Source organism: Paenibacillus koleovorans NBRC 103111 (assembly GCF_004000845.1).
Classification (GTDB): Bacteria; Bacillota; Bacilli; order Paenibacillales; family NBRC-103111; genus Paenibacillus_AA; species Paenibacillus_AA koleovorans.
This window is the reverse complement of record NZ_BIMA01000020.1, coordinates 1-57,671: the sequence shown is the minus strand read 5'-3', so window position 1 is coordinate 57,671 and position 57,671 is coordinate 1. Positions and strand designations below refer to the sequence as shown.

Annotated in this window: 44 protein-coding genes, 1 pseudogene and 1 riboswitch (1 of these 46 running past the window's edge); of the genes and pseudogenes, 22 read left to right on the top strand and 23 right to left on the bottom strand. The window is 56.3% G+C overall.

Annotation, left to right across the window (positions count from 1 at the left end):
- From PKO02S_RS09350 to PKO02S_RS09300, 11 genes and pseudogenes are all read left to right on the top strand, one after another.
- Positions 1 to 1,509, top strand: the 3' portion of a protein-coding gene (locus PKO02S_RS09350; protein ID WP_127581566.1) for a hypothetical protein. Its footprint begins 963 nt before the window's first position; only the last 1,509 of its 2,472 coding nucleotides appear in the window; its start codon lies beyond the left edge, outside the window; the stop codon is at positions 1,507 to 1,509.
- A gap of 307 nt (positions 1,510 to 1,816) precedes the next feature.
- The gene (locus tag PKO02S_RS09345) at positions 1,817 to 3,100 is read left to right on the top strand and encodes a helix-turn-helix domain-containing protein (RefSeq protein WP_164821362.1); all 1,284 of its coding nucleotides are present in this window, start codon (positions 1,817 to 1,819) and stop codon (positions 3,098 to 3,100) included.
- An 88-nt stretch (positions 3,101 to 3,188) separates the two neighbouring features.
- Positions 3,189 to 4,478: an IS1380 family transposase gene (locus tag PKO02S_RS09340; RefSeq protein WP_127581560.1), complete on the top strand. Its 1,290-nt coding sequence runs from the start codon at positions 3,189 to 3,191 to the stop codon at positions 4,476 to 4,478.
- Between the two features lie 313 nt (positions 4,479 to 4,791).
- Entirely contained in the window at positions 4,792 to 6,216 is a 1,425-nt protein-coding gene (locus PKO02S_RS09335) for a chymotrypsin family serine protease (RefSeq protein WP_127581557.1), read from the top strand.
- Positions 6,217 to 6,728: 512 nt separating this feature from the next.
- Positions 6,729 to 8,034, top strand: a pseudogene (locus PKO02S_RS09330) (IS1380 family transposase).
- Between the two features lie 66 nt (positions 8,035 to 8,100).
- Positions 8,101 to 8,577: an ABC transporter substrate-binding protein gene (locus PKO02S_RS09325; RefSeq protein ID WP_164821361.1), complete on the top strand. Its 477-nt coding sequence runs from the start codon at positions 8,101 to 8,103 to the stop codon at positions 8,575 to 8,577.
- A 79-nt stretch (positions 8,578 to 8,656) separates the two neighbouring features.
- A complete protein-coding gene (locus PKO02S_RS09320; RefSeq protein ID WP_164821360.1) occupies positions 8,657 to 9,604 on the top strand; it encodes an iron-hydroxamate ABC transporter substrate-binding protein in 948 nt (315 codons plus the stop codon).
- Positions 9,605 to 9,637: 33 nt separating this feature from the next.
- Positions 9,638 to 10,693, top strand: a complete 1,056-nt coding sequence (locus PKO02S_RS09315; RefSeq protein ID WP_127581548.1) for a FecCD family ABC transporter permease — start codon at positions 9,638 to 9,640, stop codon at positions 10,691 to 10,693.
- Positions 10,694 to 10,695: 2 nt separating this feature from the next.
- Complete coding sequence (locus tag PKO02S_RS09310; protein ID WP_127581545.1) at positions 10,696 to 11,730, top strand: FecCD family ABC transporter permease; 1,035 nt, start codon at positions 10,696 to 10,698, stop codon at positions 11,728 to 11,730.
- 58 nt (positions 11,731 to 11,788) lie between these two features.
- Entirely contained in the window at positions 11,789 to 13,504 is a 1,716-nt protein-coding gene (locus PKO02S_RS09305) for an ABC transporter ATP-binding protein (protein ID WP_127581541.1), read from the top strand.
- 36 nt (positions 13,505 to 13,540) lie between these two features.
- Positions 13,541 to 14,590, top strand: a complete 1,050-nt coding sequence (locus PKO02S_RS09300) for an NAD(P)/FAD-dependent oxidoreductase (RefSeq protein WP_127581538.1) — start codon at positions 13,541 to 13,543, stop codon at positions 14,588 to 14,590.
- A 158-nt stretch (positions 14,591 to 14,748) separates the two neighbouring features.
- Here the strand turns inward: PKO02S_RS09300 and PKO02S_RS09295 are convergent, their stop codons facing one another.
- The 8 genes from PKO02S_RS09295 to PKO02S_RS09260 all read right to left on the bottom strand — a co-directional run bounded on the left by PKO02S_RS09295 (position 14,749) and on the right by PKO02S_RS09260 (position 22,448).
- Positions 14,749 to 15,948, bottom strand: a complete 1,200-nt coding sequence (locus tag PKO02S_RS09295; RefSeq protein ID WP_127581536.1) for an AGE family epimerase/isomerase — start codon at positions 15,946 to 15,948, stop codon at positions 14,749 to 14,751.
- Positions 15,945 to 17,180 carry an N-acetylglucosamine-6-phosphate deacetylase gene (locus PKO02S_RS09290; protein WP_127581533.1) on the bottom strand — a complete coding sequence of 412 codons (1,236 nt, stop codon included), beginning with the start codon at positions 17,178 to 17,180 and terminating at the stop codon, positions 15,945 to 15,947. The genes PKO02S_RS09295 and PKO02S_RS09290 overlap by 4 nt, the downstream gene beginning before the upstream one ends.
- 1 nt (position 17,181) lies before the next feature.
- Complete coding sequence (locus tag PKO02S_RS09285) at positions 17,182 to 17,940, bottom strand: glucosamine-6-phosphate deaminase (RefSeq protein WP_307720015.1); 759 nt, start codon at positions 17,938 to 17,940, stop codon at positions 17,182 to 17,184.
- Between the two features lie 14 nt (positions 17,941 to 17,954).
- Positions 17,955 to 18,722, bottom strand: a complete 768-nt coding sequence (locus tag PKO02S_RS09280) for an SDR family NAD(P)-dependent oxidoreductase (protein ID WP_246066900.1) — start codon at positions 18,720 to 18,722, stop codon at positions 17,955 to 17,957.
- Positions 18,719 to 19,966, bottom strand: coding sequence for an enolase C-terminal domain-like protein (locus PKO02S_RS09275; RefSeq protein WP_127581527.1), 1,248 nt, complete (start codon positions 19,964 to 19,966; stop codon positions 18,719 to 18,721). Before PKO02S_RS09275 ends, PKO02S_RS09280 begins: the two co-directional genes overlap by 4 nt.
- Before the next feature lie 43 nt (positions 19,967 to 20,009).
- A complete protein-coding gene (locus PKO02S_RS09270; protein ID WP_127581524.1) occupies positions 20,010 to 20,714 on the bottom strand; it encodes a GntR family transcriptional regulator in 705 nt (234 codons plus the stop codon).
- A 345-nt stretch (positions 20,715 to 21,059) separates the two neighbouring features.
- Positions 21,060 to 21,419 carry a cupin domain-containing protein gene (locus PKO02S_RS09265; RefSeq protein ID WP_127581521.1) on the bottom strand — a complete coding sequence of 120 codons (360 nt, stop codon included), beginning with the start codon at positions 21,417 to 21,419 and terminating at the stop codon, positions 21,060 to 21,062.
- Positions 21,420 to 21,560: 141 nt separating this feature from the next.
- Positions 21,561 to 22,448 (bottom strand): helix-turn-helix transcriptional regulator, encoded by an 888-nt coding sequence (locus tag PKO02S_RS09260; RefSeq protein WP_164821359.1) that lies wholly within the window; start codon positions 22,446 to 22,448, stop codon positions 21,561 to 21,563.
- Between the two features lie 171 nt (positions 22,449 to 22,619).
- On the opposite strand from PKO02S_RS09260, the gene PKO02S_RS09255 reads away from it, so the two are divergent.
- A complete protein-coding gene (locus PKO02S_RS09255) occupies positions 22,620 to 25,847 on the top strand; it encodes a heparinase II/III domain-containing protein (protein WP_127581515.1) in 3,228 nt (1,075 codons plus the stop codon).
- Positions 25,848 to 25,853: 6 nt separating this feature from the next.
- Entirely contained in the window at positions 25,854 to 27,128 is a 1,275-nt protein-coding gene (locus PKO02S_RS09250; protein WP_127581513.1) for a neutral/alkaline non-lysosomal ceramidase N-terminal domain-containing protein, read from the top strand.
- 270 nt (positions 27,129 to 27,398) lie between these two features.
- Here PKO02S_RS09250 and PKO02S_RS09245 read toward each other — a convergent pair whose 3' ends face one another.
- From PKO02S_RS09245 to PKO02S_RS09225, 5 genes are all read right to left on the bottom strand, one after another.
- On the bottom strand, positions 27,399 to 28,208 hold the full coding sequence (locus PKO02S_RS09245) for a histidinol-phosphatase (RefSeq protein ID WP_127581510.1): 810 nt from the start codon (positions 28,206 to 28,208) through the stop codon (positions 27,399 to 27,401).
- Positions 28,209 to 28,242: 34 nt separating this feature from the next.
- Positions 28,243 to 29,121 (bottom strand): carbohydrate ABC transporter permease, encoded by an 879-nt coding sequence (locus PKO02S_RS09240; protein WP_127581506.1) that lies wholly within the window; start codon positions 29,119 to 29,121, stop codon positions 28,243 to 28,245.
- Between the two features lie 13 nt (positions 29,122 to 29,134).
- Positions 29,135 to 30,091: an ABC transporter permease gene (locus PKO02S_RS09235; RefSeq protein WP_127581503.1), complete on the bottom strand. Its 957-nt coding sequence runs from the start codon at positions 30,089 to 30,091 to the stop codon at positions 29,135 to 29,137.
- A 68-nt stretch (positions 30,092 to 30,159) separates the two neighbouring features.
- Positions 30,160 to 31,815, bottom strand: coding sequence for an extracellular solute-binding protein (locus PKO02S_RS09230; protein WP_127581500.1), 1,656 nt, complete (start codon positions 31,813 to 31,815; stop codon positions 30,160 to 30,162).
- A gap of 220 nt (positions 31,816 to 32,035) precedes the next feature.
- Entirely contained in the window at positions 32,036 to 34,300 is a 2,265-nt protein-coding gene (locus PKO02S_RS09225) for a helix-turn-helix domain-containing protein (RefSeq protein WP_127581497.1), read from the bottom strand.
- Positions 34,301 to 34,626: 326 nt separating this feature from the next.
- Here PKO02S_RS09225 and PKO02S_RS09220 point away from each other — a divergent pair, with 326 nt between their 5' ends.
- Entirely contained in the window at positions 34,627 to 37,509 is a 2,883-nt protein-coding gene (locus PKO02S_RS09220; protein ID WP_164821358.1) for a galactose-binding domain-containing protein, read from the top strand.
- A 60-nt stretch (positions 37,510 to 37,569) separates the two neighbouring features.
- On the opposite strand, the gene PKO02S_RS09215 is transcribed toward PKO02S_RS09220, so the two are convergent.
- The 3 genes from PKO02S_RS09215 to PKO02S_RS09205 all read right to left on the bottom strand — a co-directional run bounded on the left by PKO02S_RS09215 (position 37,570) and on the right by PKO02S_RS09205 (position 40,625).
- Positions 37,570 to 37,878, bottom strand: coding sequence for a hypothetical protein (locus PKO02S_RS09215; protein WP_127581491.1), 309 nt, complete (start codon positions 37,876 to 37,878; stop codon positions 37,570 to 37,572).
- 254 nt (positions 37,879 to 38,132) lie between these two features.
- Positions 38,133 to 39,557, bottom strand: coding sequence for an MBOAT family O-acyltransferase (locus tag PKO02S_RS09210; protein ID WP_127581488.1), 1,425 nt, complete (start codon positions 39,555 to 39,557; stop codon positions 38,133 to 38,135).
- Positions 39,558 to 39,560: 3 nt separating this feature from the next.
- Positions 39,561 to 40,625 (bottom strand): hypothetical protein, encoded by a 1,065-nt coding sequence (locus PKO02S_RS09205; RefSeq protein ID WP_127581485.1) that lies wholly within the window; start codon positions 40,623 to 40,625, stop codon positions 39,561 to 39,563.
- Positions 40,626 to 40,889: 264 nt separating this feature from the next.
- On the opposite strand from PKO02S_RS09205, the gene PKO02S_RS09200 reads away from it, so the two are divergent.
- Genes PKO02S_RS09200 through PKO02S_RS09190 form a run of 3 tightly spaced genes read left to right on the top strand, consistent with a single transcriptional unit; the run spans position 40,890 to position 44,469 of the window.
- Positions 40,890 to 42,176 carry a hypothetical protein gene (locus PKO02S_RS09200; protein WP_127581482.1) on the top strand — a complete coding sequence of 429 codons (1,287 nt, stop codon included), beginning with the start codon at positions 40,890 to 40,892 and terminating at the stop codon, positions 42,174 to 42,176.
- Positions 42,173 to 43,021 (top strand): response regulator transcription factor, encoded by an 849-nt coding sequence (locus PKO02S_RS09195; RefSeq protein ID WP_218033916.1) that lies wholly within the window; start codon positions 42,173 to 42,175, stop codon positions 43,019 to 43,021. Before PKO02S_RS09200 ends, PKO02S_RS09195 begins: the two co-directional genes overlap by 4 nt.
- Entirely contained in the window at positions 43,000 to 44,469 is a 1,470-nt protein-coding gene (locus tag PKO02S_RS09190; RefSeq protein WP_246066899.1) for a sensor histidine kinase, read from the top strand. Before PKO02S_RS09195 ends, PKO02S_RS09190 begins: the two co-directional genes overlap by 22 nt.
- 367 nt (positions 44,470 to 44,836) lie before the next feature.
- Here PKO02S_RS09190 and thpR read toward each other — a convergent pair whose 3' ends face one another.
- Positions 44,837 to 45,538, bottom strand: a complete 702-nt coding sequence (thpR, locus tag PKO02S_RS09185; protein WP_246066898.1) for an RNA 2',3'-cyclic phosphodiesterase — start codon at positions 45,536 to 45,538, stop codon at positions 44,837 to 44,839.
- A 303-nt stretch (positions 45,539 to 45,841) separates the two neighbouring features.
- Between thpR and serC the strand changes: the two genes are divergently transcribed.
- Both serC and PKO02S_RS09175 read left to right on the top strand, forming a co-directional pair.
- Entirely contained in the window at positions 45,842 to 46,930 is a 1,089-nt protein-coding gene (gene serC / locus PKO02S_RS09180) for a 3-phosphoserine/phosphohydroxythreonine transaminase (RefSeq protein WP_127581479.1), read from the top strand.
- A gap of 108 nt (positions 46,931 to 47,038) precedes the next feature.
- Positions 47,039 to 48,118: a polysaccharide deacetylase family protein gene (locus PKO02S_RS09175; protein WP_246066897.1), complete on the top strand. Its 1,080-nt coding sequence runs from the start codon at positions 47,039 to 47,041 to the stop codon at positions 48,116 to 48,118.
- A 63-nt stretch (positions 48,119 to 48,181) separates the two neighbouring features.
- On the opposite strand, the gene PKO02S_RS09170 is transcribed toward PKO02S_RS09175, so the two are convergent.
- Both PKO02S_RS09170 and PKO02S_RS09165 read right to left on the bottom strand, forming a co-directional pair.
- Positions 48,182 to 49,033, bottom strand: coding sequence for a 3D domain-containing protein (locus tag PKO02S_RS09170; RefSeq protein WP_246066896.1), 852 nt, complete (start codon positions 49,031 to 49,033; stop codon positions 48,182 to 48,184).
- Between the two features lie 7 nt (positions 49,034 to 49,040).
- A riboswitch (cyclic di-AMP (ydaO/yuaA leader) is annotated at positions 49,041 to 49,224 on the bottom strand.
- A gap of 174 nt (positions 49,225 to 49,398) precedes the next feature.
- Positions 49,399 to 50,115: a response regulator gene (locus PKO02S_RS09165; protein WP_127581476.1), complete on the bottom strand. Its 717-nt coding sequence runs from the start codon at positions 50,113 to 50,115 to the stop codon at positions 49,399 to 49,401.
- Between the two features lie 227 nt (positions 50,116 to 50,342).
- On the opposite strand from PKO02S_RS09165, the gene trmL reads away from it, so the two are divergent.
- Positions 50,343 to 50,807: a tRNA (uridine(34)/cytosine(34)/5-carboxymethylaminomethyluridine(34)-2'-O)-methyltransferase TrmL gene (trmL, locus tag PKO02S_RS09160; protein ID WP_127581472.1), complete on the top strand. Its 465-nt coding sequence runs from the start codon at positions 50,343 to 50,345 to the stop codon at positions 50,805 to 50,807.
- 143 nt (positions 50,808 to 50,950) lie between these two features.
- A complete protein-coding gene (locus PKO02S_RS09155; RefSeq protein ID WP_127581468.1) occupies positions 50,951 to 51,199 on the top strand; it encodes an AbrB/MazE/SpoVT family DNA-binding domain-containing protein in 249 nt (82 codons plus the stop codon).
- 513 nt (positions 51,200 to 51,712) lie between these two features.
- Here the strand turns inward: PKO02S_RS09155 and PKO02S_RS09150 are convergent.
- From PKO02S_RS09150 to PKO02S_RS09140, 3 genes are read right to left on the bottom strand one after another with little or no spacing between them, the layout of a single operon-like run.
- Positions 51,713 to 52,789 (bottom strand): phosphodiester glycosidase family protein, encoded by a 1,077-nt coding sequence (locus PKO02S_RS09150; protein WP_127581465.1) that lies wholly within the window; start codon positions 52,787 to 52,789, stop codon positions 51,713 to 51,715.
- Positions 52,786 to 53,241: a hypothetical protein gene (locus PKO02S_RS09145; protein ID WP_127581463.1), complete on the bottom strand. Its 456-nt coding sequence runs from the start codon at positions 53,239 to 53,241 to the stop codon at positions 52,786 to 52,788. Before PKO02S_RS09145 ends, PKO02S_RS09150 begins: the two co-directional genes overlap by 4 nt.
- 42 nt (positions 53,242 to 53,283) lie before the next feature.
- A complete protein-coding gene (locus tag PKO02S_RS09140; RefSeq protein WP_127581460.1) occupies positions 53,284 to 54,921 on the bottom strand; it encodes a response regulator in 1,638 nt (545 codons plus the stop codon).
- A 473-nt stretch (positions 54,922 to 55,394) separates the two neighbouring features.
- On the opposite strand from PKO02S_RS09140, the gene PKO02S_RS09135 reads away from it, so the two are divergent.
- Positions 55,395 to 56,348 (top strand): NAD(P)/FAD-dependent oxidoreductase, encoded by a 954-nt coding sequence (locus PKO02S_RS09135; protein ID WP_127581457.1) that lies wholly within the window; start codon positions 55,395 to 55,397, stop codon positions 56,346 to 56,348.
- A gap of 44 nt (positions 56,349 to 56,392) precedes the next feature.
- Here PKO02S_RS09135 and PKO02S_RS33180 read toward each other — a convergent pair whose 3' ends face one another.
- Positions 56,393 to 57,478, bottom strand: coding sequence for a polysaccharide deacetylase family protein (locus PKO02S_RS33180; protein ID WP_246066895.1), 1,086 nt, complete (start codon positions 57,476 to 57,478; stop codon positions 56,393 to 56,395).
- Positions 57,479 to 57,671 lie beyond the last annotated feature (193 nt).

Below are 57,671 nucleotides of genomic sequence, written 5' to 3'. Positions count from 1 at the left end.
ATCGTCTCGGGCGAGCAATATGTGCGCAGCGTGGAATACGATCCGGCGAACAATACCGTTTACGCCGGAGTCGGCGCTCACGCCCATCTGATCAAGTACAATATCTCCTCCGGGACCGGCGTCAATGTTCTGCCGGCCGGCTATGCCTCCGAGGAGTTCGTCGCCAATCTGGATATTGAGGGCGGCAAGCTGTTCGCCAGGCTGATCCCCAGCTACAAGACGGCCGTCTTCGACATCACGGGAGGCGTCGTCACGCAGGATGCGGAGATCGATAAGGTAACCTCGTCCATTGTGTCCGAAGTTCGCGGCGGTCTGGTCTATTTCACGAAGGATCGGGTTCTGCACACATACGATATCGCCAATAAAACCTATACCTCGCTCGGAGTGCCGTTTCCGAACACATTCGATTTCGCTTTCGTGCAGTTGGCCGATCAGACGAACTTCCCCGGCTACACCCTGATGGGCATCTCCAACTTTATGGGGCAGCTCGAGGTCGCCAAGTACAATCTGCAGACCGGCACCGTTACTTCCGCTTACCTTAGCAACATCTCCGAGTCTCCGACTACGTTGCAGAACATCGTGAAGGGGCCGGACAACAAAATTTATACAAGCGGCTTCCTTACGGGCGGAACCGGGATCTACACGTCCATGCGGTCGGACCAGATTGAGGTGAAGCGGGGAATCGGACAATCCGAAGGCATGGTGGTCCATAATAATAAAATCTACTACGGGGTATACCCCGAATCGATCATCTATGAGCACGATCCATTCGCTCCGTGGTCTTACTCGATCATTACCCAAGGCACGAATCCCAACCGATTATTCGATCTGCATGCCGACAAGCAGGACCGGCCGGTCAGTATGATCAGCGCGGAGGGCAAAATCTTCATCGGGACCGTGCCTACCTATGGCGAACTTGGCGGAGCGCTGACAATCTACGATCCGTCGACCGGTGTACGTACGGTGAAGCGCAATATCGTCAATAACCAGAGCGTCATTTCGTTGGCCTATAAGGACGGTTATATTTACGGAGGCTCCTCGGTATCGGGAGGACTGGGGGCGGCCCCGACGGAATCGAGCGCCAAATTGTTCAAGTACAACATCGCGGCCGGGACGACAACGCCGATCAGCTTGCCCGTGTCCGGACTCGCCGCAGTGACTTCGGTAATCGTCGGTCCCGACAATAATATCTGGATGATGGCGGAAGGGTATCTGTTTATTTATAATCCTTCGACCGGCACGTTTGCGTACAACAGCAATCTCTTCCCGTCCGTAACCTACAACCCGACCGCGGCTTCGACGATCATCTTGGACGCATCGCTGGTCAACGCCAAGGACGGTTATGTGTACGGCGTCATCAAAGGCACTTATTTCTTCAAAATCCATCCGACGACGAAAGCGGTCACGACCCTTGAAAGCACGGCGAACGGCAAGGTCCGGCTGATCGAAGACGAGTTCCGCAATCTGTACTACATCGGTGGAACCGATATATACCGGTATGCCTTCTAGGAAGGTTCATCCGCGGCTTCAAGAAAGTCGTCGGCACAACGCCGGGCAGCTACCGCAAGAGCGAGCAGGAGCGGGCTCGGGGAAAGGCATTGCAATAGCAGGATACAGAGGTGAAAAAGGAGTGGGCGAGCAGCCCGCTTCTTTTTCATATATCAGCGACGGAATGGGACGATCATGGATCTATGTAGACGAAATTCGAATCATTTGTTACGATAATGAGTATCATTATCAATCTCGTTCGCGAGAAAATAATGCAGCTATGCAGATTAGGTTCCTTAAATACTGCATTAACGAAAGGTCGAGCTACATGAATCAACCATTCGGATCCATCGGTCCTGGCCACGATAATCGGAGCAGTGGGGGAGACGTTCTTTTTGTTCCAGTAGAAGTGATGGAATTCAGGCATACCGCCCGATCGCGCCAACCCCTTGCCCTTACGCCGGCTTCGGACACGATGTGGATGGTGGCAAGCGGGAGCGGCAGCCTGCAAGTCGGCAACCGTCGGCATGCCCTGGCGGGCGGAACGGTTGTAGTCTGCCCGGCTCATTCGCCACTCGTCCTTCAATCCGATTCCGCCGATACGATTCGCGGCTACCGAATAGGCTTCCGAGCGCTTGGCCTCCAGGAAGCCGGGGAGGATCGCCCCTGCCCCTCTCCACTGCCCGTCCCTTATATGAACAAAGCGCCATTTCGCGCGATCGAGCTGGGAAGCGAACTCCATGCGCTATGGAATAGCGGGCAGGCTCCTTACAAAATGCTCGCCTGCTTCTTTGACCTGCTGCATGAGCTTAATGAGAACTGCAGCCGCTCGGAGCCGGACAACAAAATCGAGCGGACGACGGCCTACATGAAGGAGCATTACGATGAAGAGCTGAGCCGGGAGCTGCTGGCCAATGTGGCGGGGGTTAGCCTGGATTATTTCTCCAGCTGGTTCAAGAAAGAAACCGGACAGACATACACCGATTATTTGGCGCGTATCCGCATCGACAGAGCTTGCGAGCGGCTGCTGACCTCCAAATCGCCGGTCTGTGAGATTGCGAGAGAGGCGGGCTTCAGGGATGAAGGCTATTTCAGCCGCAAATTTAAAAAAAGAATCGGTGTCGCTCCAAGCGCCTACGTCCGCATGCCTAAAAAAATCGTTTCGCTATCGGCCAACTGCACCGCTTTTATGCTAAGCTTGGGCGTCGTTCCGGTAGCGGCGGTCGTCAGTCCGTGGATTCATCGTAAATTTCAGCGTTATTTGGCGGAGACTCCGAAACTGGCCTATGCCGAATCTGCGCTCGATACCGGTCTGTTGGGGCAAGCCCATCCGGATCTTTTTCTTTGTTACGATCTGTTGGCGGAAGCGGATATTCTCAGGGATTGGGCTCCGGTCGTGCTGTTGAAGCTGGCCGACCTGAGCTGGCGGGACCAGCTGCTCCTGATCGCGGATTTAACCCAATCGACGGAGAAAGCCCGGGTGCTGTTGAATCGTTACGATGAAAAGGTGGCGAGCTGCAGGGAGCAGCTGGCGGATGTAATAGGCGAACACGAGACCGTGATAAGTATGGAAATTTTTCCTCATCATATTTATCCTGAATTTCGAAAGTAGCCTTCTCTAAAAAATTAAAAGGGCTCCGAATCTTTGGTAGAATGGTGTTTGTCGAGAACACACACCCAAAGAGAGGAGCACCTTTTAGGTGAAGTCTACCACACCCGTCAGCAAAATCAAGAGTGAGTTTTCGCTTCAAAACGCCTCAAGCTTCGGAGGCGTTAAAATCTTTTTGGCTTATCTCGAAAAAATTAAGCTTGCAGAGGCCATGCATGGTTTATCCGGCGGAAAAGCACGCAACGCCGTTTTCCCCCTGCCACGCATCTTGCTCTATCTGATCATCGGCTGGATGCTCGGCTGCGCACGGATTTTTCACTTCCGCAAGCTGCAGCACGACGCGCTGCTCGGCCGTTTTCTGGGCGGCCGCCTGCCTCATTACAGCTTGCTGTACAAAGAGCTTGCGCGTCTGGGCCGATCCTGTCCCGAACTGCCGATGGAACTTCGCAAGCTGAATCTGGAAGTCATTCTTCCCTGTCTCCCTGACAAGCCGATCCTCGATCTGGATTCCTCCGTGGAGACGGTATACGGGGAGCAGGCCGGCGCCGCCAAAGGCGTCCATTCACATAAGCCCGGGCGCCTTAGTTACCATCCGCTGCTGGCTTTTGAAGGGAATCTCAATGCGAAACTGCGTCCCGGCAACACGCATTCCATGACCGACGCGGTTGACTTCCTACAGCAGACTTTCGAACTGCTCGGCGATCGACAAGTCGCATACGCCCGGTTCGACAAGGGCTTTGGCGGCAAGGATTTCTACCGGCTGTGGGAAAGCCGCAAGATCGGCTATGTCGGCAAACTCAAATGGACCAAGCGACTGGCGGCCGAAGTCGCGACTTGCCGCTACTGGACGCGCTATGTCGACGAGGACTGGATCATTGAAGGCATTACTTTGATCTACAAAGCAACGTCATGGAAAAAGTCCCGCCGCGTAGCGGTCATTCGCAAAGCGCAAGTGTGCGTTGACGGTCAACACCGCATCGTGTTTGACGAAGTTTGGCAATACGAAGCAATCGTAACCAACCTGGAATGGGAACCGATTGATCTGTGGCGCTGCTACAACCAGCGCTGTTGCATGGAGAACTACATCAAGGAAGCCAAGGACGGCTTTTCCATCGACCGCATTGCCACTAGCGAATTTGAATCCAACGAACTCGATCTGCTAATCAAGCTGCTGGCCTATAACTTGTTCGAGCGCTTCAAACGCGATTGCTGCGAACCGGTGCATCGGGGATATACGATTGCCAGATTCCGGCCGGAATTCTTTCATTGCGCGGCAACGCTCGTTCGTCATAGTCGCTCTGTCGTGCTCAAACTAATCAAGGATTTCGCCGGCCGCCATGCTTGGAAACGGATCGAAGCCAGAATCACGCAGTTGGAATGACGACCACCAACATTTTACATGGAAAACGACAGCGCCTCTTCACTGGGGAGGGGGTAGTTATACCCATGTGGATAATTTTCCGAATTACAATTGGGTTTACTCCCACTTATTCACAGCCATTCAACCTCTCTTAAACTATGATCACCCCATTTTTATGCGCTTTCGAAATTCAGGTAAAGTGAAACTTCGACATACAACAGAGTCGGTAGGGATGCTTTTGCCTTTTGTATGTATAACATAAAAAATAATTATTTCCAGAAATAGGTTTGCCGTTCTGGGGTATTTGTGATAAATTGGAATTAGAGGGGGCTTTATGGAACCCTTTAAACCATGGAGAGGAATGATAGATGTGTTGCGTAGTAAGTATCTAGTTGGTCTTCTGATTGCTTTATTTTTCACGGTTTTTTCAAGTCAGATTTTTGCAGAATCGAATCAAGCCACAACAAGTGACAGTGCATCTGGAAATTTTGAGTACGAAAAAAATTTGCAATTTAGAACTGAGTTTGGGTTCAATACAGCTAAAGAATACATAGAGGATACGATTAAAAATGAGAAAGTTGGGAAATATTATGTGTCATTGACTGAAAGTGAAGAAAAAGAGATGGACCTACGAATGAAAATACAGTCAGAGGTACCGGACATTCTAAAATTTATTAAAGAGGATCTAAAGTATCAGGTAGATGGACTGTTCTTTGACAATATCAACGGGGGAATTTTGAATATTGGCTTCAAGGATCTTGAGAAAATAGATAAAGAATCGATTAAAGGTTTTGTATCCGAATCAACGAGACTGAAGTTATATCAAGTCAGATATTCTGAGTCAGAATTAAATGCACTTACATCAGAAATAAACAAGATTGTTAAAGACATACATGCCCAAAATATTAGTATGGTTTCTATTAGTCCAAGTCCTATCACTCAGAAGGTGGAGATCGGAGTAGAAGACATTAGTTCGATTTCTAGACTAAAAAACGCACTCTCTGAGATGATTAATGGCTTCGAAAAAAATATGGTTAATATTTCGTTGGGAAGCAGAGGAGAGTTTACTGCTTTTGATAGAGCAGCCGCTAGGTTTCGGGCTGTTCCAGGTGGTGCCCAAATAGGGTTCAGTGGCTCAGGTTTCTGTACTAATGGGTTTACTGCAAAAGATGATAGCAACTACTACTATATCTCTGCTGGTCATTGTATGGGGTACGCAGGCCAACAAGTTACTCAAAGTTATATTCTTCCAAACCTTGTTGCATACGCGAATAGGGAAAGTTTATATTGGGCTACAACGGCTGACGCTTCAGCAAGTACTATTGATCCATCAAATGCTACATCCTGGATTATGAATGCAAACTCTGGTGGATTAATCAACAGTCAAAATAATTTGATTGTTGCTGAACAAATTAATGAGTTTGTTGGAATGGGCGTATGTATGTCACTTGGACAAACTAACTCAAACATTTGTACAAGTGTCTCAGATCTGAATTTTAACGGAAATATAGGTTTATTTAATTGGTATACAAGTTATCGGAAAGTATTATATACTTCTGTTGCAGGAGACAGTGGTTCCCCAGTCTATGTATCGTGCTTCGAATGTGGAAACTATGTCGCACTGTATGGAATGGCTACAGCGAATGACGGTAGTTCTGGCGGCACTTATGTGGCATATATTGGAAATATTAAAAACGAGCTTGATGTAGAGGTTGTAAAGAATAATAATAATTCCATAACTTATACTCCTTTTCCGTAGAAAAATATGAGTGTAGTGGTGAGGACAATGATGAGGATAACTAAAAGAGTTTTACTATTAGGTGGATTGGCTATCTATATTATGGCATGCAAATTATTAGCAAGGTTCTATTTGCAAGAATATTATAAGATAGTTTGTTCTATAGTCTACTTAGTACCCATAATTCTAGTTGTCCTAAAATTGTCTAGAAAGAGTAGTAGAAAAATAAATATTGTTGATCTTACCTTATTTGTAGCAGTACTCACTCTTTCAATAATTGCTTCAGATTACTTTATTGATAATAAAACTGGGGATTTTACGCCTAGGCTTGAATAAAACAAAAATTTGGCCTCCAAGAATAGTTGGAGGCCTTTTTTTGCTTGCTTATTTTTAGTGTCACGAGTAACTAAGTAATTATCTTTAACCTGAATTTCGAAAGTACTGCCCAATAAAAATATAAAAAGGGCTCCAAATCTTTGGTAGAATGGTGTTTGTCTAGAACAACATCACCCAAAGAGAGGAGCACCTTTTAGGTGAAGTCTACCACATCCGTCAGCAAAATCAAGAGCGAGTTTTCGCTGCAAAACGCCACGAGCTTCGGAGGCGTCAAAATCTTCTTGGCTTATCTCGAAAAAATCAAGCTTGCGGAGGCCATGTGCGGTCTATCCGGCGGCAAAGCACACAACGCCATTTTCCCCGTTCATCGCATCTTGCTCTATCTCATCATCGGCTGGATGCTCGGCTGCACACGAATTTTTCACTTTCGCAAGCTGCAGCACGATGCGTTGCTCAGGCGTTTTCTGGGCGGCCGTCTGCCTCATCACAGCTTGCTGTACAAGGAGCTTGCGCGTCTAGGCCGTTCGTGCCCGGCGCTTCCGAAAGAGCTGCGCAAGCTGAACCTGGCGAGTATTCGTCCCTGCTTGCCCGACAAGCCGATTCTGGATCTGGATTCCTCGGTGGAGACGGTGTACGGAAACCAGGCCGGCGCCGCCAAAGGCGTCAATTCGCATAAACCCGGCCGCCTTAGCTATCATCCGTTGCTGGCTTTTGAAGGGCAAACCCATTTGAATTTGAATGCACGGCTTCGTCCCGGCAACACGCACTCTTCCACCAATGCCCTCGACTTTGTGCAGCAAACCTTCGAGCTGCTTGGCGAATGCAAAGTCGCGTACGCCCGGTTTGACAAAGGCTTTGGCGGCGAGGACTTCTACCAGTTGTGGGAAGGCCGTAAGATCGGCTACGTCGGCAAGATGAAATGGACCCAACGCCTCGCAAACGATGTGGCGGCTTGCCGCTCGCTACTGGACCCGCTATGTCGACGAGGATTGGATCATCGAAGGGATTACCTTGATTTAGCAAGCTACGTCCTGGAAAAAGCCCCGCCGCGTAGTGGTCATTCGCAAGGCGCACGTGTGCGTTGACGGTCAGGACCGCATGGTGTTTGACGACGATTGGCAATACGAAGCGATCGTGACCAACCTGGACTGGGAGCCGATTGATCTGTGGCGTTTTTACAATCAACGCTGTTGCATGGAGAACTACATCAAAGAGGCGAAGGACGGCTTCTCCATCGATCGCATCGCCACGGGTGAGTTTGAAGCCAACGAACTCGATCTGCTGATCAAGTTGCTGGCCTATAACTTGTTCGAACGCTTCAAACGCGATTGCTGCGAGCCGGTGCATCAGGGCTATACGATTGCGAGATTCCGACTGGAGTTCTTTCATTGCGCGGCTACGCTCGTTCGTCATAGTCGATCGGTCGTGCTCAAGCTGATCCAGAATTTCGCCAGCCGCCACGCGTGGAAACGGATCGAAGCCAGAGTGGTTCAATTGGAATGACCACACCAACATTTTACATGGAAACCGACAGTGCCCCTTCACTGGGGAGGGGGAAGTTATCCGCTAGTGGACAATTCCCCGAATTTCCGTTGGTTCTTCTTCCACTTATTCACAGCCATTCAACCGCTTTCGGAGGATCCTCCCGCAGCCTTATGCGCTTTCGAAATTCAGGTTTATGTCTACGGGGATTCGTGGGGCAAAGGCGGCGAGGTCCTCTACCAGTCGCTCCGCTTGAAGCCTCCGCAAGCCATGATGCACAACGGGGAAGCCATAAGCCGCTACAAACGCATTGCTCTGGAAGAGCTGCCCGAGTATGCGGCGGATCATCTATTTGTCAGTGTGAGGAACGTGCCAGGGAGCAGCAAACATGCCAACACAATTATGAGCAGCGCTGTTTGGAGCAGTCTGCAGGCGGTCCGAAACCGCAAGGTTTACGAGGTCGATTCGGATATGTTCTACGGGTTCGATCCGATCTCGCTGGAGGCGCAGCTTGAAGAAGTGTTCAAATGTTTGAACTCGAATTTGTCCAAGCCGTATCACTAATAAATCCATGGACGGCCCAAGGGGCACCCCTGTATAATCCTTGATGATAATGAATATCAATATCATTCAGGAGGGTGTCATGAGGAAAGTAAAGAAGCTGTTGGTTATCAGTTTGGCGTTGATTATAGTCGGAGTTGTGCTGAGCGCTTGCGCAGGGGAGCAGAACGTACCGTCATCCGCAACGAAGATGTACAAAACTTCCACCGGTGAAGAGCTTGAAATTCCGACGGAAGCTAAAAAAATAGTCGTCGTGTCCCGGGCGTATTTAGGCCATTTGCTCGCGCTCGGCATTAAACCGGTCGGAGCACCCAGCGACGCTTTGGACAACTCTTTCCTTGAAGGGATGATCGACGGCATTGCCGATGTGGGAGCCGGACAGCCGTCAGCCGAGAAGATTCTGGAGCTGGGCCCGGACTTGATTATTGCGTCCTCTATTCCCGATGCGGATTATGAAAAATATCAAAAGGTTGCGCCGACCATTCGGATTCCTTGGGGCGTTTATGATTTTCGCGAGACGCTGCAGGAGCTGGGGACGATTACCGGCAAGACGGCGGAGGCGGAGAAGTGGCTGAAGCAATTCGACCAGCAAGTCGCGGAAAACAAAAAGAAGCTGGCCGGTGTGATCGGCGACAATGAAACCGTTGCGATCATGGAGATCAACTCCAAAGCGTTCTACGTATACGGCGATAACTACGGACGCGGGGGCGAAGCGCTCTATCACTCTCTGGGGTTGAAAGCTCCGGACAAAGTAAAAAAGGAAGTGATCGACGGACCCGGGTGGGCCGCGCTTTCGCTGGAGACGCTGCCCGCATTTGCCGCCGACCATATCGTGCTCAGCGTATTGGAAAATGCGGGGGCCAACGGGGATTCCATATTGAACAGCGCCATCTGGAAAAACCTCAAAGCGGTCCAGAACAATCGAGTTTATCGAATTGACGCGAAGTCCTTTTACAATTCCGACCCGATTTCCGTGCAGAAGGAAATGAATATTCTGGTCGATATGCTCATCAAGCGCAAGCAGCAATAGTTTCATTCAGATTGTTGCGGTCGAGGAGTCATCATGCTATTTTCCTTTCGTTCCAAACATAGATCGCCGGTTTCCGCCGTTGTCCCGTTCCGCAGCCGTCCGTGGGCGGCGACATGCATCTTGATCGGCGGGTTGGCGGCGCTTGTGATCGGCATAGGGGTATCCGTCTCGTTCGGCGCGGCGGATATTAGCCCTTTTGTCGTATGGGAGTCGATTTTCTCTTTCAACCCTTATTCGAACGAGCATCAGATCATTCGGGAGCTGCGACTGCCGCGTGTGCTCGGAGGCGCGCTGGTCGGTGCCGGCTTCGCCGTGGCGGGGGCGATGATGCAAGGGATGACCCGCAACCCGCTGGCCGACTCCGGTTTGCTTGGGCTGAATGCCGGCGCGGGCTTTGTATTGACGCTTTGTTTTGCTTTTTTCCCGGGATTGCCCTTTTTGTATTTGATCCTGTACTCCTTCGCGGGCGCAGGGGTAGGAGCCGGACTTGTATACGGTATCGGCTCGTTGGCGAAAGGCGGATTGACGCCGGTAAGGCTTGTGCTGGCCGGCGCTGCTCTGAGTGCGCTGCTTGGCGCATTGAGCGAGGGGATCTCGCTTTATTACGCCATCGGGCAAAATCTGGCGTTCTGGTATGCCGGCGGTACGGCGGGAACGACGTGGCTGCAGCTGCAAATCATGCTGCCCTGGATGGCCGCAGCCATCGCCGGAGCGATCGCCCTGTCGCGTTCGATTACGATTCTGAGCATGGGAGACGACATCGCCCGGGGACTGGGGCAGCGCACGCAACTCGTCAAGCTGGCGGGAGCCGTCATTGTGCTCATTCTGGCCGGCGCGGGGGTAGCGGTTGTCGGGGCGGTAGGCTTCGTGGGCCTCCTCATTCCGCATCTGACGCGAAAGCTGGTCGGGGTGGATTATCGGTGGATCATCCCTTGCTCGGCGGTTCTCGGCAGCCTGCTGGTCGTCTTCGCCGACCTGGCGGCCAGGACGGTCAATCCCCCGCATGAGACGCCGATCGGAGCGATTATTGCGCTCATCGGGGTGCCCTTCTTTCTGTATTTGGCACGTAAGGAGAGGAGGGAGCTGTAAGGATGGAGCAAGTGTCTTCTTCAGGGAGCGAGCGCAGCAAGAGAAAGCGCGGCATCATCGTGATGCTTGTGCTCGGCGCTCTTATCGCGCTCACTTTTCTGATCAGCATGAATATGGGCTACACCCGGCTTTCCCCATTGGATGTGCTTCATACGCTGTTGGGTGGGGGAACGGCTAAGCAGCACCTGATCCTGTTCGAATTTCGCCTGCCGCGCATCGTCATCTCGCTGCTGATCGGCGCCGGGCTGGCCGTATCGGGCTGCGTGATGCAAGGCATTTCACGCAATGCTCTGGCGGACCCGGGAATTCTGGGCATCAACGCCGGGGCCGGATTGATGGTTATCCTTTATATTGCATTTTTTCCCGTCGCTTCGGCGGCATCTGTATTTTTGCTGCCCTTGCTGGCCATGCTCGGCGCGGGATTGACGGCGACGCTCATTTTCAGCCTGTCGTACGAGCGGCATCGGGGCTTGTCGTCGACGCGCCTGCTGCTGACAGGCATCGCCGTTGCGGCAGGGATCAGCGCCGCGATGATTGTGCTGGCGCTGCGGCTGAGCCCGGAGCATTACCGGTTCGCGGCGACATGGCTGGCAGGCAGCATATGGGGGGCGAATTGGAAATTCGTGCTGGCCTTGCTGCCGTGGATTGCCGTGCTGCTGCCGGTTGTATTCTACAAAGCCCGGGTGCTGAACGTGTTGAATTTGGGCGAGGAGACGGCGATCGGACTCGGAGCGCCGGTGTCGAGGGAGCAGGCGAAGCTGCTCGCGGCCGCGGTCGGATTGGCGGCGTCCTGCGTGGCGGTAAGCGGGGGCATCGGCTTCGTCGGCTTGATCGTCCCGCATCTGGCGCGCCGTCTGGTCGGACCGAATCACGTGCGGCTGCTGCCGGTCTCGGCGTTGGTCGGAGCGCTGCTCGTTATTGCGGCGGATACGCTCGGACGTTGGATATTGCAGCCGTCGGAAATTCCGACCGGAATCGTCGTTGCCGTCCTTGGCGCACCTTATTTCCTGTACTTGCTGTCCAGGTCGAGAGCGTGACGCGCGACCGGCTGCCAATAATGGCTTCATAAATAGAGAGAAGGGGAGGAGGATATCGATGCTGCGCCGGTTTTATGCTTATTACCGTCCCTATAAGGGACTGTTTATTCTCGATTTCAGCTGCGCGATCTTCGCCGCTCTTCTGGATCTGGCTTTCCCGCTGGCCTTGAACCGGGTCGTGGACGATCTGCTGCCAAGCGGCAACTGGCTCTGGATCTTCTATGCCTGTCTTGGCCTGCTGGGCATCTACTTTGTCAGCGCCGCGCTGCATTACGTCGTCACGTATTGGGGCCACATGCTGGGCATCAACATTGAGACGGATATGCGCAAAAAGCTGTTCGAACGGGTGCAGAAGCTCTCGTTTGGCTTTTTCGACAACAACAAGACCGGACATCTCGTATCCCGGATGACGTCCGATCTGATGGACATCGGAGAAATCGCCCACCATGGGCCGGAGGATTTATTTATCGCCTGTATGACGCTCGTCGGCGCTTTCGGCATTATGCTGGGCATTAATTGGCAGCTTGCGGTGCTGACATTCGTCATCGTGCCGCTGATGATTTATTTGTCGCTGCATTTCGGCCGCAAAATGTCGGCTGCCTTCAAGCGCATGTTCGCCGACATCGCCGACTACAACGCCAGGGTCGAGAACAACATCAGCGGCATCCGCGTCGTGCAGGCGTTTGCCAACGAGCAGCACGAGATTGCCCGGTTCAAGGAAAACAACGACCGCTTTCGCCTGACTAAGCTGATTGCCTACCGCATCATGGCTTGGAACTCGTCGCTCAGCTTTATCCTGATGAAATTCGTCTCGCTGTTCGTCCTCGTATGCGGGACGTGGTTTGTCATCGAGGGAAAAATGACTTACGGCGAATTTATTGCCTTCATCATGCTGTCCACGGTATTCCTCGGTCCGATCAAACAGATCAACTCGGTGATCGAGACGTATCCCAAAGGAATTGCCGGATTCCGGAGATACTTGGAGCTGCTGGAAACCGAACCGGACGTGGCCGATGCGCCGGATGCCGTATCCGTGCGGGAGCTGAAGGGAGAAATTCGTTTCCATGATGTAGCCTTCGGCTACAAGAACAAAGAGGGCGTGCTGAAAGGCGTCAACTTGTCCATTCGGCCCGGCGAAACGGTTGCGCTTGTAGGCCCGTCAGGAGGGGGGAAAACGACGCTCTGCTCGCTGCTCCCTCGCTTCTATGATATCGACGAAGGCTCGATCACGATCGACGGCATCGATATACGCAAGATGACGCTGGATTCGCTTCGTTCGCATATCGGCATCGTACAGCAGGACGTGTTCCTGTTCGACGGCACGATCCGGGAAAATATCGCCTATGGCAGGCTGGACGCCACCGAAGCCGAAATCCGGGAGGCGGCGCGGCGCGCCCAATTGGAGGAGCTGATCGCCTCGCGGCCGGAAGGGCTGGATACGCTGATCGGGGAGCGGGGCGTGAAGCTGTCCGGCGGGCAGAAGCAGCGGCTCTCCATCGCGCGGATGTTCTTGAAAAATCCGCCCATTCTCATTCTGGATGAAGCGACATCGGCTTTGGATACCGAGACGGAAGCGGCGATTCAAACGGCGCTCGCGGAGCTGTCCCACGGACGGACGACGCTGGCGATCGCCCACCGTCTGGCGACGATCAAAAATGCGGATCGGATCGTCGTGGTGGCCGACCAGGGCATAGTCGAGCAAGGCAGTCATGAGGAACTCATATCGACCCAAGGCATCTACAGCCGACTGCATCAAGCCCAGTTTGGAGCCTAAGCGGGGAAATTCACATCAATGTCATTGGAGGCGACCATGAACGAGCCGTTGGAACTGTACGACTTGACGATTGTCGGTGGAGGCCCCGCCGGTCTGTACGCCGCATTCTACAGCGGGATGCGGGATATGAAGACGAAGCTGATCGAGGCGAAAGAGGAGCTCGGAGGCAAGCCGCGTATTTATCCGGAGAAAATGATATGGGATGTCGGGGGCGTCACGCCGATTCGCTGCGATCGGCTGATTGAGCAAATGATTCAGCAGGCGCTCACATTCGAGCCGACGGTCGTGCTGGGCCAGCAAATCAGCGGGCTGGAGCGGCAGGAAGACGGCACGCTGATCGTGACGGCGGAGACCGGCGAGCGGCATCATACCCGCACATTGATTTTGGCGATCGGGTACGGGGTGTTGAAGGTAGCGAAGCTGGAAATCGAAGGAGCCGACCGCTACGAGGTGACGAACTTGCACTATACGGTGCAGGAGCTGGAAGGATTCCGCGGCAAACGCGTGCTTATATCCGGAGGCGGGGATTCGGCCGTGGATTGGGCCAATGAGCTGGAGTCTATCGCTGCGCATGTGACCGTAGTGCACCGACGCGACAAATTCGGCGGACACGAGAAAAATGTGAGGCGGATGATGGAGTCATCCGTGGATGTCCGCACGCCGTACGCGCTGACTAATCTGTATGGTCAAGGAGACCGCATCGAATCGGTATCGATTGTGCAAGTCAATTCGGAAGGCGGCCTGACGGACAAGACGGAACGGCTGGAGGTGGACGCCGTGATCGTCAATCACGGACTCCGCGGCGATTTCGGCCGGATTGTCGACTGGGGGCTGGATATGGGGCCTTGGAAAATTAACGTAAACGAGAAGCTGGCCTCCAATTTGCCGGGCGTATTCGTCGCGGGGGATACGGCGAACCATCCGAGCAAGCTGAATTTGATTGCCGGCGCGTTCACGGACGCGGCGCTGGCGGTGAACAGCGCCAAGCTGTATCTGGAGCCGGAGGCGCCGAAGGTGGCGTACGTCTCCTCGCACAATGACCGGTTCAAGGAGAAGAACAAGGCGTTGGGCGTGGCCAATCCGTAAGCGCCCGTCGTCGTTGTCGGAGGAGAAGGAGCGGAACACGGAACAGGTTGGCGGAAAAGGAAACAAGCCGGGAGCAGCGCAGTGCGGAGAACGATTCCGACACGGTGCGGGATGCTCCCGGCTTGTTTCGTCAGGCGTCAGACGTCAGGCATAAGGCGTCAGGCGGGCGATTGCGCGGCGGCCAGACGGCGGAGCGTCTGAATCGCCAACAGCAATGCCCGCGGCAGATGGAACGGGTCCTTGACCGGCAGCGTGCTTACTACAGGCTCCATCGGCTCCCCGTAGCGGTCGAGATTTTGGCGCCATTCGCCGTGCTCGAGGTTCGGATAGCGGGCGAAGCTGTAGTCGTGCACCTGCCAGTACCAGTCCAGGCACCAGGACTCGCCGGACAGCTCGTAGGCGCGGAGCAGCGCGTAGAGCGTCTCGGTCGCCGGCCACCACACCTTGGAGTCGGGCTTGAACCAGGCCGGAGGGCCGCCGTCGAGGTGCCGCGCCAGGAAGATGCCGCCGTATTCGCTGTCCCAGCCTTTCTCGAGATTCCAGCGAATGACGTCGAGCGTCTGCCGGACGCGTTCGGGCTGCGAGTAGAGCGTGTAGATGCGCTCCAGAAACCACATGCTCTCAATCGCATGTCCTGGGATGTATGTGCGACCGGCATCGGTGGAGGCTAGCGTTCCGCCGGGCTGCACGTATTCGAACAGCACCCGCTCCTCGGGATGGACATGCTCAGTCATAATCGTTTCCGCCGCGCGGAGAGCTTCCTGCATGATGTCGTCCCGCTGTGTCAGCAGTCCGAGCTCGTAGAAGACAAGCGCGTAAATCATGAACGGGCCGTGAGCCTGCAAGCCTTCGGGGATCGGCAGCGGGGCGGTCGGCAGCGTCTTGTGGTCGTAGAGCAGCGGCAGGACGCGGGCGTAGTTGTCCAGCGCGATCTGCAGCGCTTCGGCGGAGCCGGTCGCCCGCGCGTATTCCGTCATCCCATAGGTGACGAAGGCGTCTACGTAGATGCTCGTCGTCGGATCGGCGATACGGCCGTCTTCATGGATGCGGAACACCCAGGCTCCATCGTTGTTGCGGCCATGCTTGAAGAGCAACCGGGCGATACCGTGGGCGGTTTCCAGCCATTTCGGATCTTGGTCCAAGTAGTTGTGGATCGCGGAAAACGTCCAGAGTGCGCGGCCTTGCGACCAAATGATTTTGTCGGTGGAGATGACGGCGCCGTCGTCGCGGATGATATTATTGATGCCGCCGTGCCGATCGTCGATTGCATGTTTCAGCCAGAATGGCATCACTTGCTCGAACAGATGCTTCTCGTAAAATCCGAGCAGCTCCGACCATGACATCCGCTGCGTGTTCATGGGTTGGTCTCCTTTCCAGGTGCAGACTCGTACAAAAGCTGTCCATTCTTGTACACGGTCTTGATCGAGATGGAGCGGCCGTCCCAGTGGAACAGCGTCAGATCGGCCGGGACCCCGACGGACAGCCCTGCGGATAAGCCGCTAATGCCGGCAAACTCGGCCGGATAACAAGAAGCCCGATTCCAGGCTTCGGCCAGCGGGCACAGCCCGGAGCGCGCCAGATGGGCGATGCCGGCGGGAAGCATCTGCGCCGAACCGGCCAAGTAGCGCTCGTTCTCGGCCATATGCAGCTTGCCGCTCGGCTGCAGCACCACCTCACCGCCGATATGCGTGAGGTAGCGGCCCGGAGGCATGCCGGCCAAGTGGGCGGCATCGCTCACGAGGAAGGCGCGCGGTCCCTTGATCCGCAGCGCCACCTTCAAGAACGCCTCCGGGAGATGAAACCCGTCCGCGATCAAGCTGGCCCACAGCCCGTCCTCGGCGAGCTGGTCCCAGATGTAGTTCGGATGCCGCGGCAAGGTGAGATGGGCGGCGTTGCCCAGGTGCGTCGACAGTGTCGCGCCCGCATGCACCGCCCGGCGAATCTGCTCCGACGTCGCGGCCGTATGGCCGATCGCCACGCGAATTCCGGCGCTCACACAGCGGCGGATGAACGGCTCGGCGCCGTCCCATTCGGGCGACAGCGTGAGGAGCCGGATCCGGCCGCCGGCCGCTTCTTGCCACCGCTCGAGCTGCTCCCAGTCTGGCGGACACACGTAGTCGGCCCTATGCGCGCCGCGCGGTCCGTCCTGCGGCGAGATGTACGGGCCTTCCAGGTGGAAGCCCGGCATGCACGCGGTGGCGAGCGGGTCCGCTTCGCAGACGGCGGCCAGCGTCCGCAGCAGGGCGGTCGTATGCGCGTCGCTGTTGGTGATAATCGTCGGATAGAACGAGGTGACGCCTTCCGCCGCCACCAGCCGCACCAACCGGCTGACTTGCTCCCGCTCGAGCGGGAGCGTGTTCAGGTCGATGCCTCCGTAGCCGTTGATCTGCAAATCGACCAAACCCGGGCCGAGGAAGGGGAGAGGGGAGCGAGCGGTTAGTGCCGCCACGTCCGCACTCGAGCCCATCCCTTCGTCGATGTCCGCCCCGGCTTCGATTTTCGCGATTCGCCCCGATTCAAGCTGCAGCCGAACCGGTTCACCGGTCTCGTAATGCCGGCCTTTTATCGTAATCCGTTCGCTCGTACTCATATCAGCGTTCGCCCAACCCGTATGAAGCCGCATCGAGATACAGCGTACAGTGCGGGTGCTTCCGGATGATCGTCGCGGGACATTCGGTTGAGATCGACCCGTCAAGCGTACGGTGCACCGCTTTCGTCTTGGTTGGTCCGGGGACGATGCCGAAGGCGTAAGTGCCCGACATCAACGAAGGTACCGTCAGCGTAATCGCGTGCGTAGGTACGTCCTCCAGCGTCTCGAAGCAGCGGTCGTTCACCTGCTGCTGTCGGCAGACGGCGTCGATCTCGACGATTTTCACTCGCAGGGGGTCCTCGAAATCCGCCACAGGCGGGTCATTGAACGCGATATGGCCGTTCTCGCCGATGCCCAGGCAGACGATGTCCATCGTCGCCTCAGACAGCAGACCAGCGTAACGCCGACATTCCTGCTTCGGATCCGGGGCGGTCCCGTCGATAACATGGTAGCGCCCCGGTTGAACGCGGCGTACAAGGCGCTCGCGCAAATAGTGGGAGAACGAGTGGGAATCCTCCGCCGAGATGCCGATGTATTCATCCATGTGGAAAAGGGTCACGCGCGACCAATCGATGCCCGACGCCTCGGCGAGCGTATCCATCAGCTCGTTCTGCGACGGAGCCGAGCCGAGAATGATCCGGACCTCCGGCTGCCGCGCGAGCAGCTCGCGCAGCTTGGACGCGACGGCCGTACCGGCGGCAAACCCCATCTGACCGCGTGTCTCGTAAACTTGAACCTGAAGCGAATCTACTAATTCCAATCGAAGAAGTGTCATCATACGTACCCGTTGGCGAGCCAGCCGCCGTCCACTTTCAGAATCGTTCCCGTCACATAGTCCGAGTCGGAGCTGGCGAGGAATACCGCCGGCCCGACCAGGTCGTCCACCTCGCCAAGCCGACCCGCAGGGATACGCGCGACCATTCGCTCCGGCTTGTGAACGCCTCTCGCGATCAAATCTTGCACGATCTCCGTGCGGATAAAGCCCGGGCTGATCGCATTCACTTGAATGCCGTGTTCCGCCCATTCCACCGCCAAGTTCTGCGTCAGCTGCATGACGCCGCCTTTGCTGGCCGCATAAGCGGCCCGCTCGGGAATCGCCGCATGGGCGACGATCGAAGTGATGTTGATGATCTTGCCGCCTCGGCCGGCTTCGATCATATGCGCGCCAACCTGCCGGCAGCAGAGGAACGTGCCGTCGAGATTGATGCGCAAGCATTTGTGCCAATTGTCGAGCGACAGCGACTCCGAAGGCGACACCATCGTGATGCCCGCGCAGTTGGCGAGGATGTCGATCTTGCCGTAGGTTTGCAGCGCAAGCTCGACCATCCTCCGCACATCGTCCTCGCTGCCCACATCCGCCGCCACCGAAATCGCAGAGGAGGAGGTGTGCTCGCGAATCCACCGCTCTTGAACCTGCAGCTGCTCCAGCGTCCGGCTGACGAGGACGACGTCGGCGCCTTCCGCGGCGAAGCCTCTGGCCATAGCGCCGCCGATCCCGCGGCCGCTGCCGGTGACGAGGGCGATTTTTCCTTTTAGCCTCACGCGCGTCCACCTCCAGCAGTAGTTGTCGATTCGGGCGAAGCCCAACGGTCGTTCGGCACGAGGGGGAACCAGTCCGGACGGGCCGGATCCCGGTCGTACGGATAGCCACCTAACTCACGGTACAGCTCGGCGTACTCGGCCAGCTTCTCGCGATCCAGCTCCACACCCAATCCGGGTCCGTCAGGCACGCGAATCGCGCCGTTTTCATACCCCATTTTCCCGCCGACGATCAAATCGTCCACCAGATGGTGATAGTGCGCATCCGCCGCAAACGCCAAATTCGGCACGACGGCCCCCAGATGAAGCATCGTAGCCAGCTGAATGCCGAGCTCGCCGGAGGAATGGACGGCAATGCCGTACTGGAACGTCTCGCAGACGCCGGCCGCCTTGATGCAGGGACGAATGCCGCCCCAGAACGTCGTGTCCAGCAGGATGACGTCGATCGCCGGATCGAGAATGTTGGCCGCCAGCTGCTCGAAATTGACCACGACTGTATTCGTCGCTGTTGGAATCCGAACCATGGAACGCACACGCCGCATTCCGTTCAAGCCCCAAGTCGGATCCTCGAAATAATCGTTGTTCAATCCTTCAATTGCCTGTCCGAACCGAATCGAATCCTCGACGCTCAGTGCCGCGTTCGGGTCGTAGCGCAGCCGGTCCTTCGGAAACGTTTCTGCCAGCGCCTTGTAGCACTCGAGCTCATAATCCGGATGAAACACGCCGCCCTTCAGCTTGTGAGTCGTGAAGCCGTACTTCTCCTTCAGCTCGCGGCAATGCTCCACCAACTGCTCGACAGTTCGCACTTCGCCCAGCCCGCTTTTCTCATGAGGATGGCGAAAAAACAAGTAGCTGGCAAACGGAACCGCATCACGTACGCGTCCGCCGAGCAGCTGAGATACCGACACGCCCAGCTTCTTGCCCATAATGTCTAAGCAAGCGAACTCAATCGCAGCATGCAGCTGCGTCCGGTTGTTGTACAGGCTCGCCGTCGGGTTGCAAATTTTGTACCGCAGCTCTTCGAGCTGGAACGGATCATGGCCGATCAGGTACGACTTCAAGCCATTGAACGCCGCCTGCGCGCTTTCGCCGCCGCCGCCCATTTCCCCCAAGCCGGTAATGCCTTCATCGGTCTCCACTTCCACGATCGTACGGACGAAGCGGCCCCAGTGCGCGCCATTGCTGTGCCGAAGCGGCGCCTCTAGCGGTACGGTGACGGTTGTTGCCTTGATGTTCGAAATTTTCATTGCGACAGAACTCCTCCCATGGGTATCGTGCAGCGCTCTACATCTAGTCGGTAAAATAGTGCGAAAATGCCTCCCGCAAGCTCGGCAGCTCGGTATTCAACTGGCCGAAATGCTGCTCCAATAGCCGTACTGTCGCGGTCTCGTCTTTCGACTCGATGGCGGCGAACAGCTGCTCATGCTCGGCCAGCACCCGGTGCATATCGTGGAATTGCTTCAGCGCGAGATAGCGAAGCCGATTCAGATGCGCCCGCATGTGGTAAATAACGTTCAACAGCGTGCTGTTGCCTGTCAGCTCCAGGAGCATCCGGTGAAACGCCTCGTCGAGGCGCAGAAATTCGGTGATGTCCTCCCTGGCGGCAGCCGCGCGCTGCTCCTCGAGCAGCTGGACGATTGCCTCCTTCTGGGTGCGGTGCACCTCCGCCTGCCAGACGCGGGCGGCGATGCGGAACGCGCCTTGTTCCAGCTGCTCGCGGATAAACCGCGTCTCCGTTACCTTGCGCTCGGAGATGTAGGCGATGCGCGTGCCCTTCTGCGGCAGCACGTCGAGCAGCTCCTCGCCGACGAGCAGCCGGATCGCTTCGCGGATCGGCGTGCGGCTCACGCCAAGCGTCTCGGCGAGCTCGTTCTCGTAGATCATCTGGCCAGGCTCCAGCTTGAGCGAGACGATCGCTTCGCGAATCGAGTCGTACACCTGCGAGCCGAGCGATTTTCTAGGCAGCTGCGGCGGCAGCGGGGATAACGATGACATGCGGCTTGTTCCTCCTTTGCTTCGGTAGTGTATGGGTGGACTGCTTGTGATTCGAGTATACTTGTGTACTTGTATACAAGTCAATGGAGTTTTGGTTCTATCCCCATCATTTTGATACAAAAAAACGCTTCCGTTAGGTTCCTCCAAATAAGGGCTCCAGTGTCCGGATACTTGGCGAAGTTGATCGTTTTGCAGCAAATAAGGTCCCTGGTGTCCACCAAATTTTCCGGTTAAAGCCGCACTCTGTACGACGAAACCTGGGTCCTACTAACAGCAACCCAAAAAGCGGCTCCTCGGTCCGGTAGACCAAGAAGCCGCTCTTTCTGCAGAAGCGTCGCGCTTAACTTAATGATGAGACTCGTATACTTGCCCCGGAATCCGATCCGGCCAGTTGCAGACGCAAATATATTCGAAATCGACATCCGAAACGCAAGTAGCTTGATGAACCACATTCCGCGGAATGTAGACGACGTCGCCCTTTTCCACCTCGTGCGTTTCCTCGCCCAGTCTGAGCTTCGCCTTGCCGCCTAGTACGATATACACTTCTTCTTCATCGTCATGCATGCCCTCCGACGTGGACTGTCCCGGCTTCACTCTGACATAATTGCTGGAGATCGTTTCCGCCTCCGCCTCCTCCAGGAACGTGACGCCTTCTCCTTCATACCCCGACAGCGTAGAGATCTTCTTGACGAATGCTTTAATCATCCTGCTTCCTCCTGTCCCTTTTGAAAGGATCTTTGATTTACACGCTAATTATAGCGAAGGAAGCGGTCCGGCAAAACGAGCTGGAGAGACACGTTTTCTCCGTTCATGTCCGTCCGTACAGGCTGATGGGCATACCCTTGCCTACTTTGAACTCTTGTTGCTGGCTTTCCGGTACGCTTGCGGAGATTGGCCGATCTTCTTCTTGAAAATGCTGCAGAACAGCGCCGGAGAGGCAAAACCAAGCTGGTCGGAAATCGCCGTGATCGTATGATCGGTCGTCCGCAATCTCTTTTTGCCTTCCTCCACGCGGGTATCATGAAGCTTTTGCTGGAACGTCGTGTTGTACATTTGCTTCAGGATCCGGCTCGTCTGACGAGCGCTCAGATGAAGCTCCGTCGCCAGCTCCTCCAAGGTCAGCTCGGACTCGTATCGGTCGAAAAAAGCGTCGATGACCAAGCTTCGACTGTCATCCGGCACGCGTCTCGGCAGTTGATAGCCGGAACGAATTGTAGGGGCGCCGGCACGGAGCAGTTGGATCATGATTTGATTGAAGTAGGATTGCAGATTGGAGTAATAGCCAAGCGCCGGCTGCTCGATTTCCCGATTGATGCGGTCCAGCAGCTCGTTGCTGCCCGTATCCGGCGCGTAGAAGAAGCCGATCTGGGATAGGGCGCTCTTCAAGCTCACTTCCTCGCTCGCGGGGAAGGAATCGTCGTAGTCGTGCTCCTCGACCCAGTCGAACCGAATCGTGTATTTGCTCAGCAATCGCTGCCGATCCAGAACGATCGAGTGGTAGACGCCAGGCGGAATGACATAGAAGTGACCGCTCTGGAGCTCGATTTCCTCCTGTTCCAGCAGCAGCCTTCCGCATCCCTCGACAATGAAATGCACCTCGAAGTTGGAATGGTTGTGCTGGTTGAAAAAACGGGGAGCGGTTGTGGCGCGGAAGGAATCGTCCAAATAAATATCGAACCGCAGCCGGCCGATTCTCGTTCTGATGTTGTACGTCTCCGGGGATTCTTGATGCAATGCGGCCGCCCACCTTTCAGCTCGACTCACTCCTAGTTATATTATAACAACCTTTGCTGCTGACGGACATCGTCCGTTATTTCATGTCCTTGATTAGGCTGACCAGCCTGACATTTTTCCCCTATAATGAAAGAGTACCTTAGCAACCATTGAATCCAGGGAGAGCGAACGATGACGTGGAGCAAAAGGAAGAGCACGATCTACACGGAAGCTAAAAAGGCAGCAGCCCGGCAAAATATCGTCAAGTATGAATGGGCGCAGCGGCTTCGGGACGAGGCAGTGGAGATTGCCGAGCCGTATGTGGAAGCGGGCTGGGAGCGATTGTGGCAATCGATCCCGCCTTACACGCTGCCTCGCAGCTATGGCGTCAACCAGAAGCGGGGGAGCATCGTTACCGGTCTTACCTTGAATCAATTCGGCAATTACCCGTATCGGGCCGATCCGCTCGGACGTCCGTGGAAGCTGTTCGATCCGTCCTGCAGCATGTGGTTTCCGACGAACGATTTCGAAGCCTACTACAAGAGCGGGCTGGATGCTCACGGGCTTTTCCGCCCGAAGCTGGCCGATCGTTCCTTGCTGGTCAACACGCTGTATCCGGAGCGGGGACCGGAGTGGGGTGTGGACGACGGCTTCGGCTGGATCGATTCGGAAGGCCATGTGTTTACGTTTATTGCCCACTACATCCATATGTTTCTCTGGTATGGGGGAGACAACTGCCTCGTTACGGTTGGGCTGAAGGCGCTGAAGGAAGCTTACCTCTACACGGGAGATCTGAAGTATGCCCGAGCGGGAATCGTTTTGCTTGATCGCATCGCGGACGTGTACCCGGCTCTTGATACCTCGCTGCACAATCCGCAGGTTTTTTTGGTTTGTGACGGGGGGACGCCGGAGGGAAAAGGGAAAGCGACGGGCTCCATCTGGGAGACGTTTGTGATCAAAGAGCTGCTGTATGCCTATGATGCTTTCCTGCCGGAGCTGGATAATCCCGAGACGATTGCGTTCTTGAGCGAAAAGGCGGCGGTCTGTCAGCTGGATGTCGACAAGAGCAACGGGGAAACGATCCGCCTTCACATGGAGCAATCGATCGTTCGGCAAGTGTACCCGGCTATCCGGAACGGTCAAATTCTCGGCAATACGGGCATGCATGAGCGTGCCGCCGCACTGGCGGCCGTCGTGCTGGATTCGCCGCCGGAGACGGTGGAATGGCTTGATTTTGTTTTTCAGCCGAATGAAGCGGGGGACGGCATCAGGCAAGCCTTAGTGGACAAGGTCGACCGCGACGGGCATGGCGATGAATCCGCGCCTTCGTACAACTCGCTCTGGCTCGATTCGTTTGCGGAGCTGGCTGAGCTGCTCGAGGATTGCCGGCACTATAACCAAGGGGTTCTCTGGAACCATGTCAAATTCAAAAAGATGTTCGACAGCTTTATCCCGCTCGTTATGTTAGGCCGTTATACGCCTTCGATCGGCGATTCCGGGACGACTGGACAGCCTGGTCTGGTCGGGCATTCCGCCCGCCTGCTGGTGAAGGCGTTCGAGAAGTACGGCGACCCGATCTACGCGCAAGCCGCCTATTTGTTCGGCGGGAATTCGTGGGATAAGGTGCACGGAGGCATTTTCCAAGCGGATCAGGACGGACTGATTGCGCGTATGAAGGCGGCCGTGGCCGCTCAAGGGCCATTGACTCTGCCGAGCACGAATCTGAGCGGCTACGGGTTGGCGGCGCTGCGGGATGACGGGGAGCCGCACGGGCAAGGGACATGGAGCGGGCATGGGCAAGGTAACGGGCTGGCGCAAGGGGGTGGGCAAAAGGGTTGGCAAAGTCACGAGGACGGGCGTGGGAACGAGCAATTCCAACGCACCCTGTGGATGTATTATGGGCAATCGGACGGACACGGCCATGCCGACACGCTGAACATCGGCCTGTATGCGTACGGCTTGGATTTGATGCCGGATCTCGGATATCCGGAATTTGCGGACAAACGGGACATGCATCGATTCCATTGGGTGCGCAATACGATCAGCCACAATACCGTTATGGTGGATCGGCGGCAGCAGGCGGTACAGCGGGTGGCGATCCCGCTTCACTACGACGATTGCGGGCGGGTGAAGCTGATCGATGTGGAAGCGCCTAAGGCGTATCCGCATGTGCGTCGATACCGCCGGACGACGGCGATGATCCGTATCGATGACCGCGATTCGTATGCGATCGATCTGTTCCGCGTCGCAGGCGGGCGGGAGCATCACTTCAGCTTTCACGGGCCGGAGGGAGCAGTTGCGACGGAAGGGCTCGCATGCGTGGAGCAACCCGGCGGGACGCTGGCGGGGGCCGATGTGCCCTACGGCGAACGCGCGGACGACATCGCCGGACCCGGGTACAAGGGGCACGGGCTGCATTACTTGCAGCGGGTGGAGCGCGATGTGGCGCCGCCGGAGCAGTTCAGCCTCGATTGGACGGCGGTCGATACATGGCATGTCCATGACGCTGCCGTTGCCGTTGCTGACGCCACTGACGCCACTGTCGCCGCTGTCGCTGCTGATGTTCGCGCCGGTGCTGCTGTTACCACTGACGCTGCCGATTCCCACGGCGCTGCCGACCCGGCTGTCGCCGGGCCGATCCATCTTCGGCTGACGATGCTAGGCGCCTACGACGAGGTCGCTCTCGCCGACGGCGTCCCGCCGCGCAACAAACCCGGCAACCCCGCCAGCTTGCGCTATGCGATCGTTCGCCGCGGCGACGGCGAGGAAGAGCTGGATTCGCTGTTCCTGTCGGTGATCGAGCCGTATAGGAAGGAGCGGCGTATCGTTTCGATTGCAGCCGTTACGGCGGAGCGCGATTCCTACGGTGGAGGTGATCGGTCGGAGGCCGCTGCAGTCAAACTCGTGCTGGATAACGGCAGGACAGATTATGTAGTGTGCTCCACAGATCCGGACAGCATTTACTGGATTGACGGCAAGTTTGCGTTCCGCGGGTTTTTCGGCGTTTATGCGGAGGAGAGCGAGGGGCCGGTGTACGGCTATTTGCATGACGGCGATCTTCTGGGGCCTTTATCCGAACCGCTTCTTCGTCCGACAAAAGGGCGGTTGGAAGGGACTGTTGTCGATTTTACGAGGCAGCTGTCCATGCAAAATGAAATCACGGTCCAGATGGAGCTGCAAGGCTCCCTTCCAAGCGAGCTGATCGGAGTCAGTCTGTACGTGCAAGGCGATGGCGAAGGGAATGCCGTGTATACCATTCAAGGTTTTACTAGTATAGGAGAAGGCTTATATCGGCTCGATATCGGAGATTCCACGCTGATTCGGCGTTATAGGGAAGACAAGGCTCGAGAATTTATATACGACATCAGCGTTGGCGATGCGGTGGTCATTCCGCTGTCGCACAGCTGGGAGAAGGAGTGAGGGAACATGAAATTTGGTATGGCGCGGGACTTGATTACACCGGATATCGCGATGACGATGTCGGGATACGGCTCCTTTTACGGAAACACTTATCAGGGTGTGCACGACGATTTGTATGTGAAAGCGCTTTGGATGAATGACGGGAAACAGAGCGTGCTGCTCATCACCCTGGATTTGCTGTTCCACGACACGGAGCTGACCCGCTCGATCCAGCAGTACGCGCAAGAACGGTATTCCATTGCACCGGACAACGTTATTTTGTCCTATACGCATACGCACTCGGGTCCGGCCGTCCGCGGCTACGACCTGGGGCAGCATTCGGACTATTACGAAGCGTTTTTGTTGGAGCGGATCAAATCCTGCATCAACCGGGTGTTTCACAACACGTTCAGCGGGACGCTGTCTTATGGTTCCGTAGAGGGAGAATGGAATATCAACCGCCGCCTGAAGGTGGATGGCCAGTTCGAGAATCGCCCGAACCCGGAAGGCATCACGGACAATACGGTCCATATGCTGAAAATAACCGACGAAGCCGGCCAGCCGAGAGGCGTGCTGCTCAATTATGCGTGCCATCCGGTCACGATCCGGGATACGCCATACTTGTCGACGGATTTCCCGGGGCGGATCGGCCAGCTTCTGGAGGCTCGTCTGTTCGGGTTGACGTCGCTCTTTTTCCAAGGCGCAGGCGGCAACAGTCGTCCGATGGTGACGGCGAGTCACGGCGATTTTATTACTTGCACCTTCGACGAGATCGATGCGATGTCCACGGTGATGGCGAACAAAATTGCGCACGCGCTCGGCTTCGGCATCTTCGAACCGATCGAGCTGCAGCTCGCGGCCCGGCAATTCGAGATGGCGATCCCGCTCGAGCCGTTCGCCAAGGAAGTGTTCGAGGAAGCGGTAGCGAATGAGAGCAACATTCCCCTGATTCGCACGACGGCCGCTCAAGTGGTGGAGCACTACGATCAGATGGCAGACCACATGATGCTGCAGGGCGGCATCATCCGCTTGAGCGAGCAAGTGTACATAGCCGCGCTTGGCGGAGAACCTTGCGTCGAGGTGAAGCTGAATATCGCCCAAGCGTTTCCCGACAAAAAGCTGCTGTTTATCGGCTACATGGACAGCACCGCTTACATCCCTAGCGATAAGATTGTCGAGGAGGGCGGCTATGAAGCGGAAGGCTCCGTCATCGAGTACGGCTTGAAGGGGAAAATCGCGGTAGGCATTGACCGCGTCATTCTGGATGCGTTTCGCAAGCAGTTGGACTTGCTGGAGCCTTAACAATAGCGTTATGAAATCACCTTATTTTACTCGGAACCCGGGATTGGCGGAAAATAGCGTTACGGGATCACCTTATTCGTAGGAAGCTCAGGCATCCGGGGCGGTTTCGGGGGAAATAGCGTTACGCCATCAGCTTATTTTTCGGCGAAACCGCCATTCGAGACTAATAGCGCTATGGCATCACCTTATGGAAACACCTCAACCACACAGAAGCCTAAAAGGACGGCCTCCCGGATCATCAAAGCGATGACCCGGGAGGCCGTCCTTGCCTTACCGCACCAGCGGGACCAGCTCCCGCCGGCGGTTGCGGAAGGTGGCGAGCTGCCGCACTCCGATCGCGTGCAAGTAGTCGACGACCGGCTCCCAGTCGTACAGCAGCTGGTCGGGGCTATGCGCGTCCGAGCCGAACGTGAAGCGCACGCCCGCGCGATGCAGCCGCTCCAGCAGGTCGGTGGAGGGGAACCACTCGCGAGCAGGCTTGCGCGCTCCCGACGTGTTCACCTCCACGGCTATATCCGCGTCCGCGATGATGCGAACCGTTTCGTCCCACAGCTCGGTGAGCGGGTCCGCGGGAACGACCCCCAATCCTTTGACCGCATCCAGATGTCCGAGGATATCGAACACCCCGCAACGCGCCGCCTCCTGCACCAGCCGGATATACAGGGTGAACGTCCGCAGCGGATCGGCATCCGCCGCTTCCCAGCGCGTGCGGTTGAATACATGCAAACCTTCGAAGTAATGCACCGACCCGATCACATAATCGAGCGGGTACCCCGCATAAATCCCCCGGTACCGCTCCATCCACCCCGGCATGTAATCGGACTCCACGCCGATCCGGATATCGATCCGGCCGGCGTATTCGTCGCGCAGCGCCAGCATCTCCTCCACGTACCGCGGGAACTCGGACCGCGCCATCGTCATGCCGGGGGACGGGTGATCGTCCTCCAGGAAAAACAGCGGGCTGTGGTCTGACAGCCCGAGCTGGGTGACGCCGGCGGCCAACGCCGCCTCGATCATGTCGCGCATCGTGCCCTGCGCGTGCCCGCACCGCTCGTGATGCGTATGATAATCCAGCCTCATGTCCGCACGCTCCTCCCCATCGTCACCTGCACACTCATCCTTTGATCGCCCCAATCATAACGCCTTGCACAAAATATTTTTGCAGGAACGGATAGATGCACAAAATCGGCAAGGTGGATACGATGATAATCGCGTATTTCACTTGCATGATGGCCAAACTTTTCTCCTCGCTCATCAGAATCGAATCGGCCAAGCTCTGCGTATTCTCCACAAGCACCTTGACGAGATACAGCTGCAGCGGCTGGAGCTCCTTGCTAGGCAAATAAATCAAGGCGCTGAAGTAGCTGTTCCAATGCTCCACGGCGTAGAACAGGATCAGCACCGCGACGATCGGCATGGACAGCGGGGTCACAATCCTCCACAGGATGCCCATGTCGTTGGCTCCGTCGAGCTTCGCCGATTCGATCAGCGTGTCCGGAATCGATTCGAAGAATGTTCGGGCTATAATGACGTACCAGACGCCTACGGCGCCCAGCAGCAGCAAAATCCAGCGGGTGTCGTACAAGCCCAGCTTGTTGATCAGAATGAATGTGGGGATGATGCCCCCCTTGAACAGCATCGTGAAGACGATGAACAGCGTCAGGGGTACCCGGATGACGAAGCTTCGGCGCGACAGCGGGTACGCGAGCAGGATGGTCACGACAACGTTAATGACAGTCCCGACGACCGTGTAGAAAATCGTGTTCGCATAGGCCCTCCACAGGTCGGGATTGTCGGCTACCAGCTTGTAGGATTGCAGCGAGAAGCCTTTCGGCCAAAGCCACACCTCCTGCTTCGCGGCGGAGAGCGGGTCGCTGATCGACATGCTGAACACGAAGATGAGGGGGTACAGGCAAATGCCGATGACGCCGAGCATCAACACGGTAATCACGACATCCGCCCAATTCCCTCCGGCAATACGTTTAGTAGTCATGGCGAGCTCCTTCTTACCATAGCGAGATGGCCGTCCATTTTCTCGCCAGCCGGTTGAAGGTGACGATCAGAACGCAGTTGATGACCGCATTCATCAGGTCGACCGCAGCGGCGAAGCTGAATTCGCCCCCGACTAGTCCGATCCGGTAGACGTATGTGGAAATAACGTCCGCAACATCGTAGGTGGCGGGATTGTAGAGCAGTATAATTTTCTCGAACCCTACGCTCATCATGCGGCCCAGCTGCAGGATCAGCAGGATGACGATCGTCGAGGCGAGCCCGGGCAGCGTCACATGGAGCATCTGCTTCCAACGGCCGGCGCCGTCGATCTTGGCCGCTTCGTACAGCTGGGGATCGATGGCGGCGATGGCGGCCAAGTAGAGGATCGAGTTGTAGCCGAAGCTGGCCCAAATGTCGGTGCCGATGTAGATCGTGCGGAACCAGTCCGCCTCGCTCAGGAAGTTGATCCGATCGAAGCCGAGCACATCGAGCAGCGCATTTACGATGCCGCTGTTAGGCGACAGGAACGTCACGGTCATTCCGACAATGACGACGACGGAGATGAAATGCGGCATATAGCTCACCGATTGGATGAAGCGCTTGAACGCCTGGCGCCTCACTTCATTCAGCAGCAGGGCGAAGATGATCGGAATCGGGAACCCCCACAGCAAATTGTACAGGTTCAGCAAAAGCACATTTTTGATCAAGCGAAACGCATAAATGGAGTTGAAAAATTCCTCGAACCATTGCAGACCGACCCATCGGCTGTCCCAGATCCCCCTGCTCGGGGAGAAATCCTTGAACGCCATCAGGATGCCGTACATCGGGGCGTAGTGGAAAATCAGGAAATACAGAATGGCCGGGACCGTCATCAGCAGCAAGTACTTGTCCCGAATCCACAGCTTGCGGTACCGGCTCCAACCGGATTCCGGCTTCGTGAGCGGAGACAAGTTGCGAGTGTCGGTTATCATGGAGCGCTTCTCTCCTTAGGGAAGGGCGGCGCGGGCCAGAATGACGCAACCCGTCGCCGCCGCTTGGCTTAGTTGGCTGCCTTATTCGCCATCAGTCGGTCGTATTGGGCTTGACGCACGGCCAGCACGTCGGCGATGCCGATGTCCTTGATCTTCTGCGTGAAGCTGTCCCATTTGTCGATCGGCTCCTGGCCGAGAATGAACTTGGCGACCATTTCATCTTTGTATGTGGAAATTTCTGTAAGCTTGCGGTTCAATTTGGTGAACTCTTCTTCCGTAGGAATGGCGAACTCCACGACCGGCACGATGTAAGGCTCCACGAGCTTGGCTCTTTCGGTCAGCACGTCGTCCGTCAGCTTGAGCATCGACACGTATTCCTTCTTCATCACCAGGCTGTTCAGCTGCCAGGCGCCGATCGAGCGGATCGCTTCCACCGGTCCGAGACCGTTCGGGTTCTTCACCACGAAGTCCGTAAAGACCGGCTTTCCATCCTTCATCGTATACGATTTGCCTTCCACCCCAAGCGTGGCGCGTTTGGAATTCTCCATGCTGTAGATGACGTAATCCAGCCAGCGGAAAGCGATTTCGGCGTTTTTGGATTCTTTGTTGATGACGGCATTGCCGTTGGCGAGCCAAGTCGTCTCGATATGGCCCTTGTATCCGTTCGGCCCGGCCGGAGGCTTCGTCATCAGCCACTGCGGATTGGCTTCGCCGGATTCCTTCAGCTTGTTGTTCCACAGGGTGTTGGATTCCTGCCAGGCCAAGGCGGCGCCGGACAAGCTGCGGATGATCTTGGACGTCAGCTGATCCTTGTTGTTGACGGCGAACTCCATGTCGAGCAGCCCTTCCTTGATCAGCTTGTTCAGGAACACGACCATTTCCTTCGCCTTCGGATCGAGCCACTCGTATTGAATCTTGCCTTTGGCATCCGGGTAGTAGCCGTCGCTCGTGCGCAGATGCAAGCCCCAGGCGTTGCCCCAATAGTACAGCTGCGAGACGCCGTTGTAGTTGGTCATCGGGATTTCGTCGGCTTTGCCGTTGCCGTTCGGATCTTTGTCTTTAAACGCTTTCAGAACGTTGTACCAATCGTCGATCGTGTTAGGCTCCTTCAGCCCCAGCTTATCGAGCCAGTCCTTGCGGATCAGCCAGCCGTATGGTCCAGCGGCGACCTCCTCGTCCCGTGTGCCCGAGAGATGGTACGTCTTGCCTTCGGGCGTCTTCATCAGCGCGGGGAGCAGCGGCTTCTGCTTGAACACCTCCGCGGCGTTCTGTCCGTATTTCTGCAACAGATCGTCGAGCGGGAGGAGCAGGCCGTCCTTGCCGTATTTGTACATATCGAAGGATGTGAACATAATGTCGGGCAAATTCGTCCGGGCCGCCATCCTCGTCTGCAAGGCTGTCTGGTATTGGCTGTTCGGGGTGACGTCCCACTTGATCTTGACCCCCGTTACTTTCTCGATCTCTTGCCACACGGGCAAGTTCTGCGTCAGGCTCGCCGCCGCGAACGGATTGTCCGCGATCGCTACTGTCAGGGTGACCGAGCCGTCGGTTACGATCGGCATCGGGTTTTTCGGTCCCGAGGCTGCAGACGGTTTGACCTCAGCCGTCGGGGAAGCAGCCGGTGCAGAAGAAGCGCTCGGGTTGTCGGTTGAAGACGTGCAGCCTGCGGCTGCGATCGAGCATGCCAGCACTGCGCTCAGCGCGGTTGCGCTTTTTTTGTTCATGGAAAGAAACCCTCCTTATCGATTTACCAGTTCCAGGCGTTCTGCCACTCCGTCGATGACACCGTCCCCATTCTCTCTCGGCGCTCCGGAACGCCATGGCTTGGGGCCGGCAACCCGGACTCGAGCTCCGGATGCCCTTAGTATAGTGGGCCCTAGCGGCGAGGGTCTACGAACAATGCTTGTTGCCCGCCATTCAAAAATTGTCTTCGCCGCTCCCGGCTCAGGGAGCTCCTTTATATTGGCTTGGGGTGACGCCCATATATTTCTTGAACAGCCGGCGAAACGTAATATCGTTGTCGAAGCCGACCTTGTGCGCGATCTGCAGGATAGTCGCCTCCCCCGTCAGATGACGTTTGGAAGCCTCGATTCTGCAACGGTTGACGTAGTCGACGAAGTTGGTGCCGGTCTGCGTTTTGAAGTAACGGCTCAAGTAGGAGGACGAGATGCCGAACTTGTCGGCGACGGCGGTCAAGGACAAATTTTGATCGGTATAATGCGTCTCCAAGTAAGCTCTCAGCTCCCGAATCAGATGATCGTTGCGCTCCAGCCTGGCTTCATCGGCGAGCCGGACAGCCTCCTCGTACAGCCGCCGGATCGCTTCCAGCATGGCGTCGAGCTCGTCCTGCTGGAGCAGCTCGTTCCAGTTCACCGCCGGCAGCTCCGCGATATTGAGCTCCTCCAGCGCTACAAGCGCGACGGTCGCTACCCGGTAGCACAGGAAGCGGATGCTGTCGAGCGGCAGCCGGTATGTCTGGACCTCCGCGAGCACGATGCGATGCGCTTTCTCGACGGCAAGCGCGGCTTGGCCGTTCCTGATCGCGGCGATCAACTCATGCTCTTCCTGAATCGCCGCTTTCCAGTACACCGCCTCGGAGAACCGTTCCGCATACAGCGTCGAGCCTTCCGCTTGAATGAACCGGTACTCTAGCGCGCGGCAAGCTTCGGCATAGGAGAGATGAAGCTCGCTCAGACGTCTGGTCAGCCTGCCGACCCCGATGGCGCGGTACGCCACGGACATGCTGAGCAGTCCTTCGCCGATGCCGGCGATCGCCTCCTCCGCAGCGGACAAGCTCTCGGCGCTCAGGATGACCGCCTTCGTCTTGCCGTCCAGCTCGACCCAATAGTGGGTGACGAGGCTCGGGTCGAGCTTGCTCTTCAAGAGCTCCTGCAGCGTATCGGGCACAAGCTGCTCCTCGCTGAGCAGCAGCACGATACATCGGTAGTACTCGTGAGGAAAGGAGAGGTCCAGCAGCTCCAGCGTACCGGCCGTCTCCGCATGCCCCTTCTCGTCCCGGAGCAGCTTGGCGAGACAAGTATTCCGCGCGAACGGCTTATACAGCATAATCTCATTCTCGTTGCGGTCGGCATCTTTCAGCATCGTATAGATGGCGCTCTCCACGACCCGGAACTCGTTGTTCTCCTGCTCGGCCCCGGGCCTGCGGGAGCGGACGAGGTCCATGATTTGCCGGATCGGCCGGTAATCGCGGCTTGCCAGCATATAGGAGACGGTTATCCCGACGATCAGATAGAACAAGATGAGTGCGCCTGCCACGAGCCGGATGCTTTTCAGCTGGGCCGTGAGCGTGCTGGTCGGAACGATCAGCTGATATGTCCAGCCGTTGGCGCCTTCCTCGGATTGATAGAGGGTGTAGGCCGCTCCGTCGGCGGTCCGCAAGGCGCTTACCCGCGAAGTCGCTGGTGTTCCGTTCTGGAGATGCTCCAGCAATGCCGCGCGGATGGCAGGATTGTCGCGATACCCGGTGACGGGTCGGCCTTCGCGGTCGGTAATATAGACGCTGCCGTTCGATTGGACCAGAGCGGATTTGCCGAGCATGTCCTGAATCGTTTCCTCCTTGATGAACAGCAGCAAGGTCGCCTGGAAATTGGAGTCGCCCGGCGGCAGCGCGTGCATGTAAGTGAGCATGCGCTTCGATTGGTTCAAGACGCTCATTTCCTCCACCGGCAGCATCGTCCGGTTGTTCAGCCGCTCCAGCATGCCGCTCCAGTCGGAGGCCGCGAGCCGCTTGTATCGAACCAGGTCGGAGAAAAACCGTTCCCGGTTGTCTTTGCCGACAGTGGAGATGATCGTGTCCTTGCCTCGGAAGTCGACAGCCATCTCATCAATGAAAGGATAAGTAGCCTGGAAGATGCGCAGCTCCTGAATAATATTGAGCAGCAGTCCGATATCGAGACGGTCGTAGCCGAGATTGCCTCCTTCCATGTTCATCAGCTTGGTCGCCCAAGGGAAGTAGGAGAGCTGAACGGCGAACGTATCCAACACCTGAAAATTCCGGTTCAGCTCGGCGCGTATATCCGCTGCAATTCCGCTGTACGTGCCGTGTGTCTCGTTTTCCATCGCATGGGTCAGCCAGTAGTAGGAGGCGAGTCCGAACAAGATCATGGGCAGCGTGATGATGAGAATGTAGGAGTAGAGCACTTTGACGAAAACGGAGCCGGATCGGTCCCGAAAAAAGAGTGATTTCATGTCGTTCCCCCCGCTATTGCGATTTCTATATGGATGATGTGGATCGGGCTGCGCGTGGATAGCGTTTTCAGCAATCTATTCCATGCGCAAGCAGCGATTCCTGCCCGGCTCAAGTCCGTTTCGGCAAAAAAAGGAGCGACCGGCGAAAGGGATAAAATTTATATGACGTTCATCAATTTTTGTTCGTTGACCCGATGGAGGGTGCAGACTCATGATGAACTTGCGAGGCGCGGTTCGGTCCTAAGCCCAGCGAGAGAAGGGGGGCGATGCAGGCGGCTCGGAGGAGCCGATGCACCATTTCATATGAAAAAGGAGGACGTAAAGAAATGAATGCCAAAAGCAGAATGAAAGCGATCGCGATTGCAGTCTGGATTGCCCTCTTTATTGTAAGCGGTTCCACGAGTGTGTTCGAGCCGCAGCGGGCGTTTGCCGCCATGGGGAACGGTTTGAAGGGGGATTATTACGACAATGCGGATTTTACTAGCCTCAAGCTATCACGGACGGACGCGACCGTCAATTTCAACTGGGGCTCGGGTTCGCCGGACGCCTCGATCGGCTCGGATACGTTCTCGGTCCGCTGGACCGGCCAGATTCGCCCGCAATATTCACAGAACTACAATTTCTATGTTGCCTTCGACGGCGGCGTCCGGCTGTGGGTCAACGGAGAGCTTATGCTCGACCAATGGACCGATCAGACCGGCGCCGAATGGACCTCGCGCATCAGCCTGACGGCGGGCACGGATTATGATATCCGGCTGGATTATTACACGAATACCGGCAATGCTTCCGTCAAGCTGTATTGGTCCAGCTCCAGCCAGTCCAAGCAAATCATACCGCAGAGCCGGATGAGCGAGACGCCGCCCCTGGTCAGCGCCGGCAAGACGGCCACGTCGCAGAGCAATGAGAGCGGACGAGGCCCTGCCTACGGCAACGACGCCGATGCGACGAACGCCAGCTACTGGTCGGCTTATCCGTACACGCAGTGGTGGCAAGTCGATCTGGGTTCCAACTACGACATCAAGACGCTGAAAATCCGCAACTACGTCGACGGCACCCGCTATTACCGCTACAACATCCAGACAAGCACCAACGGCACCAACTGGACGACGGTGGCGACGAAGTCCAACAACAACGTGGCTACCGATGGCGGGGATACGTATTCGGTCAGCAGCGTGGGGCGATACGTCAGGGTCAACGTGACCTACAACTCGGCCAATATGGGCACGCATATCAGCGATTTCAAAGTGTACGGGTACAAGGAATGTACGCTTGAGCCCTTCCTGCTGACTGCCGGCAAAACCGCTGAGGTGGAGGCGCTGCCTTCTTCGCCGGGCGAACCGATCGTCACCTATACGCAAACCGGCCATGAGCCCCATTATGCGCTGGATGCCGACGCCACCAATAGCAATTATGCCAGTATTTCGCCTTATCAGCACTATTGGCAAGTAGACCTTGGCGATCAATACGACATTACGCAAATCAAGGTACGCAACTATGTGGACGGCACGCGCTACTACCAATACACGATTTATGTCAGCAAGGATCATTTCAACTGGACGGAGGTAGGCGCCAAAAACAATACAACTCCCGCCGCCGATGCCGGGGATACGTATACCGTGAATGCGACCGGACGATACATCCGGGTAATGGGCACTTACAATTCAGCAAACGCGGTTTTCCATATCACCGACTTCAAGGCCTATGGGTACCGGGCCAACACGCCCGTACCGCTTCCTGCGGTCAATCGCAGCGCGTTCGACATCATTCAATCCTCGGACCATAACGGTGTGAACGGCATGACCTTTATCCCCAGCCCGGATTCGACTCACGAATACGCGCTCGGCAATGATACGGATGCGGCCAGCGCCAAGACGGCAGGCGACTACTTGCGCTTCGACAGTCTCGATTTCGGCTCGACCGGCGCGAATCAGTTCATCGCCCGCGTCTATAATCCGAATGGGCCTGAAGGGGAGGAGCCGGAGAAGGTCAACCTGCAGGTGAGGCTGGACTCGCCGACGGGGACGCTGGTAGGAACGCTGACCGCCTTCAAGCAATGGACCCGGAACAGCACGCTCGCCGTCGATATCAGCAACGTGACCGGCGTGCACACGGTGTATCTGGTGATCGGGAACAATTCCGACCTGGGGCTCGGGATCAACTGGTTCCAATTCGCCAGGAAAGCGAGTCTCCCTACTCCGGCTCCAAAGCCGTCGCCGCTTCCGACGCCAGCGAACTATAACGCCTACTTCGGCAATTTGCATAGTCACACCGCCTTCTCCGACGGAGTCAGCGTGCCGGACGCAGCCTTCGATTACGCGAGGAACACCGCGGGCCTAGACTTTATGGCCGTCACCGACCATACCAATTTGTTCGACAATGGGTTCGATTGGAGCAAAAGCTTGGAGTGGCGGGATCTCAAGGCTTCGGCCGACCGGAAAACGGTGAACGGCAGCTTCGTGGCAATTGCGGGGAGCGAGGTGACCTGGTATCCGCCGGGCGGCTTCGGGCATATGAACACGTTCGCCATGGACGATTTCATCAACACGTACGATACGGGGTACAACACGGTCAGCAATTTCTATAATCAGGTCAAACAATACCCGGCGGCCATCGTGCAATGGAACCATCCGTGGGATGCGGATTTCAACGGGTTCGGCCCTTACGATGCGGACGTCGACAAGGTGCTCGACTTGATGGAGGTCCCTGCCTGGACGAGCTCGATCGACTACATGGGCTACTATGTGAATGCGCTCGATCTGGGATGGCATATTGCGCCAACCGGCAATCAAGACAATCATATCGCGAACTGGGGAACGCTGGACAACCGGAGAACCGCCGTCCTTGCGGAGAGTTTGACGAGAGCGCAAATTTTCGATGCGATCCGCCACCATCGCGTGTATTCCACGACCGACGCCAATATGAAGGTTATATACAAAATCAACGGCAGCATCATGGGCTCGACCTTGTCCAACCCGTCTACGTTGAATTTCAGCGTGAATGCGACGGATCCGAACAGCGGAGACAATATTAGCCGAATCGAGGTCTATACGGAAGGGGGCGCGCTGGCCGGATCGGCCAACTTCAACTCCAACAACGTCAATTGGACGGCTTTCACGATCACGAACAATACGAAGCGCTACTATTTCTTGAAAGTGATTCAGGCCGACGGGCAATTTGCGATTACCGCTCCGATCTGGACGGGGATTTAAGCTGCAAACTAAAACGGCAGCCCGCGACGAGATCGACTCTCGTCACAAGCTGCCGTTCTTTTATTGCCAATCCTCGTAGATCAATTCTAATGCCTGGCTGGATAACGTATCGAAGACGATCAGCGGCCGACGCAAATGCACATTCGGTACGCAATCATTGTAGGCGGCGATAAGCTGGTTCAGCTTCAAGAAAGAGCGGTCGGCGGTCAGAGCCATCAAGCGGGTGAGCTCCGCGCGAATCTCCTGCTGCAGCTGCAGCCAGGAAGGCAGGCCGTCCTTGTGATTGATCGAGCTATAGAAAGGATCGAACGCAGCAGTTTGAACGGACAATGTCAAACCTTCCGTTTCCCGAGCGGTGATGGTTTCCATTTCGCATGCCTCCCATGACTTGAACTAGTAATTCGCTTTGTTACTCTCAGTATAGCCCCTAGATCGGCTGAGCGACCGCCGCAATTATGTCCAAACCGGAACGGAATTTTGACCGAATAATGAACTTGCAGACCAACGGGATCGGTAGCTTGATATATACATATGCTTCCATCCACATCTGCATACTAATACAAAACGTCCCCTTCACCTGATGGTGGAGGGGACGTTTTGGCGTCTGCCAGTTAGCCGGCCGGTTAGAATTGGAAGTAGATGAACGTGTTCTGATCGCCCTTCAAGTAGATCATCAGGAAGACGACGATCACGGTGTACAGCACGGCGCGTACGGGTGCAGGAAAGCGGGTATGCCAGCCGCGGTACAAGCTCGAGGCGTTCTTGAACAAGAAGTACTCGCCGATATGAAGCGCGAACAGGAAGAGCACGATGTAGAAGTAAGGGAACAGCACGCCGTTAAATTGCAGCACTTCCGGCGAGAACATTTTGCGCAGCATGTGGGCCGCATTGCGGAGCCCTTGCACCCGGAACAGCACCCAGCCGATGCACGTCAAGTGGAAAAACACGAAAATCGTAATAATGTGATACACCTTGCTGTTGTCGATTGCTTGCAGGCCCAGCTTCTCCTTGAGCATCGTGTACAGCTTGTGCACGATGAGCAGCAGCCCGTGGTACATGCCCCACAGCACGTATGTCCAGGCGGCGCCGTGCCATATGCCGGAAATCGTCATCGCGATGAACAAGTTCGTGTATTGGCGAACCGGTCCTTTGCGGGAGCCGCCGAGCGGGATGTAGATATAGTGGCGAATCCAAGTCGACAATGTAATGTGCCAGCGGCGCCAAAACTCCGTAGCGTTCGTGCTCAAGTAAGGGGTGATGAAGTTGACGGCCAGCGTAATGCCGAACATGTAGCCGAGACCGACGGCCATCTCGCTGTAAGCGGCGAAGTCGAAGAAGATCTGGAAGGCGAACATGTAGGAGGCCATCCAGGCTTCGGCACCGGTCAACGAGCTGCCTCGAGCGAAAAACTCGTTGACGTACGGGCTAAGATAGTCGGCGAGCCATATTTTTTTCATCAGCCCGATTGTGAACCAGCCGACCCCCATCTTGAACTTGTAAGAGTCGAAGCGGATATCCTTGATTTTCTCGATCTGCGGCATAAATTCGTTCGAGCGCATGATCGGACCGGCGACCAAATGGGCGAAAAACGAAATGAACACCCAGAAATTAAGCAGTGTCGTAGCCGGTTCGGCTTTGCGATTGTACACATCCACCATGTAGGCGATGACCTGGAACGTATAGAACGAAATGCCGATCGGCAGCACGATGGACAAGAAGAACGAATCTTCTCCGATCAGCTGAATGGGGATCAAATCTTCGATCGTCCGCATCAGGAACACGATGTATTTGAAGAAGATCAGGTTAACGACGACGAGCCCTACTCCGGTCCATAACGACAGGCGGGCGAAGCGGCCGCGCATGTTTTTGGAGCAGATGTAGCAGAGTATGGTTACCGTTATGAAGATGATCAGATTCCCGATTCCAGCCACACCATAGAACAGCATGTTCGCGAAGGTGAGCAAGTAGATGCGCGACTGCGGCTTCCAATAAAACAGAATCAGGGTAACGATCAGCAGCCCGATAAATTCAGGGGTATGAAACAGCATGAATTATGGTCTCCTATTCCATTCAGTCCAGATCACGTCCGCGAGCTCCTCGTATCCTGCCGGGATAAAATGCGTATGGTCGGTGAACAGATCGTTCGACATACGGCCCTCCAGATTGACATAACCGACAGGCTGGTTCGCCATATAACGGTCAATCAGCTCCAGATTCATTTTGTAGCCGGGCTTCGTGACGTATTCGCTCATCATCTCGTGATTCGTGCCGCTCAGCAGGAACAAGGTGCGTTTGCCTTTCTGATGGGCGATCATTTTGTTCAGGAAATAAATGTCCGGGCTCTCTTCCGTCATGACGAAAGCTTTGTCCGAGAAGCTGTTGATCAAGCTCTCGTCGGTCATGAAGTCCGCGAAATCTTTTTCCTTCCAGGGACGAGTATCGCCAAGCGCATCATCCGGAATCGGCTCGTTCACGAGGTGCTTGTAGTTGTAGTTGATGCCTTTCTTAATGAAGTCCTGGTAGCGGAACAGCTCAAGGCTAGGCATAATTTGCTCATGCAGCATATGCTTGTACCGGTCGTAGAGCGAGCTCGGCGGCTTGTAGCCGGCGGACTTCAGCTGGGGCAGCACGCGGTCGTACGCTTCCCTGTCGTACTTGCGAAGCTCGTCCTGCAGCCAGAACACGGCGGACGGGTACGGATCGCGTTCGATGAAGGAAGCATACCGAATGTTAAGGATCAGGTTGTCCGAAGACAGGCCGTAGCGGTCCATCATGAGCATCATCGTGTAAATATCCCCGGGCTGATTGGCCGGCAGCGACAAGTTGAATATCGCCGGTGCACCCTGCTCCTGTTCCATGTAGGCGTTGATTACCTGGTTGGAATTGCCGGGACTGCCGAACAGGATCGAATCGCCCAAGATGACGATATAATCCTTCAAGTCCTTACGCTTCACTTCTTTTTGAATTTGCTCCATAACGGCGCCAATATCGTGCAGATTGCTTTTCACTTTGTCATAGTCGAGTCGATTGTGATAAACATTGGATAATCTTAAGCCGGAAGGCAGCAGAAATTGTATGATCAGCAAGAACAAGACCACGTATTTAACGGATTTCATTACAGCAGGTTCACCCATTCCGATCTATGTCATCTCTACACTAGTCTTTGCGACATCTCTAGTCATTATAATAGATTTCGCGGAATACGACACGTTTTTCCAAAATGTTTCTTGAACATCCTCGCGCGTGCCCCGTGCATAAAGAATAGTGGTTACAATTATTGTTACTGGATTGTTACCTATTTTGAAGGCGCACCAGCTACTATAATACATATATGGGTATTTGGGAATATGCCAAAAGAACTTGCTGGGGGGAAGTGGAAAATGAAGGGACCACTAAGCGTTGCCGCGTTGTTGCTCGTATGCGGCTTGCTGCTGTCCGGTTGCGGTCTTATGCAGCCGCCGCAGACTTATATGCGCTTGCCCAAGCTGCCGGCTCAGGAGGCGGAGCTGATGGAGCGGGTTCTAGCTAATCTGCCCTCGGATGCGGCGATCTTGCGACCACGGAAATCCACACAGGCGAGTATGCTGCCGATTCGGGATATGAATGGAGACGGACGCGACGAGGCGGTTGTGTTCTATAAGCTGAAGGAGAGCAACGACCAGATTGCGGGTGAAATATGGAGCCGAAGCGATGCGGGCTGGGAAAAAATGACGACGATTCAGGGGGAAGGCTACGACCTCGACATGCTTCGACTGGTCGACCTGCTGCCGGGCGGCAAGCCTGCCCTTGTCGTCGGATATGTGGCAGGCAGCCAGAATGGGCTGTCTATTTATGCGTTTGAAGGCGGAGAGCTGAAGCGGCTGTTCCAGACTCCTTATAACGAGCTCGTGATCGACGACATGAATGAAGACGGGCAACAGGATCTCACGATTTTCACCCGATCGCGCGAGCGAAATCAGATCGGAGGCTCCGCCGTCCTGTACCAGTACGAGCAAGAAGCTTTTGCCAAAAAAGGAAGCACCGAAATGGATCCGTTCGTCAACGCTTATTACACCGTAATGGTGGGACAGGCGATGCCAGGGCGAAAATCGATCGTGTTGGACGGAGGGGTCGGCGCTCATTCCTCCTATACGCAGCTGATAATCTGGGAAAAAGGAAATCTTAAGGCGGTTTTCCCGGATGCGAGCAATCCGACCTTTCGCGCTTATTCGGCGGTCAGCTCGGATGTGAATGAAGACGGGGTGATCGATATTCCGCTCATGCTTACTCCTCCCGGCTGGGAAGGCAAAGCGATGGTGGAGATGCAGTGGATTTACGCGTATATGAATTGGGACGGGGGCACGGGACTCACCTATGTGATGGAACGGTACATTTCCAATGCGCAGGGCTTTTACTTCGATGTGCCGAAGGAATGGAAAGGGACGTATACGTTCGAGCCTCAAGCGCAGTCGATCCGTTTCGTTGCCGTACATGACCGGAAGACGCTTGCAGAAATTCGATATGTGCCGATCGACAAATGGAAGGAAGGGGCCGAGCCAGGGTGGACGCCGCTTGTACGCACATCGACGACGGTCTATGCGGTGAACACGGATTCGTATGATATGGCGCGAAATGCGTTTCATCTTGTAACGGAATCGCCGGAGCTGGCAGAGGAGGGGAAGCCATGAGTTCGGTTGGGGGTGGAACGACGGGACCAGCTGCAGGGGTGGCTACAGGAGCAGCTACAGGAGCAGCTTCAGGAACTGCTGCAGGAGCAGTTGCAGGAACATCTGCAGGAGCAGGGAATGCGGAACGTGCTGGCAAAGTGTTCCTCCTCGAGGATGAGGAATCGATCCGCAGCTTTGTGGTCATTAATTTGAAGCGGAACGGGTACGAAGTGATCGAGGCGGAAAATGGAGACGACGCGTGGAGTGCGCTGGAGCGGGATGCTTCGATCGACATTGCGCTGCTCGATGTGATGGTGCCGGGAATCGACGGCTTCGAGGTGTGTCGGCGCCTGCGGGCGGTTAATGAAACGATCGGCATCATATTCCTGACGGCCCGGGTGCAGGAGCAGGACAAGGTGATGGGGCTGTCCTTGGGTGCGGACGATCATATCGCCAAGCCGTTCAGCCCGGCCGAGCTGATGGCGCGGGTACAGTCGCTGCTTCGCCGCGTGCGGCTGCTCAAGCAGGCGGTCGGAGCCGGAGGCTTTGGGCAGGACGAGAAAGTATTGTGCGGTCCGTTCGAACTTCACCCGCATACGAATCAGCTGTTCAAGCAAGGCGTGCGGATCGAGCTGACGCCGACCGAATTTTCGCTGATCCGGTATCTGATTGGCAAACGCAACGTTCCGATCAGCCGCGATCAGCTGTTGGATGAAGTATGGGGCGTGAACTATGTGGGCGATCCGAAGATCGTCGACGTCAATATTCGCCGCGTCCGCCAGAAGGTCGAGGACGATCCGTCGCATCCTCTCTTTGTCGAGGCGATCTGGGGCTTCGGCTACATGTGGAAGGAACAGCCGGTATGAAGGGCGGGGGGCTGAAGCGTCAAGTCGTCTCCCGGTTCATCGTCGTCGTGCTGCTCACCTTGCTCCTGGTCGAGACGCTGCTCGTGCTGGCCGTACGCCAGTACTATTACAGCAGTGTGGAGACGGTGCTGGAGAAGCACGCTTCGGTATCGCTGTCTTTCTACAGCAAGTACACTAGCTTGTTCTATACAACGTTCAAACAAAATTTGAACGACATGATCGTGAAGTTCGCGCACGAATCGGCGGAGCTGGAGATCATCGACAAGGAAGGGAACGTGTTGATGACGTCGAGCGGCTTCGTGCCCGGCAGCGAAGTGCGGAAGACGTCGGATGTCCGGCATGCGGTGAACGGGGAATCCGGCACCTGGATCGGCCATCATCCGGTTACGGGCGAGAAGGTGATGGCGGTGTCCACGCCGATCGCCTACAATGGCCAGACGCTGGCGGTTTTGCGGTATGTCACGTCGCTTGCGGAAGTGGACCGGGTACTGCTGCGGCTGCTGCTGCTGTCGATCGGCATGGGATTGATCGTGCTGGTTGTGGTGTTCTTGGTGAGTTTGTCGTTCGCCGGATCTTTGGTGAAGCCGATCAAACGCATTACGGCGGCTTCGGCGGAGATGGCACGGGGACGGTTCGATGTGCGGGTGGACGAGTCGGAGCGCAATGAGATCGGAGAGCTGGCGAAGACGTTGAACTTTATGGCGTCGGAGATTGTCCGCAGTGAAGGGCTGAAGAGTGACTTCATCTCCTCAATCTCACATGAGATTCGGACGCCGCTTAGCAGCATCAAGGGCTGGAGCGAGACGATTGTGACCGGCGATATGCAGGATGAGCAGGAGACGCGGCAGGGGCTTGGCATTATTTCCCGGGAAACGGACCGGCTGATCGGGCTCGTCGAGGAGCTGCTCGACTTCTCGCGGCTCGATCAGAAGCGGATCGCGCTCGATATGCGCAGCGTGCCGATCGTAGCGGTGCTTGAGGAAGTCGTGCTGCAGCTGCGGTCGAAGGCGGACAAGAAGAAGCTGCTCGTGTTGCCTCCGGCGGGGCTGGGCGACGAGCTGCGAGGGGTGGCGGTCGCCGGTGATCCGAACCGGCTGAAGCAGGTGCTCCTGAACTTGGTCGACAATGCGATCAAGTTCAGCCGGGTGTCCGGCACGATCACGCTGGCGATCGAGCGGGCAGGTTTGGAGGCCGTGGTGAGCGTGGCCGACAACGGTATCGGCATCGATCCCGAGCAGCTGCCGCGGATCGAGGCGAAGTTTTACCAGGTGAACCCGCTCGCGGAAGGGACCGGGCTCGGGCTCTCGATTTGCCGCGAGATCGTGAGCCTGCACGGCGGGCGGCTCGAGTTCGCGAGCGAGCCCGGGCAAGGTACGACCGTGACGCTGGCGCTACCGTTGTACGTGCCTCCGGTTGTGGAGTCGGCGGGGGCTGGGGCTGTGGAGTAGGGGGTATGCGCGGTGTGAGGAGCGGCAGGTTGAGAGGGAATTAGTCAAAATCGCGCTTATAGCTAACGGAATGGCTCGTATTTCAGCTGTAAGCACAAAATCGCGCTTACAGCTCACGGAACGGCTCGCATGCCTGCTGTAAGCGCGAAAATGCACTTATTCGCCTTGGGAGCGGCAGATTAGGCAAAAGTTAGTCAAGTTTTTGCACTTCGGCTCGGGAGGGGCAGTTTGTGCGGGAGTTGGTCCATTTGCACGAATTCGGCTCGGGAATGGCAGGTTGTGCGGTTCAGCTTATTAGAGGCGCATGGCAAACAAGCAGTAGCTGGCTATCGTTCGCAACAGCGGCAATTTCTGCTTGTGTGTTTGGTCAGCCCTCGGCGTGGAAGGCGTACTCGCCGATGCGCTCGTACATGGGCGACCGCCCCATATGGGTGCGGTACAGCACGATACGGTCCACGAGCCAGTCGGCGTCGGCGGACCACGCCTTGCCCGCACCGACACCCGTGACACCTGTGACGCCCGGCCCGACGCTATCGCATCCGGCGAAGCGCCGGGCCAGCGTCACGTGCGGCGCGAACGCGCGCGCCTCCGGCGCGTAGCCGGCCTCGGCGGCCTGCCGCTCTACATCGGCTTGCAGCCGATGCAGAGCTTGCAGACCGCCGGCAAGGCCGGCCCAAAGCACTCTCGGCGCGCGCGGCGGGCCGAAAGTGCCCGCTCCGTCCAGCCGGAGCGGGAATGGCACGGAGCGGGCCGCCACCCGCTCCAGCCCGGCCTCGAGCGCGCGGAGCGCGGATGGCGCGATGTCCCCGATGAACTTGAGCGTCAGATGCAAATCCTCCGGATGCACCCACTTCTGAAACGAAAGCTGCTCCCGCAGCAGCGCCATGTCCCGCGCCATAGCCGTCTGAACCGCTGCCGGCAGCGGAATAGCGATGAAGACGCGTAGTTTTGAATCCAACTGGATCACTGGATCGCCGCTCCTTAATAAAACAAAAATAAAGCTATACCCCGCCATCGCACAAACCAGCCACCCAGCACCAATCGTGCCAACCCACTTACTTGCCCTCAAAACCTCACATGGAGCTCCATTTTCTGCGAATAAGGAGAGCCTGGCTCATTTTCGCTAAATAGGGGTTGGGAGCGAAATGAGCATTTCATAAAAGTTATGTACCCTAGCATACCCTAAACCACCATCCAGCTCCCACATTTCATGCCGTTTTATCGACTCCGGAGCCGTAACCGTTTACAAATCCGAATCCGTAAGTATTTTTAGACATTTTTCAGACAAATCGCGCCAAGCTTATTGAACGCACTATCGAATACTGCTATCATAGCGATATTACATTTCTGCGGAAGAAAGGAAGCCTCAACGATGACTCAACGCGCCTACAATTTCAACGCCGGACCGGCGGCACTGCCGCTCGAGGTGCTGCAGCAAGCCCAGGAGCAATTCGTCGATTTCCAGGGGATCGGCATGTCCATTATGGAAATTTCCCATCGCAGCAAACAATACGAGCAAGTGAACAACGACACGCAAGCGCTCATGAAAGAGCTGCTGGGCATTCCGGCCGGCTATGAGGTGCTGTTCCTGCAAGGCGGCGCGAGCACACAGTTCGCGATGATCCCGATGAACCTGCTGCAAGCCGGACAATCGGCAGGCTACATCCTGACGGGCAGCTGGGCGGACAAGGCGTACAAGGAAGCCAAGCTGATCGGCAACGTCTACGCAGCCGCGAGCGGCGAGGCGAACGGGTTCACCCGCATGCCGGGCCAGCAGGAGCTAACCGTTCAAGAGCAAACGGCTTACATCCATCTTACCTCCAACGAAACGATCGCCGGCTCTCAATTCTTGCAATACCCGGACACCGGCTCCACTCCGCTGATCGGGGACTTATCGAGCGACATCATGTGCCGTCCGGTCGACGTCTCGCAGTTCGCCATGATCTATGCCGGTGCGCAGAAGAACCTGGGCCCGTCGGGCGTAACGGTCGTCATCCTGCGGGAGGAGCTGCTTCAGAACAGCCCGAAGCATCTGCCGACGATGCTGCGCTATGACACGCATGCCAAGACGAAGTCGCTGTACAATACGCCGCCGGTCTATTCCGTTTATATGGTCAATCTGGTGCTCCAGTGGATCAAGAGAAACGGCGGCCTGACGCAAATGGAACAGCTGAACCGCAGCAAGACGGACTTGATCTATAACGCCATCGATCAAAGCGGCGGCTTCTACAAAGGGTTGGTCGATCCGAGCAGCCGCTCGCTGATGAACATCACCTTCGCCCTCGAGAGCGACGAGCTGGAAGCCAAATTCATCAAGGAATCCGAGAAACACGGCTTCGTCGGTCTCAAAGGCCACCGCGATGTAGGTCATCTGCGCGCATCTACCTACAATGCCGTTCCTTATGAAAGCTGCAAGGCTCTGGCTGATTTCATGAAGCAGTTTCAGCAACAAAACGGGTAATCGAATCCCGAGTTCAAACAGGCATCGTTTGCCAAGCGCCTCTCGATCGAGCGGGCGTTTTTCTTTTGCCCGTTGGAGACATACTAGGGGAAAATGGGGGTGCTACGAATGCGCATGCGTTATGGCTGGGCTCAATACGGGAAGCGGACCAAGCTGCTTGGAGGGAGATGGCTTCTTGCTGCACTGGCATTGTCATTGTCATTCTCATTGTCAGGCTGCGGCAACCCGCATCGTGCCCTAGATCTCAGCAACGACCTGATGCCTGCCCCGCCAATCACGATGACCGATCCGCAGGTCGAACCGACTGCCCATTCGTCGCATCCGATGATTCAGCTGGAGCTGCCGGAATTGAGCGCACCGGTGCCGACGCCGTCCCTACCGCCGATTCCTGCGCTTTCCCTGCCGCCGGCCGCCCCGAAGTCCAATGGCTCCACGCAGCCGACCGCCGCCTCCAAGGACAAAAAGAAAAAGCCGGCGATCCCCGTCCAGCGCCAGCAGCAGGAAGCGGCACGCAAGCTTACGCTCGCCCAGCTCAGAGCGAAGTATGCGGATATTTTCAAGGTCAACGGTCCGGCACAATCGCCGATTTCGCACAAAAAACAAGTCGCCCTTACGTTCGACGACGGTCCGGATATGACTTACACGCCTCAAGTGCTCGATGTATTGAAAGCTAACCATGTGAAAGCGACCTTCTTCCTGACCGGGGTCCGTGCGGAAGCCAATCCCTCCGTCGTGAAGCGCATTGCGGGCGAGGGGCATGCTATCGGCAATCATTCCTACAACCATCCGTTGTTTACCAAGCTGAGCCTGTCTGAGTACCAGCATCAGATCGACAGAACCTCTACCATTCTGAAGAGCCAGATCGGGTACATGCCTAGACTGATCCGGCCCCCGTATGGGGAAATATCGGAGGACCAGTTAATCTGGACGAAAAGCCAGCAATACCTCATCGTGAATTGGAACGTCGACTCAGAGGACTGGAAAAGCCCCGCTGCCGACAAGATCACAGCGATGATCCTGAATCATACGCGGGCCGGCTCAATCGTTCTGCAGCACTCTGCAGGCGGCGAGAAGCAGGACTTGTCCGGCACCGTCGCCGCGCTCCGAGCCGTCATTCAGCAATTGAAAAAGGACGGCTACGAATTCGTAACCGTCCCTCAGCTGCTGAACGTCGCCGGTCAGCTATGACAAAAGATGAAAGGATTCGGGGTCCCCGCAAAGTTCAAGGATACGCTGCTTCGGAGTCAAGCTTCACTTTGTGGGGTTGAGCACATAAATCTGAACGTTCTGGATTCCGAACTTGCTGACATAAGAGCGGGTGCCCGGAATGAAAATATCGATCCGGTTGCCCTTGACGGAGCCGCCTACGTCAGTTGCCTTAGCCACAAGCGTCTGCGGCAAGCCGTCGAAGCTGTAGCCTTGGACCAGCACGGTCGTGCCGAGCGGAATGATCTTCGGATCGACGGCGATCGTACCTAGCTTGAGGGCGTTGCCGTAGTAGTCTACCGCCCCGTAGCCGCCGTTTTCTTCAGGCGATGCGGAGTATGCGGAAGCCGTGGCGTTGATCACTTTGCTATAGGCGTGGGCTGTGCCCGTATGATCGGCAATGGTGCTTCCCGTCGGCGCTGCAGTCGCCGCCATCGTCGTCGCCGCCGGTGCTGTCGATGCTTTGGCTACGGCCGTCGATTTCGCTTTGACAGGCGTCGGGGTCGGTGCCGCCTTCGCCTTCGCTGCTGGAGCCATGGACGGCGCCGGTACAGGTACAGGGGTTGAGGCAACCTGTACAGACTCCGCAGCTGCCGCAGTAGTGTCAGCTGCGGCCATCAACATAGCCGCCGCTTCCGGTGCAGCCGGTTCAAGCGCGGCCGTGATAGCTACCGCCGCCAAAGGGCGCTGCAAGTCCCACCCGGCTTGCAAGTCGAATTGGATGGGCGTAGCGTTTGCTAATTCAGCCGCTTTGATCGTTTGAACATAAACTTTTTCTTGCTGAACCTCGTCAACGCCAAGCTTGATGATGCCCTCGGCGAAAACCGTCGTGCCGCCGATGCATAACGCTCCTAAGGCTACCGTTGCCAAAGTCTTGCGATAAAACTTGAACTTCAAGGTACATCGCTCCTTTTGTAAAGATGCCTACGAGGTTAGTTGTCGGGTTCGGGCTGAGGATACAACCCTACAAAGGCGCTCGCGCGCTTCGCTTCACCCCTAACGGACCTGCAAATCATGCTTGTCCGTAATAAGTACGTCCCCCGCACTGTCCGGCCAATTGCTCTGAACAGTTTCGGCCATGCCTACAGAAGAGGCTAACATATCCAACGGCGGAGATAAACCCCTAAAATTTGCATAATGCTCAATAAAGCGTATCCAGAAAATTGGATAAAAAGCTCAAATAGACTCCATTCTCCAGGAATGAAGCCTGTTTGAGCGGTTTTAGCAGCAGGTCCTAATTTCCACAAATTACTATGCTAAAATTAGGCAAGTGACGATTGCATCGTGCTCGGCTCCAGCAGCTTATAGCCGACATTGCGGATTGTGCGAATATATTCGGGCTCGCGAGCGTTCTTCTCGATCTTGTCGCGCAGATGGCTGATGTGGACGTCGACGATGCGCGTGTCGCCCAGGAAATGATAGTCCCAGACGCCGTGCAGCAGCTGCTGGCGGCTCAGCACTTTGCCTCTATGCTTGCAGAGGAACGAGAGCAGCTCGAACTCCTTCGGCGTCAGCTCGATCGTCTCGCCGTGCAGCGACACTTCCCGCTGATCCGGACGAATCTCGATTGCGCCGATTCGCACGACTTCGCCAGGCGAAGCGGAAGGCAGCGCGCCCAGTCGGCGCAAAATCGCTTGAATGCGAGACAGCAGCTCCTGCGGGCTGAACGGCTTCGTCATGTAATCGTCGGCTCCGTTGTCTAGCCCTTGGATTTTATCCGACAAATCTTGCAATGCGGTCAGCATGATGATCGGCACCATGTTGTCCTGGCTTCTCAGCCGGCGGCACACCTGAATGCCATCCAGCTTGGGCAGCATCAAGTCCAATACGATCAAGTCGGGGCGAAAGCGCGGCAGCACGTCGAACACAGCCTCTCCGTCGTACACGCATTGTACCTCATAGCCGGCCAGCTTCAAGTTAAATTCGATCAGCATCGAAATGGAAGGCTCGTCATCCACGACAAGTATTTTTTTGTTCATCAACCTCGGCTCCTTCTTCAGTAGGATGGCGGTACGCGGAATCGAGAGCGGTTCGGCGGCAAACGCAGCAGCAGCGAAGGCAACAGCAGCGGCAAGACCAATTTCTCGAGCGTATTGCCCTATTATGACAGAGCAGCGTCATCCCAATATGAAGCGTTCGTAAACGCGGTGTTAAAATTAGAGCGGAGAAGGCGAATCGTGTATAATGTAGAGCGAGGTGAAGGAGAGTGGCTTTTCATATCGTACTGGTGGAACCGGAGATACCGGCCAACACGGGGAATATAGCGCGAACATGCGCCGCTACGGGAACATGCCTGCACTTGGTGCGGCCGCTGGGCTTCAATACCGACGACCGGACGCTCAAACGGGCGGGTCTCGACTATTGGCACGCGGTGCAAGTGTTTTATTATGATTCGTTCCGGGAGCTTCAGGAGAAATATACGAGTAGCCGGTTTTTCTTCGCGACGACCAAGGCGGAGCGCTACTACACGCAGTTCGAATACAAGGACGGGGACATGCTTGTTTTCGGCAAAGAGACGAAGGGGCTGCCGCCCGAATTGATCGCCGCCAACCGCGAGAGCTGCATCCGAATGCCGATGACGGACGCTGTCCGTTCGCTGAATTTGTCGAATTCTGCCGCAATCGTTTTATTCGAAGCTCTGCGCCAGACGGGCTTTCCCGGGCTTTCTTGACGTTCTGTTAACCTCGCGGCTGTGAAATAGTTTACGAATATGTGGGACTTTAGCAGGATTTTCCGCTCCCGTGGCGAAACGATATAGGTGAGCTATTTTTTGCTTAATTGTTGGTCACCTTTGCGTTGGAGGAGGGAATTGAGATGAGGCCAGCTGGCGTTGTCCGAAAAGTCGATCAACTGGGGCGAATCGTACTTCCGAAGTCTTTGCGGAAACGTTATAAGATGAATGAAGGCGATCCTGTAGAAATTTTGGTAGCAGGGGATCAAATCTTGCTGGAGCGCTTTCGTCCGAAATGCGTATTTTGCAGTGAGATGAGTGCCGTTACCGAATATCGCGAAAAGCACATCTGTTCCGGTTGTCTGGAAGAGCTGTCGCAAATTCGCGCCTAGCGTCTATTCGTTGCATCGCACCAGTCGACGACATCAATGCCTTACTCCACCAGGAGAAGAACTAACCCACACTGCTCGGCGGTTCGCGCAACTTGGTATGGCTAAAACCTAATAGGTTTCCTACATAACGAAGACGTCTCAAGACTTCTCGTCCATCCTGTCAGATGGTGGCGTGAGGTCTTTTTTTTTTGTCCCCCGCCAAAATAAAAAACCGCCCGAGCGATCTCGCTCAGACGGCTTGTCTTACATACGGCTGCTGTTACAGCCCTTTCGTACGGTCCTCGTTATAAGAGGATGTCATCATGGCAACCAAGAACATCACGAAAGTCACCATTACGAGCCAGAACGTTGCAGACGACCAAATTTCCATGGTTCAGCACCTCTTTCCGCATTCCGCAGCTTGCTTAGATTACCCTTATTATACCCAACCGCGTTTCAAAAGAAAACGTTGCAATTGTGAACATTCTGCAGCGGTCCGTGACGTGCGCGCTCGCCAAGCTGCAGCCAGGCGGCTCACTTGAAAAACAGGAAGTGCGTCGGCAAAGCCCGCAGCCGGCCGTCGGACGGGTGGTTGACGACCTTGCCCTCGACGACGAGCGAGGTCGAGCCGCCGCCGTCGAGGTTGTAGGCGTCGCGGATGCGAAGAGCCGCGAGCCGATCCTGCAGCTCGGCCAGCGTAGCGCCGGACGTGCCGCGCTCGTCGAAGCCTTCGGCGACGATCGCGATCAGCTGATCGTTGCCGAAGCTGCCGATCACCGTGCGCGGGGCGCGCTTCGGCGAATTGGCCCACTGCGGCGGAATCGCCTGCTTGACCCCGCCTGCGAGCAGCACCGGCACGAACGTAGCGCCGAACGCCGGCTTCAGCCGGTCGAGCTCGCCCTGCGAGGAGAAACGGCCGCCGATCAGCTTGCGGTCGGTGCTCATGCCGACGAATGCCAAGTTCTCGAACGTCGGCTCGAAGCCGTACACGTACTTGCCGTTCAGCATCGTCGTGCTGAGCGGATAGCGCAAGCCGCTCTTGCCGTCGTCCGCGAAGCCGCCGGCATTGATGCCCGCGATCGCGCCGTAGCGCTTGACAGCGTCGAGCGTCGTCTCGCTGCCGCCGACCTTGTCCTTGCCCAGCACCATCTTCATCGCGTTGTCGGTCTTCAGCTGCACCTTGAGCGCATAGCCGCGATAGTTCGGGTCCGTGAACTGGTACAGCTTGAAATCGATGTTGCCCGATGTGATGACGCGCGTCGGTTTGCCGAATTGGGCGGCCAGCCGATTGTCGAAAATTTGCTCCGGCCGCGTCGCCTGTGCCACCGCCAGCTGGAGCATGAGGCTCATTTCCTTCGTGCTCGCCTCGTACTGCTTGTACACCTTCTCAATCGTGCTGCCGATCGAGACGGCGTCCTGCTTCGCCTTGTCGAGCCCGCTATGTACAGTGGCCGCTTGCTCCCCGACTGTGAACAGCTCGAGCGGGTCGGCGGGCGGCTTGCTCAGCACCACGTCGTTCCACTGGGTCGAGACGAGCCAGATCATAATGCCGAGGAACGGGGCGCACAGCAGCATGAAGAACCGGTTCATTTCCTGGACGGTCATTCTCATCGCAGCACGTCCAGGTTTTTCTTAAGCTCGTCCAGCTGCTTCCGCACTTCCTGCAGCTGCGTGTAGAGCTGATTGCTGTTGTCGGTCTTGTTGTTCGCGCTGTCCTTGGAGAAGGCGAGCAGCTCATTGAACGAGTCGACCTTCGCCTGCAGCTTGGACATGTCCGAGGTCATGCCGGCCTTGAGCGCGTCGAGCTGCTTCTGGTAGTCGGCCTGGAGCTCCTGAAGCTGCTGCTGCGTCTGCAGCGACAGATCCGCCGCCAGCTGCGTCTTAAGCTGCTGCGTATACCAGAACGCGCCGAGCACGCCCGTAGCGATCAAGAGAAGCCATGTGAGGAAAAATAATATGTACGATTTCTTGCGCGATTTCACAGCGGTCGTAGTGGACTTGCCGGATCGCGACGGAGCGAGTGCGGGGGCGGGAGCGGCGACGGTATCCAGTTGCGAATTCATGCAGTTTCACCACCTTTTTCCTGCAAAGATACTATCATTTTATCAATTCGTGTCGAGAGATTCTACTAATTTCATCGTTTTTCGATATTCGTTCGGCGACACGCCCTCGAGTTTTTTGAACACCTTGCTGAAATATTTCTCGTCCTGATACCCGACGGACTGCGCCACATCAGCGATCTTGAGCAGAGGATTGAGCAGCAGCAGCTTGGACTTGTCCACCCGAATGCGACTCAGAAAATCCACCATATTCTCTCCGAGCTGCTGCTTGAATTTGCGAGAAATGTACTCGCGGCTCAAAAAAAATTGATCCGCCAGCTGCTGCAGCGTCAGCTCTCGGGCGTAATGCTGCTCCAGGTAGCGGGCGATGTCGAAAATAACGTTGCCCTCCTGCTGCTGCCGTTGCCGGACCCGGCTCGCGAGACGTTTCATGCTCTCGGTCAGCTCCTGCTGCCACAGCGTGATCGAGATGCGGCCCTGCTCGTCCATCGGCACGATGTAAGGCGCCCCCTCGGACGGGAGACGTAGCTCCACCTTCTCGTCCTTGAAAAAATCCTGCACCCAGCGGGCTTTGATCACATTATACTCATGACCCCACAGCTCCAGCTGCGCGACTGTAATCCGACCCAGTCCCCGAACCGCTTCGATCCATTCGCCGACGGCCTCTTCGATCTGATCGTCTCTGCCGCTGCGGATGGCGATCCGGATATGCTCCTCGAAATCGGTCAGATGGAGCGCCTCGGCGTTCGGCCGATCGTTCTCGCGGTACACCGTAATGCGGCTGCCCATCTCCAGCAAGTTGCGGTTGCGCAAGGCCGTACGCGCTTCCTTGTAAGAGTCCTGCAAGCCGGAAGGGAAAGACTTCACGAGGCCGAGGCCGAAATCGAACCGGGTTCGCAGCGCCCGCGTAATGCCCCGGCTAATCTCCGCCGCCACCGCCTCGGCCTCCGCGAGATAGCCCCACAGCAGCAGGATGACCTCGGATTCGCTGTTCCAATAGCGGAACGCCGTTCCGCAGCGGCGCCGGTCCAGAAATTCGTTGCTAATATTGATCAATGTGAAGAACAATAGGTCTAGCCGATAAGCGAATTTCTCGCGCGCCGCCTGCTCCATCGTGTCCAGGCTCAGCACCATGATGCGGCTGTCGACCGCTTCCTTGAGCCCGGGGAAATGCTGGACAAGCTGATCCCGCAGCGCCGAATATTCCGCCGCATTGTTCAGTAGCGTGGACAATAGCTTGTCCCGATACACCGGCTTGATCTGATTCATCTCCATCGTGCGGAGTCGGTCGTCCGCGCGCGCGCGATCCTCCTGGCGCCAGCTCTCCGCCGCCTTGCGTAACGCATGCTCCAGCTGGAAGGGGTCGATCGGCTTCAACAAATAATCGAGGCCGCCGTGTTTGATCGTGTGCCGAACGAACTCGAAATCGTTGTGGCCGCTTAGAATGATCGTCTTGCAAGGCATTTCATGCAGCTGGATCCATTCCAGTAAATCGAGGCCGCTGCTAATCGGCATCATCATGTCGGTGATGACGATCTGTGGGCGTTCGGCTTCGATAATCGCTTTCGCCTCCACGCCGTCCTCCGCCTCCAGCACCGTATCGATGCCGAGGCTTTGCCAATTCGCGAGCAGTCGGACGGCGTCCCTTACATGTTTCTCGTTGTCGACAATCAGTGCTTTCATAGTAAGGGTTCCTCCTTTATCGACATACGTGCTTCCGCTATGGTCATTGTGAGCAAACCGAGGTCAATATATTCCTCCTAAAGGTGCGAGCGATTGGGTGGGTTTGGTCCCGTTTGTATAGATAATTGGAACGGGGTTTCCGGGACGAAATTCGCTGATAGTTACGGTGCTCGGCAACGCCGGCATCGCGCTGATTGCGGCTAAGGCCGCCTATCGGCTCGTTCGCAGGGTTAACTGGTTTAATAACGGTCTGTTCGCTCTATTTGTTGCTGCGAGCCACTGCCCGGGAGAGTTCCAGACAACCTGGGATTAGCTGAAGAAGAAGTAAGTTGTTGTGGTTGCCCCCGAGCGGGCGGCGTGTTGGACGCTGCCGGCCCGGGGTTTTTGTCAGCCGAACCGAATTTTGCTAACAGAGAGCTGTTTGGGCAATGCTATGTAGCAGCAAATGAAGGAATGCGGAGGCAACGGCGGCTATGGAAGCAAAGAGGCAAGCGGACGGACTCATCGTGGGAGGCGGCATTGCGGGGCTGCAGGCGGCGCTGCAGCTGGGGCGCTACGGCCACAGCGTGCTCGTCGTCGATGCCGGACGGGGACGGTCGACGTTGTGCCGCAGCTACCACAATGTGCTCGGCTGGCCGGACGGCATCTCGGGCATGGAGCTGCGCCGGATCGGCCGGCAGCAGGCGGAGGCGGTCGGCGTCCGGTTCGCCGACGACGAGATTGTGAAGGCCGAGCGGCATGCGTACGACGGCCGTCCGGGGTTTCGGTTGACCGGCGGCAGGAGCGGAAGCGTCTACGAAGGCCGGGTGCTGTTGTTGGCGACCGGCATTATGGACCGGTTCCCGGAGCTGCCCGGGCTGGAGCCTTGCCTCGGCAAGTCCGTCTATGTGTGCCCGGATTGCGACGGGTACGAGATTCGCGGCCGCCGCACGATCGTGCTGGGAGCCGGGTCGGTCGGTGCTGCGATGGCGCTTACGCTCTCGCACTGGAGCGACGACATCGTGTACGTAAACCACGAGCGGAGCGAGGTGGAGCCGAAGCTGCTGCGGCGGCTGGAGGAGCAGGCGATCCCGTATATCGCCGCGCCGATAGAGCGCGTGCTGGAGTCGGAAGACGGCTGCTTCGAAGGGGTCGTGCTGGGTGGCAACGAACAACGAACCATTGAGGCGGAGCGGGGGTTTATCGCTTTTGGCGGCAATCGCGTCCATTCCGACCTGTGCGAAGGACTCGGCGTCGAACGGCTGGAAAACCGCCATATCTCCACCGACCCTCGCTCCAAAATGACGAATGTCCCGCATGTATGGGCGGCCGGTGATGTCGCGGTCCATTCGGAGCAAGTGACGATCGCGATGGGCGAAGGCAGCCAAGCCGCAATCTGGATGAACAAGGCGCTGCAACAGCTGCAACGTGCCGTAACGAACGACTGACCGGGGAGCGCGGTCCATCCGCAAACTCCACCGGTCAGTCAAAACTACCCGCCTTTAGTCAGCTTCTGAATAAAGGTGGCCAAGCTATCTTTTCCGCCGACGAACAACCGTTTCATCTGAAGCGGGTTTTGCGTTTTCTCGGTAAAGCCCTGCTCAATCGTAAAGGCAGCCTTATAACCGCGCTCCATCAGCAGTCGAAGGGTCTCTTTATTGAACACGCCGTACGGATAGCAGAATACTTCCGACTCTACCCCGAGATGCTCTTTGATCAACCGCGCCGCTTCATCGATCTCCTCCTGCTGCTGCTCCGGCTTCAACTGATTGAGGTACGGATGCGTCATGCCGTGAGACTGGATGTCCCAGCCGGCCTTCAACATCTCCCGCGCCATCTCCCAATCGACATACCAGCCGTCTCCGACCTTACCGGGCAGCATGAACATCGTTGCATGAAACTTGTATTTCTGCAAAATCGGCATCGCATACGTATAGTTGTCGGCATAACCGTCGTCGAATGTCAGCAGAACGGACTTCGGAGGCGCCTCCATTCGACCGAACCAAATATCGAGAAATTGCTGCAATGTGAGCGTCGTATACCCTTCCTTAGCCAAATAAGCCATTTGCTCTTCAAGCTTCTTCGGGTCCAGAACGGCATTGTTGTCCGGCTGAACCCCGATGCTATGATAATAGAGCACGGGAATGCGAAATGACTTTTCTACGGTTGTACCTGGTTTGGCCGGACTGGCGGCTGGTACTTGCATGGGCAAAGAAGGCGATACGGACGCTTGCGGCACGATTACCACGGCATCCGATCCTGATGATGAGCCCTCTGCCCCGTCTGTTCCATGCGAATGGCCTAGCAGTGGAATCGTGCGGGATGTCCCTCCTTGATCCACAGAGGCGGATTTCTCCTGAGCATGAGGAGTTGGTGGAGGCGATTGCGATTGAGATTGCGATGGGAAAGGTTGCGATTGGGCAGGAAACGGCGTCTGCTGCAATCCGACCGATCCTCCCGGCTGCTCGCTCGCTGAGCCTCTTGGTTCGGGATGCTCTCCACGGGCACACCCCGTCAACACGAAAGCTGCTGCCAAAGCGACCGCCAACACGACTCCGACTACCTGCTGTTTTCTCATGCCCCACCCGCTGTCTCATTATTAGGTCTATTGAACTATAGTAAGCGCTTACTGCGCAAAAAGCTATCTAGCTATTTTCTACTAATACTATACGCATACGAGTGAAAATAGATTCATTCCTGTTCGATTTTTTTGGCTCAACCCCAAAATCAGTTCTTGATTATTAGCGCAACATCCGGTGGCGGTTACATTC

What these genes read in the sequence shown, in the direction of transcription:
- PKO02S_RS09345 (WP_164821362.1), top strand. Translation starts at nt 1,817, where the DNA reads ATGAATCAACCATTCGGATCCATCGGTCCTGGCCACGATAATCGGAGC.
- PKO02S_RS09335 (WP_127581557.1), top strand. Translation starts at nt 4,792, where the DNA reads ATGGAACCCTTTAAACCATGGAGAGGAATGATAGATGTGTTGCGTAGT.
- PKO02S_RS09320 (WP_164821360.1), top strand. Translation starts at nt 8,657, where the DNA reads ATGAGGAAAGTAAAGAAGCTGTTGGTTATCAGTTTGGCGTTGATTATA.
- PKO02S_RS09315 (WP_127581548.1), top strand. Translation starts at nt 9,638, where the DNA reads ATGCTATTTTCCTTTCGTTCCAAACATAGATCGCCGGTTTCCGCCGTT.
- PKO02S_RS09310 (WP_127581545.1), top strand. Translation starts at nt 10,696, where the DNA reads ATGGAGCAAGTGTCTTCTTCAGGGAGCGAGCGCAGCAAGAGAAAGCGC.
- PKO02S_RS09305 (WP_127581541.1), top strand. Translation starts at nt 11,789, where the DNA reads ATGCTGCGCCGGTTTTATGCTTATTACCGTCCCTATAAGGGACTGTTT.
- PKO02S_RS09300 (WP_127581538.1), top strand. Translation starts at nt 13,541, where the DNA reads ATGAACGAGCCGTTGGAACTGTACGACTTGACGATTGTCGGTGGAGGC.
- PKO02S_RS09295 (WP_127581536.1), bottom strand. Translation starts at nt 15,948, where the DNA reads ATGAACACGCAGCGGATGTCATGGTCGGAGCTGCTCGGATTTTACGAG.
- PKO02S_RS09290 (WP_127581533.1), bottom strand. Translation starts at nt 17,180, where the DNA reads ATGAGTACGAGCGAACGGATTACGATAAAAGGCCGGCATTACGAGACC.
- PKO02S_RS09275 (WP_127581527.1), bottom strand. Translation starts at nt 19,966, where the DNA reads ATGAAAATTTCGAACATCAAGGCAACAACCGTCACCGTACCGCTAGAG.
- PKO02S_RS09270 (WP_127581524.1), bottom strand. Translation starts at nt 20,714, where the DNA reads ATGTCATCGTTATCCCCGCTGCCGCCGCAGCTGCCTAGAAAATCGCTC.
- PKO02S_RS09265 (WP_127581521.1), bottom strand. Translation starts at nt 21,419, where the DNA reads ATGATTAAAGCATTCGTCAAGAAGATCTCTACGCTGTCGGGGTATGAA.
- PKO02S_RS09255 (WP_127581515.1), top strand. Translation starts at nt 22,620, where the DNA reads ATGACGTGGAGCAAAAGGAAGAGCACGATCTACACGGAAGCTAAAAAG.
- PKO02S_RS09250 (WP_127581513.1), top strand. Translation starts at nt 25,854, where the DNA reads ATGAAATTTGGTATGGCGCGGGACTTGATTACACCGGATATCGCGATG.
- PKO02S_RS09245 (WP_127581510.1), bottom strand. Translation starts at nt 28,208, where the DNA reads ATGAGGCTGGATTATCATACGCATCACGAGCGGTGCGGGCACGCGCAG.
- PKO02S_RS09240 (WP_127581506.1), bottom strand. Translation starts at nt 29,121, where the DNA reads ATGACTACTAAACGTATTGCCGGAGGGAATTGGGCGGATGTCGTGATT.
- PKO02S_RS09235 (WP_127581503.1), bottom strand. Translation starts at nt 30,091, where the DNA reads ATGATAACCGACACTCGCAACTTGTCTCCGCTCACGAAGCCGGAATCC.
- PKO02S_RS09230 (WP_127581500.1), bottom strand. Translation starts at nt 31,815, where the DNA reads ATGAACAAAAAAAGCGCAACCGCGCTGAGCGCAGTGCTGGCATGCTCG.
- PKO02S_RS09225 (WP_127581497.1), bottom strand. Translation starts at nt 34,300, where the DNA reads ATGAAATCACTCTTTTTTCGGGACCGATCCGGCTCCGTTTTCGTCAAA.
- PKO02S_RS09220 (WP_164821358.1), top strand. Translation starts at nt 34,627, where the DNA reads ATGAATGCCAAAAGCAGAATGAAAGCGATCGCGATTGCAGTCTGGATT.
- PKO02S_RS09215 (WP_127581491.1), bottom strand. Translation starts at nt 37,878, where the DNA reads ATGGAAACCATCACCGCTCGGGAAACGGAAGGTTTGACATTGTCCGTT.
- PKO02S_RS09210 (WP_127581488.1), bottom strand. Translation starts at nt 39,557, where the DNA reads ATGCTGTTTCATACCCCTGAATTTATCGGGCTGCTGATCGTTACCCTG.
- PKO02S_RS09205 (WP_127581485.1), bottom strand. Translation starts at nt 40,625, where the DNA reads ATGAAATCCGTTAAATACGTGGTCTTGTTCTTGCTGATCATACAATTT.
- PKO02S_RS09200 (WP_127581482.1), top strand. Translation starts at nt 40,890, where the DNA reads ATGAAGGGACCACTAAGCGTTGCCGCGTTGTTGCTCGTATGCGGCTTG.
- PKO02S_RS09195 (WP_218033916.1), top strand. Translation starts at nt 42,173, where the DNA reads ATGAGTTCGGTTGGGGGTGGAACGACGGGACCAGCTGCAGGGGTGGCT.
- serC (WP_127581479.1), top strand. Translation starts at nt 45,842, where the DNA reads ATGACTCAACGCGCCTACAATTTCAACGCCGGACCGGCGGCACTGCCG.
- PKO02S_RS09175 (WP_246066897.1), top strand. Translation starts at nt 47,039, where the DNA reads ATGCGCATGCGTTATGGCTGGGCTCAATACGGGAAGCGGACCAAGCTG.
- PKO02S_RS09165 (WP_127581476.1), bottom strand. Translation starts at nt 50,115, where the DNA reads ATGAACAAAAAAATACTTGTCGTGGATGACGAGCCTTCCATTTCGATG.
- PKO02S_RS09155 (WP_127581468.1), top strand. Translation starts at nt 50,951, where the DNA reads ATGAGGCCAGCTGGCGTTGTCCGAAAAGTCGATCAACTGGGGCGAATC.
- PKO02S_RS09150 (WP_127581465.1), bottom strand. Translation starts at nt 52,789, where the DNA reads ATGAGAATGACCGTCCAGGAAATGAACCGGTTCTTCATGCTGCTGTGC.
- PKO02S_RS09145 (WP_127581463.1), bottom strand. Translation starts at nt 53,241, where the DNA reads ATGAATTCGCAACTGGATACCGTCGCCGCTCCCGCCCCCGCACTCGCT.
- PKO02S_RS09140 (WP_127581460.1), bottom strand. Translation starts at nt 54,921, where the DNA reads ATGAAAGCACTGATTGTCGACAACGAGAAACATGTAAGGGACGCCGTC.
- PKO02S_RS09135 (WP_127581457.1), top strand. Translation starts at nt 55,395, where the DNA reads ATGGAAGCAAAGAGGCAAGCGGACGGACTCATCGTGGGAGGCGGCATT.
- PKO02S_RS33180 (WP_246066895.1), bottom strand. Translation starts at nt 57,478, where the DNA reads ATGAGAAAACAGCAGGTAGTCGGAGTCGTGTTGGCGGTCGCTTTGGCA.